General features: G+C 69.9%; 53 protein-coding genes (1 of these 53 only partly in view). 26 read left to right on the plus strand and 27 right to left on the minus strand.

The genetic code is table 11. The features are described 5' to 3' along the window. Window positions 1–173 precede the first annotated feature (173 nt). From NUV38_RS04555 to NUV38_RS04565, 3 genes are read left to right on the plus strand one after another with little or no spacing between them, the layout of a single operon-like run. Window positions 174–734: a DUF3090 domain-containing protein gene (locus NUV38_RS04555; protein ID WP_257727974.1), complete on the plus strand. Its 561-nt coding sequence runs from the start codon at window positions 174–176 to the stop codon at window positions 732–734. After that, window positions 731–1,561, plus strand: coding sequence for an SCO1664 family protein (locus NUV38_RS04560; RefSeq protein WP_308219655.1), 831 nt, complete (start codon window positions 731–733; stop codon window positions 1,559–1,561). Before NUV38_RS04555 ends, NUV38_RS04560 begins: the two co-directional genes overlap by 4 nt. A gap of 11 nt (window positions 1,562–1,572) precedes the next feature. Beyond that, window positions 1,573–2,391, plus strand: coding sequence for a hypothetical protein (locus tag NUV38_RS04565; protein WP_257727975.1), 819 nt, complete (start codon window positions 1,573–1,575; stop codon window positions 2,389–2,391). 6 nt (window positions 2,392–2,397) lie between these two features. Here the strand turns inward: NUV38_RS04565 and NUV38_RS04570 are convergent, their stop codons facing one another. Further along, complete coding sequence (locus NUV38_RS04570; protein WP_257727976.1) at window positions 2,398–2,760, minus strand: VOC family protein; 363 nt, start codon at window positions 2,758–2,760, stop codon at window positions 2,398–2,400. 140 nt (window positions 2,761–2,900) lie between these two features. Between NUV38_RS04570 and NUV38_RS04575 the strand changes: the two genes are divergently transcribed. Next, on the plus strand, window positions 2,901–3,587 hold the full coding sequence (locus tag NUV38_RS04575) for an SDR family oxidoreductase (RefSeq protein WP_257727977.1): 687 nt from the start codon (window positions 2,901–2,903) through the stop codon (window positions 3,585–3,587). 22 nt (window positions 3,588–3,609) lie between these two features. Here NUV38_RS04575 and NUV38_RS04580 read toward each other — a convergent pair whose 3' ends face one another. Further along, complete coding sequence (locus tag NUV38_RS04580; RefSeq protein WP_257727978.1) at window positions 3,610–5,565, minus strand: primary-amine oxidase; 1,956 nt, start codon at window positions 5,563–5,565, stop codon at window positions 3,610–3,612. A 213-nt stretch (window positions 5,566–5,778) separates the two neighbouring features. On the opposite strand from NUV38_RS04580, the gene NUV38_RS04585 reads away from it, so the two are divergent. Beyond that, window positions 5,779–7,746 carry a hypothetical protein gene (locus tag NUV38_RS04585; RefSeq protein ID WP_257727979.1) on the plus strand — a complete coding sequence of 656 codons (1,968 nt, stop codon included), beginning with the start codon at window positions 5,779–5,781 and terminating at the stop codon, window positions 7,744–7,746. Here the strand turns inward: NUV38_RS04585 and NUV38_RS04590 are convergent. Then, window positions 7,704–8,402, minus strand: a complete 699-nt coding sequence (locus NUV38_RS04590) for a TetR family transcriptional regulator (protein ID WP_257727980.1) — start codon at window positions 8,400–8,402, stop codon at window positions 7,704–7,706. The two genes, NUV38_RS04585 and NUV38_RS04590, sit on opposite strands and share 43 nt — an antisense overlap. Before the next feature lie 187 nt (window positions 8,403–8,589). On the opposite strand from NUV38_RS04590, the gene NUV38_RS04595 reads away from it, so the two are divergent. From NUV38_RS04595 to NUV38_RS04605, 3 genes are all read left to right on the plus strand, one after another. Beyond that, window positions 8,590–9,702, plus strand: a complete 1,113-nt coding sequence (locus NUV38_RS04595; RefSeq protein ID WP_257727981.1) for a ferredoxin reductase — start codon at window positions 8,590–8,592, stop codon at window positions 9,700–9,702. 47 nt (window positions 9,703–9,749) lie between these two features. Further along, complete coding sequence (locus NUV38_RS04600; RefSeq protein ID WP_257727982.1) at window positions 9,750–10,907, plus strand: acyl-CoA desaturase; 1,158 nt, start codon at window positions 9,750–9,752, stop codon at window positions 10,905–10,907. A gap of 88 nt (window positions 10,908–10,995) precedes the next feature. Continuing rightward, complete coding sequence (locus NUV38_RS04605; RefSeq protein ID WP_257727983.1) at window positions 10,996–11,343, plus strand: DUF2200 domain-containing protein; 348 nt, start codon at window positions 10,996–10,998, stop codon at window positions 11,341–11,343. Between the two features lie 13 nt (window positions 11,344–11,356). Here NUV38_RS04605 and NUV38_RS04610 read toward each other — a convergent pair whose 3' ends face one another. After that, window positions 11,357–12,535 (minus strand): HNH endonuclease, encoded by a 1,179-nt coding sequence (locus NUV38_RS04610; protein WP_257727984.1) that lies wholly within the window; start codon window positions 12,533–12,535, stop codon window positions 11,357–11,359. A 20-nt stretch (window positions 12,536–12,555) separates the two neighbouring features. Between NUV38_RS04610 and NUV38_RS04615 the strand changes: the two genes are divergently transcribed. Continuing rightward, complete coding sequence (locus NUV38_RS04615; RefSeq protein WP_257727985.1) at window positions 12,556–13,116, plus strand: hypothetical protein; 561 nt, start codon at window positions 12,556–12,558, stop codon at window positions 13,114–13,116. A gap of 12 nt (window positions 13,117–13,128) precedes the next feature. On the opposite strand, the gene NUV38_RS04620 is transcribed toward NUV38_RS04615, so the two are convergent. Both NUV38_RS04620 and NUV38_RS04625 read right to left on the minus strand, forming a co-directional pair. Then, complete coding sequence (locus NUV38_RS04620) at window positions 13,129–14,874, minus strand: CocE/NonD family hydrolase (protein ID WP_257727986.1); 1,746 nt, start codon at window positions 14,872–14,874, stop codon at window positions 13,129–13,131. Window positions 14,875–14,959: 85 nt separating this feature from the next. Continuing rightward, complete coding sequence (locus NUV38_RS04625; protein WP_257727987.1) at window positions 14,960–15,805, minus strand: sigma factor; 846 nt, start codon at window positions 15,803–15,805, stop codon at window positions 14,960–14,962. 110 nt (window positions 15,806–15,915) lie between these two features. Here NUV38_RS04625 and NUV38_RS04630 point away from each other — a divergent pair, with 110 nt between their 5' ends. Continuing rightward, a complete protein-coding gene (locus NUV38_RS04630; protein ID WP_257727988.1) occupies window positions 15,916–16,158 on the plus strand; it encodes a hypothetical protein in 243 nt (80 codons plus the stop codon). A 13-nt stretch (window positions 16,159–16,171) separates the two neighbouring features. On the opposite strand, the gene NUV38_RS04635 is transcribed toward NUV38_RS04630, so the two are convergent. The 8 genes from NUV38_RS04635 to NUV38_RS04675 all read right to left on the minus strand — a co-directional run bounded on the left by NUV38_RS04635 (window position 16,172) and on the right by NUV38_RS04675 (window position 24,951). Beyond that, window positions 16,172–16,843, minus strand: coding sequence for an NADPH-dependent F420 reductase (locus NUV38_RS04635; protein WP_257727989.1), 672 nt, complete (start codon window positions 16,841–16,843; stop codon window positions 16,172–16,174). Beyond that, on the minus strand, window positions 16,840–17,958 hold the full coding sequence (locus NUV38_RS04640; protein ID WP_257727990.1) for an LLM class flavin-dependent oxidoreductase: 1,119 nt from the start codon (window positions 17,956–17,958) through the stop codon (window positions 16,840–16,842). Before NUV38_RS04640 ends, NUV38_RS04635 begins: the two co-directional genes overlap by 4 nt. Before the next feature lie 125 nt (window positions 17,959–18,083). Then, window positions 18,084–18,869, minus strand: a complete 786-nt coding sequence (locus tag NUV38_RS04645; RefSeq protein WP_257727991.1) for a hypothetical protein — start codon at window positions 18,867–18,869, stop codon at window positions 18,084–18,086. A 48-nt stretch (window positions 18,870–18,917) separates the two neighbouring features. Beyond that, window positions 18,918–20,084, minus strand: coding sequence for an XdhC family protein (locus NUV38_RS04650; RefSeq protein WP_257727992.1), 1,167 nt, complete (start codon window positions 20,082–20,084; stop codon window positions 18,918–18,920). A 2-nt stretch (window positions 20,085–20,086) separates the two neighbouring features. Further along, window positions 20,087–20,569, minus strand: a complete 483-nt coding sequence (locus NUV38_RS04655; RefSeq protein ID WP_257727993.1) for a (2Fe-2S)-binding protein — start codon at window positions 20,567–20,569, stop codon at window positions 20,087–20,089. Between the two features lie 10 nt (window positions 20,570–20,579). Further along, window positions 20,580–22,979 carry a molybdopterin cofactor-binding domain-containing protein gene (locus NUV38_RS04660; protein WP_257727994.1) on the minus strand — a complete coding sequence of 800 codons (2,400 nt, stop codon included), beginning with the start codon at window positions 22,977–22,979 and terminating at the stop codon, window positions 20,580–20,582. A gap of 133 nt (window positions 22,980–23,112) precedes the next feature. Continuing rightward, window positions 23,113–23,700: an NTP transferase domain-containing protein gene (locus tag NUV38_RS04665; RefSeq protein ID WP_257727995.1), complete on the minus strand. Its 588-nt coding sequence runs from the start codon at window positions 23,698–23,700 to the stop codon at window positions 23,113–23,115. 309 nt (window positions 23,701–24,009) lie between these two features. Next, on the minus strand, window positions 24,010–24,951 hold the full coding sequence (locus NUV38_RS04675; RefSeq protein ID WP_257728092.1) for a GlxA family transcriptional regulator: 942 nt from the start codon (window positions 24,949–24,951) through the stop codon (window positions 24,010–24,012). A gap of 107 nt (window positions 24,952–25,058) precedes the next feature. Between NUV38_RS04675 and NUV38_RS04680 the strand changes: the two genes are divergently transcribed. Continuing rightward, complete coding sequence (locus NUV38_RS04680) at window positions 25,059–25,370, plus strand: putative quinol monooxygenase (protein ID WP_257727996.1); 312 nt, start codon at window positions 25,059–25,061, stop codon at window positions 25,368–25,370. A gap of 917 nt (window positions 25,371–26,287) precedes the next feature. Here the strand turns inward: NUV38_RS04680 and NUV38_RS04685 are convergent. Next, window positions 26,288–27,229: a GlxA family transcriptional regulator gene (locus NUV38_RS04685; protein WP_257727997.1), complete on the minus strand. Its 942-nt coding sequence runs from the start codon at window positions 27,227–27,229 to the stop codon at window positions 26,288–26,290. A 107-nt stretch (window positions 27,230–27,336) separates the two neighbouring features. Here NUV38_RS04685 and NUV38_RS04690 point away from each other — a divergent pair, with 107 nt between their 5' ends. Together NUV38_RS04690 and NUV38_RS04695 are read left to right on the plus strand one after the other, a co-directional pair. Further along, window positions 27,337–27,648 (plus strand): putative quinol monooxygenase, encoded by a 312-nt coding sequence (locus NUV38_RS04690; RefSeq protein ID WP_257727998.1) that lies wholly within the window; start codon window positions 27,337–27,339, stop codon window positions 27,646–27,648. A 104-nt stretch (window positions 27,649–27,752) separates the two neighbouring features. Then, window positions 27,753–29,021: an ISL3 family transposase gene (locus tag NUV38_RS04695; protein WP_257727999.1), complete on the plus strand. Its 1,269-nt coding sequence runs from the start codon at window positions 27,753–27,755 to the stop codon at window positions 29,019–29,021. A 292-nt stretch (window positions 29,022–29,313) separates the two neighbouring features. On the opposite strand, the gene NUV38_RS04700 is transcribed toward NUV38_RS04695, so the two are convergent. Then, the gene (locus NUV38_RS04700) at window positions 29,314–30,588 is read right to left on the minus strand and encodes an MFS transporter (protein ID WP_257728000.1); all 1,275 of its coding nucleotides are present in this window, start codon (window positions 30,586–30,588) and stop codon (window positions 29,314–29,316) included. An 82-nt stretch (window positions 30,589–30,670) separates the two neighbouring features. Here NUV38_RS04700 and NUV38_RS04705 point away from each other — a divergent pair, with 82 nt between their 5' ends. The 3 genes from NUV38_RS04705 to NUV38_RS04715 all read left to right on the plus strand — a co-directional run bounded on the left by NUV38_RS04705 (window position 30,671) and on the right by NUV38_RS04715 (window position 32,870). After that, window positions 30,671–31,162: a helix-turn-helix domain-containing protein gene (locus tag NUV38_RS04705; RefSeq protein WP_257728001.1), complete on the plus strand. Its 492-nt coding sequence runs from the start codon at window positions 30,671–30,673 to the stop codon at window positions 31,160–31,162. A 211-nt stretch (window positions 31,163–31,373) separates the two neighbouring features. Further along, a complete protein-coding gene (locus NUV38_RS04710; RefSeq protein WP_257728002.1) occupies window positions 31,374–32,210 on the plus strand; it encodes an alpha/beta fold hydrolase in 837 nt (278 codons plus the stop codon). Window positions 32,211–32,282: 72 nt separating this feature from the next. Beyond that, window positions 32,283–32,870 (plus strand): TetR/AcrR family transcriptional regulator, encoded by a 588-nt coding sequence (locus NUV38_RS04715; RefSeq protein ID WP_257728003.1) that lies wholly within the window; start codon window positions 32,283–32,285, stop codon window positions 32,868–32,870. 149 nt (window positions 32,871–33,019) lie between these two features. On the opposite strand, the gene NUV38_RS04720 is transcribed toward NUV38_RS04715, so the two are convergent. Genes NUV38_RS04720 through NUV38_RS04735 form a run of 4 tightly spaced genes read right to left on the minus strand, consistent with a single transcriptional unit; the run spans window position 33,020 to window position 37,661 of the window. Next, the gene (locus NUV38_RS04720; RefSeq protein WP_257728004.1) at window positions 33,020–34,021 is read right to left on the minus strand and encodes an NADP-dependent oxidoreductase; all 1,002 of its coding nucleotides are present in this window, start codon (window positions 34,019–34,021) and stop codon (window positions 33,020–33,022) included. A gap of 48 nt (window positions 34,022–34,069) precedes the next feature. Then, a complete protein-coding gene (locus NUV38_RS04725; RefSeq protein ID WP_257728005.1) occupies window positions 34,070–35,596 on the minus strand; it encodes a bifunctional 3-(3-hydroxy-phenyl)propionate/3-hydroxycinnamic acid hydroxylase in 1,527 nt (508 codons plus the stop codon). Next, the gene (locus NUV38_RS04730) at window positions 35,593–36,531 is read right to left on the minus strand and encodes a fumarylacetoacetate hydrolase family protein (RefSeq protein WP_257728006.1); all 939 of its coding nucleotides are present in this window, start codon (window positions 36,529–36,531) and stop codon (window positions 35,593–35,595) included. Before NUV38_RS04730 ends, NUV38_RS04725 begins: the two co-directional genes overlap by 4 nt. After that, entirely contained in the window at window positions 36,528–37,661 is a 1,134-nt protein-coding gene (locus NUV38_RS04735) for a VOC family protein (protein ID WP_257728007.1), read from the minus strand. The genes NUV38_RS04730 and NUV38_RS04735 overlap by 4 nt, the downstream gene beginning before the upstream one ends. Window positions 37,662–37,748: 87 nt before the next feature. On the opposite strand from NUV38_RS04735, the gene NUV38_RS04740 reads away from it, so the two are divergent. Continuing rightward, window positions 37,749–38,399: a TetR/AcrR family transcriptional regulator gene (locus NUV38_RS04740; protein ID WP_257728008.1), complete on the plus strand. Its 651-nt coding sequence runs from the start codon at window positions 37,749–37,751 to the stop codon at window positions 38,397–38,399. Between the two features lie 56 nt (window positions 38,400–38,455). On the opposite strand, the gene NUV38_RS04745 is transcribed toward NUV38_RS04740, so the two are convergent. Together NUV38_RS04745 and NUV38_RS04750 are read right to left on the minus strand one after the other, a co-directional pair. Continuing rightward, on the minus strand, window positions 38,456–38,800 hold the full coding sequence (locus NUV38_RS04745; protein WP_257728009.1) for a hypothetical protein: 345 nt from the start codon (window positions 38,798–38,800) through the stop codon (window positions 38,456–38,458). A gap of 2 nt (window positions 38,801–38,802) precedes the next feature. Further along, window positions 38,803–40,494 (minus strand): class I adenylate-forming enzyme family protein, encoded by a 1,692-nt coding sequence (locus NUV38_RS04750; protein ID WP_257728010.1) that lies wholly within the window; start codon window positions 40,492–40,494, stop codon window positions 38,803–38,805. A 305-nt stretch (window positions 40,495–40,799) separates the two neighbouring features. Here NUV38_RS04750 and NUV38_RS04755 point away from each other — a divergent pair, with 305 nt between their 5' ends. Beyond that, window positions 40,800–41,246 (plus strand): VOC family protein, encoded by a 447-nt coding sequence (locus tag NUV38_RS04755; protein ID WP_257728011.1) that lies wholly within the window; start codon window positions 40,800–40,802, stop codon window positions 41,244–41,246. A gap of 59 nt (window positions 41,247–41,305) precedes the next feature. Here the strand turns inward: NUV38_RS04755 and NUV38_RS04760 are convergent, their stop codons facing one another. The 3 genes from NUV38_RS04760 to NUV38_RS04770 all read right to left on the minus strand — a co-directional run bounded on the left by NUV38_RS04760 (window position 41,306) and on the right by NUV38_RS04770 (window position 43,829). Further along, window positions 41,306–41,710, minus strand: a complete 405-nt coding sequence (locus NUV38_RS04760; protein WP_257728012.1) for a RidA family protein — start codon at window positions 41,708–41,710, stop codon at window positions 41,306–41,308. Between the two features lie 58 nt (window positions 41,711–41,768). Next, entirely contained in the window at window positions 41,769–42,551 is a 783-nt protein-coding gene (locus NUV38_RS04765) for an SDR family NAD(P)-dependent oxidoreductase (RefSeq protein WP_257728013.1), read from the minus strand. 117 nt (window positions 42,552–42,668) lie between these two features. Continuing rightward, window positions 42,669–43,829, minus strand: coding sequence for a saccharopine dehydrogenase family protein (locus tag NUV38_RS04770; protein ID WP_257728014.1), 1,161 nt, complete (start codon window positions 43,827–43,829; stop codon window positions 42,669–42,671). A 315-nt stretch (window positions 43,830–44,144) separates the two neighbouring features. Here NUV38_RS04770 and NUV38_RS04775 point away from each other — a divergent pair, with 315 nt between their 5' ends. From NUV38_RS04775 to NUV38_RS04785, 3 genes are read left to right on the plus strand one after another with little or no spacing between them, the layout of a single operon-like run. Beyond that, entirely contained in the window at window positions 44,145–45,551 is a 1,407-nt protein-coding gene (locus NUV38_RS04775; protein WP_257728015.1) for an FAD-binding oxidoreductase, read from the plus strand. A gap of 43 nt (window positions 45,552–45,594) precedes the next feature. After that, complete coding sequence (locus NUV38_RS04780) at window positions 45,595–46,248, plus strand: response regulator transcription factor (protein ID WP_257728016.1); 654 nt, start codon at window positions 45,595–45,597, stop codon at window positions 46,246–46,248. A 40-nt stretch (window positions 46,249–46,288) separates the two neighbouring features. Beyond that, window positions 46,289–48,127: an acyl-CoA dehydrogenase gene (locus NUV38_RS04785; protein WP_257728017.1), complete on the plus strand. Its 1,839-nt coding sequence runs from the start codon at window positions 46,289–46,291 to the stop codon at window positions 48,125–48,127. 90 nt (window positions 48,128–48,217) lie between these two features. Here the strand turns inward: NUV38_RS04785 and NUV38_RS04790 are convergent, their stop codons facing one another. Both NUV38_RS04790 and NUV38_RS04795 read right to left on the minus strand, forming a co-directional pair. Continuing rightward, on the minus strand, window positions 48,218–49,375 hold the full coding sequence (locus NUV38_RS04790) for a saccharopine dehydrogenase family protein (RefSeq protein WP_257728018.1): 1,158 nt from the start codon (window positions 49,373–49,375) through the stop codon (window positions 48,218–48,220). A 206-nt stretch (window positions 49,376–49,581) separates the two neighbouring features. Further along, complete coding sequence (locus NUV38_RS04795; protein ID WP_257728019.1) at window positions 49,582–50,202, minus strand: TetR/AcrR family transcriptional regulator; 621 nt, start codon at window positions 50,200–50,202, stop codon at window positions 49,582–49,584. A gap of 248 nt (window positions 50,203–50,450) precedes the next feature. On the opposite strand from NUV38_RS04795, the gene NUV38_RS04800 reads away from it, so the two are divergent. The 5 genes from NUV38_RS04800 to NUV38_RS04820 all read left to right on the plus strand — a co-directional run. Then, window positions 50,451–51,359 (plus strand): ABC transporter permease, encoded by a 909-nt coding sequence (locus NUV38_RS04800; protein ID WP_257728020.1) that lies wholly within the window; start codon window positions 50,451–50,453, stop codon window positions 51,357–51,359. Next, window positions 51,356–52,153: an ABC transporter permease gene (locus NUV38_RS04805; protein WP_257728021.1), complete on the plus strand. Its 798-nt coding sequence runs from the start codon at window positions 51,356–51,358 to the stop codon at window positions 52,151–52,153. The genes NUV38_RS04800 and NUV38_RS04805 overlap by 4 nt, the downstream gene beginning before the upstream one ends. Window positions 52,154–52,159: 6 nt before the next feature. Continuing rightward, window positions 52,160–53,245 carry an ABC transporter ATP-binding protein gene (locus NUV38_RS04810; RefSeq protein ID WP_257728022.1) on the plus strand — a complete coding sequence of 362 codons (1,086 nt, stop codon included), beginning with the start codon at window positions 52,160–52,162 and terminating at the stop codon, window positions 53,243–53,245. Window positions 53,246–53,450: 205 nt separating this feature from the next. Then, complete coding sequence (locus NUV38_RS04815) at window positions 53,451–54,515, plus strand: extracellular solute-binding protein (RefSeq protein WP_257728023.1); 1,065 nt, start codon at window positions 53,451–53,453, stop codon at window positions 54,513–54,515. A gap of 128 nt (window positions 54,516–54,643) precedes the next feature. Next, on the plus strand, window positions 54,644–56,013 hold the 5' portion of the coding sequence (locus NUV38_RS04820; RefSeq protein WP_257728024.1) for an AMP-binding protein. The gene runs 208 nt beyond the window's last position; 1,370 of the gene's 1,578 nt are visible here — the first part of the coding sequence; it begins with the start codon at window positions 54,644–54,646; its stop codon lies beyond the right edge, outside the window.

The raw sequence follows: 56,013 nt of genomic DNA on the forward strand, positions 1-56,013 counted from the left end.
GCACAGCGCGGCCGAAGGCAGCACCGGCGGGGGTGCCGGGCCCGGGGCGGGGCAGAGCGCGACCGCCGCTCCGGAGGACCTGGACGACGGGCCCGCCGAGCTGGCCGGCCCCGGCCGGTCCTGACGTCGTGCCGCACCCAGCGACGTCTGGGGTCGGACCCTAGAGTGGAGACATGGCCACCATCGTCCACGGATTCGACTGGCCCGACCGCTTCGTCGTCGGGACCATCGGCACCCCCGGCTCCCGCACGTTCTTCCTCCAGGCCCGCTCCGGGGCCGACCTCGTCAGCGTGGCGGTCGAGAAGGAGCAGTCCGCCGCGCTGGCCGACCGCATCGACGAGGTGCTCGACGAGCTGATGGCCGAGGAGGGCAACCCGTTCTCCGTCCCGACCGTGGCGCCCGACGGTCTGGCCGACCACGAGCCGCTCGACGAGCCGGTGGCGGAGCAGTTCCGTGCCGGTGCGATGGGGCTGGGCTGGGACCCGTCCACGGCCCAGATCGTGGTCGAGGCCTTCCCGGTGCTCGACGTCGAGGCCGAGGCCGACGAGGACGGCGTGGTCGAGATCGATCCGCCCGAGGCCCTCGTCGTGCGCATCCCCGTCGGCAGTGCGCGGGCGTTCGCCAAGCGCACCCGCGAGGTCGTGTCGGCCGGGCGACCGCTGTGCCCCTTGTGCCAGACGCCGATGGACCCGTCCGCCGACCACGTCTGCGAGCTGCCCGACGAGTTCCGGTGAACGACGCCTCCCCCGTCGCCGACGGTCGTGAGGCGATCGACGCCGACCCCGCGACCGACGAGGCGGACCTGCTGACCGGCGAGCTGGTGCTCACCGGCCGGGTCATGCCCGCCTCGAACGCCACGTTCGTGGGCACGATCGGCGACGTCGAGGTCGTCTACAAGCCGGTCTCGGGCGAGCAGCCGCTGTGGGACTTCCCCGACGGCACGCTCGCGGAGCGCGAGGTCGCCGCCCACCTGGTCTCGGAGGTCACGGGCTGGCACGTCGTCCCCCTCACGTGGCTGCGCGACGGACCGCACGGCCCGGGCATGGTGCAGCTCTGGCAGACCGTCGACCCCGGGCAGGAGGCGGTCACGATCGTCCCGGCCGGCGCGGTCCCGGCCGGCATGCTGCACGTGTTCGACGGCTACGACGGACGCGACCGACGCGTCTCGCTCGTCCACGAGGACACCCCTGCCCTGCGGCGCATGGCGGTGCTCGACGTCGTGCTCAACAACGCCGACCGCAAGGGCGGTCACGTGCTGGAGATGGCCGACGGGCACCGGCACGGGATCGACCACGGCCTCACGCTGCACGCCGAGCACAAGCTCCGCACGGTCCTGTGGGGCTGGCTCGACGAGCCGCTCACCGAGGAGGAGCTCGACGGCGTCCGTCGCGTGCGCGCGTCGGTCGACGACGAGACCGACGGGCTCGGCGCCGTGCTGCACGACCTGCTCAAGGTCGCCGAGGTCGAGGCGCTCGCGGCGCGCTGCGACGCCCTGCTGTCCGCGGGCACCCTGCCCGCCCCGTCGGGCCCCATGCCCGCCGTCCCCTGGCCCCCGTTCTAGGAGCCGTCGTAATGTCTCCCCGTCCCGACACCCTGCTCGTCGGCTGCGGCCGACTCGGCGCCGACGTCGGCCTGCGTCTCGCGGCGCTCGGCCACCACGTGGCCGGCATCCGACGCCGTGCCGACCTCGTGCCGCCCCCGATCGTGGGCGTCTCGGCCGACCTCTCCCGAGAGTCGCCGACGCTCCCCGAGCTGGATCTCCAGCTGCTGGCGGTGGTGCTCACCGCCCGCCCGCGTACCGAGGAGTCGTACCGGGCCACCTACCTCGACGGCATGGTGCGCGCCCTCGACGCCCTCGACGCCCAGGGGGCGCGACCCCGACGCGCGGTGCTCGTCTCGTCGACGGCGGTCAACGGCGACGCCGACGACGTCGTCACGGAGGACACCGCACCGGCCCCCGGCGACGCCCCTGCGCAGGTGCTGCTGGAGGCGGAGCGCACGTTCCTCGAGCGCGTCCCGACCGGCACGGTGCTGCGTCTGTCCGGGCTCTACGACGACGGCACGCCGCGCCTCGTCGAGGAGGTCCGTTCCGGGGAGGTCCGCGACCTGAACCGCTGGACCAACCGCATCCACCGGGACGACGCCGCCGCGGCCGCGGTGCACCTGCTGACCGCCGTCGAGGATCCCGCCCCGCTCTACCTCGGCACCGACGACGAACCGGCCCTGCGCGGCGACGTCGCCGCCCACCTGGCCGAGCGGCTCGGTCTCACCCCGCCGGCGCCCGCCGACCGCTCCCGCGCGCACGGGAAGCGTCTCTCCAACGCCCGGCTGCGCGCCACCGGCTGGGTGCCGACCCGACCGACGTTCCGTGAGGGCTACGCCGAGCTCTGAGGCCGCTCAGACCTGCTGCAGCTCGACCCGGTTGCCGAAGGGGTCGGTGGTGTGGAAGCGGACGACCCCGGGGATCTCCTGGTCCGAGCGCACGCACGCGTGTCCCGCAGCCTCGAGGACCGCCTCGACCGCGTCGAGGTCGTCGACGAGGAACGCGGGGTGCGCCTTGCGGGCCGGCGAGAACGGCTCCTCCACACCCAGGTGCAGCACGGCGGAGCCGGACGCGAACCAGCACCCGCCACGCACGGCCAGCGCAGGCGGCTTCGGTTCCTCGACCATGCCGAGCAGCGTCCCGTAGAACGCCCGCGCCTGGTCCTCGCCTCCGGGCGGGATCGCCACCTGCACGTGGTCGAGCCCAGTGATCGTCATGTGTCCTCCCGTGACCAAGACCTGTCGCCTGCCGTCCATCCTGCCCTACCTGCCCGACCGGACCGACGTCCTTCGACCTGCCGAGCCGGCCGGACGGACCTAGCGTGGAGCAGCACGCTTCCCCTGGACGAGGAGACCTCATGACCACCATCGCCATCGTCGGAGCCGGACGCGGACTGGGAGCGGCGGTCGCCCGCCGCTTCGGCCAGGAGGGCCACGCCGTGGCGCTGCTGGCCCGCAACGCCGAGCGCGTCGACGCTCTCGCTGCCGAGCTGAGGTCCGAAGGCATCGACGCCCAGGGCTGGACCACCGACGTCCGCGACCCCGACTCCCTCGCCCGCACGCTGGAGCAGGCCAACGAGACGCAAGGCCCCATCGAGGTCCTGCAGTACAGCCCGCTGCCGCAGAAGTCGTTCCTGCGCCCGCTGCTCGAGACCACCGTGGACGACGCCCGCGGCGCGATCGAGTTCTCCGTCTACGGGCCGCTCGCCGCCGTGCACGCCGTGCTGCAGAACATGCGTTTCGTCGGCAAGGGCACCGTGCTCTTCGTCAACGGCGGCACGGCCGTGCGCCCGGCACCGAAGTTCGCCGGCACGTCGCTGTCGTTCGCCGCGCAGTCGGCGTACGCGCAGATGCTGCACGACACGCTCGCCCCCGAGGACATCCACGTCGCTCAGCTGGTGATTCCCGGGTCGATCGAGGAGGGCCACCCGCAGAAGGACCCCCAGGTCCTTGCCGAGACCCTGTGGTCGATGCACACCGGTCGCGACGAGTTCCGCGTCTTCGCCACCGAGATGGACGACGAGGTCAAGGAGACCGACGCCTGATCCAGCCTCCACGAGCGGCCGATCAGTGGCAGTGCGAGCCCCCCTTGGACGACGCGTCGCCCTCGGTGTGGCACGACGACGACGCCGCCGGCTCCACGTCGAGCGAGGGGTTGCGGTCGAAGAAGCCGACCGGCTTGAGCCAGAACGAGACGATGTCGGCCGGCATCACGGGCCAGTCCTCGGGGCGCGTGATGTGGTGGATGCCGAACACGTACCAGAGCACCACGTCGGTGTCGGTGGTCGAACGCCCCTGCTGCACCCACTCGGGCAGCCCGTGGTCGTCCTTGCTCTGGTTGACGAACTCGCCCGCGGGCCAGCGCTCCTCGGCGTCGTGCGGGGTCACCCACACCGTGTGACCGATCACCTGGGCCCGTTGGAAGACCGGCGACTCCGGGTGGAAGAACGACGGGATCGCGCCGCCGGGCACCAGCTTGTAGGCGACCGGCGTGCCCAGGCCGTTGAGCGACCGCTCGTTGACGACCTTCCAGGCACGCTGGCTCTCCCACCTGAAGTCGTCGTGCCCCTCGACGGCGATCGGCGTGCTGACCTGCCGGATGCCGAGACCCAGCGGGTTCTCTGGTCCGATGGGGTCGATCACCGTCTCGCTGCGCTGCACCGTGTTGGTGCGGCCGTCGGGCTCGAGGTCGAGCCGCGCGACGAGGAAGTGCTGGTGGTACGGCGCGTAGGTCCGTTCGTCGACCAGGGTGCCGTGCGGATGGGCCTGGCCCTCCTCCACGTGCGTGACGACCATGATGCCGGTGGCGCGCACCTCACACTCGATGTTGCCGTCCTCGTAGAAGCGCCAGTAGACGATGTACTCGTAGTTGGCGACGGTCACGTGGAACGAGACCACGAACCGGCGCTGGCGGCGGACCTCGGCCCCCGCCCCTCCTCCGTCAGCACCGTGGTCGACGTGCTTCCAGCCGATCGCGCTGTCCTCCTCGTGCAGGCAGATCGCGTTCGTGATCGTGTACGGCTCGCCGGTGCTGTCGTGCATGACGGCGTCCAGGTAGCGGATCTCGCCCAGGCAGTCGCAGCCCAGCTCGAGCGACTGGGTCATGAAGCCCAGCCCCCACTCGCCGATGTCGAAGGCCGTGCGCCGGTAGTGGTCGACGCTCGGGTCGCGGTAGGGGACGACCATCTCGGCGAAGCTCAGCTGGTGCGCCACCTGGCGCGTGCGGCCGGCGTCGTCGTAGGTGACGGCGTTGATGGTCATGCCCTCGCGGTGGTTGAAGCCGACCCGCATGGTCCAGTTCTGCCACCGGAGCTCGTGCCCGTCGACCTCGAAGCCGATGCCCTCGGGCTGGGTGATCTCGAGCGGCTTGCGCGGCGGCCGGTGGCCCTTCAGCCGGTCGGGCACGTGGCGTGGCACGTACTCGCCCATCACGTCGGGCCGCGAGACGGTGTGGGTGTCCTCGATCGCCAGGAGCTCCATCGTGTTGATGTCGATCACGCAGTGCAGACCGTTCACGGGACCGGCGTACGGGTTGGCGCCCTCGGCGGCCCGCACCCAGGTGTCGGACCAGCCGATGCGCCGGTCCTTCCACTGCTCGGGCATCACGGCGTCGCCGTAGGTCCAGGTGTCCATGAAGACCAGCGAGAGGTCGGTGATGCCCCGCTTCGCCAGCGCCGCGATCACGTCGGGGTGCGCGCGGAGGGCAGCGTCGGCCTCCTCCCACTCGTCCACGGTGAAGTTGGCCTGCACGCCAGGCACGTGTTCGAACGAGAGCACCGCGTCGGCGGAGAGGTCGACCCGACCGCGGAAGGTCCGGTTGGTGGCCTGCTCGAGGCAGAGCACCTCGACCACGCGGGCGGGGACGGTCCCGTCGGTGGCGTAGGCGTCGAGGTCGGCCTTGGCCGGCTGGAGCCCTTCGATCGAGCAGTAACGCCATCCCTCCCCCACGCCGTGCTCGGCGGAGAGCAGGGCCGTGGTCGCGCGGAACTCGTCGGACGTGAGGGGATCAAGCGGATGGGTCACCTGCTGATCATCTCCCTCTCGGGGGGCACCTGACCAGGATCTCGTGGCCATGTCATCGGATCGTCACGGATCCCGTGCTCGCCAGCGGGCCCCACGACGCCCGCGGACGGGGCCCCTGGGCCCTCGACACGGTGCGGAGCCCGGGTGGATCCGGGTCCGATGCGGGACCGCAGGCCCTCCGTGACGGGCCGGGGCGGGACCTAGGTTCCAGGTGTGACGATCTCGGGGCCTCACCGCCATGTCCTGCCGGCCCTCCTCCAGCGGGCCACAGCGCCTCCCCCGCGCGCACCGCGCGGCCAGGGGACCCTCGAGGTCGTCGGCATCGTGGTGCTCGCCGCGGTGCTGGTGGGCGCGGGCGTCACCGCGGTGCACGCCAAGGCACCCCAGGTGACCACCACCGTCCGGTGCGCCATCGCGAAGGTCCTCGCGGCAGCCGGGGGCGGCGCGGCCTGCACCGACGGCGAGCAGCCGGGTGGGGACGGTGGGCAGCCGGGCGGGGGCGGCGACCAGCCGGGCGATGACGACCCGGTCGATCCCGACACCCCGATCCTCAACCCGGAGGACCCCTCCGACCCGCGCTGCAAGGACGCGCAGCCGTCGAGCGGACCCATCGACGGCGAGCACCCCACGCTCGTGCAGGTCGGCTGCCGCAACCTCTACGTGCCCGCGGACTGCCAGGCCGAGTGGGACGCCTACCGCACCGCCACGGAGGGCACGGCCCGCGCCAAGACCGCGGGAACGCTCGGCACGTGCGTGGGAGACACCTACGACCGCATCGAGCCGCCGTGCGTGACGTCCTCCAACAGCGAGGTCGACCGCTCCGAGGTCCGGATCCTCTTCGTGAAGTTCGGCAGCTCCGACGGCATGCTCGTCGAGGACCTCGGCGACGGACGGGTCCGGGTGCACCTGCTGGAGGGCACCGAGGTCGGCGGCGAGGTCTCCGGCAGCGGCAAGGGCATCGACTTCAGCGTCGGCGGTGTCACCGGCTACGAGAAGGGACAGACCTACGAGTTCCACGACATGGAGAAGGCCCAGGAGTGGCTCGACTGGTACCAGCAGTACCGGACCATCGACGCGAACATCCAGGGCCTGATGCAGACCAGCACGATCTGTCCCCGACCCGGGCAGTGCCCGCCCAACCCCTACCACGTGCAGCAGGCGCAGAAGCTCATGGAGCGCAAGAAGGAGCTGCAGGAGACCGAGCCGGAGCACCACGACCTCGCGACGTCGTCCGTGCGGTCCTCCAAGGTGAAGGTCTCCGGGGGCGTCAGCTTCCCGATCTCGACGTCCAAGGGCAAGGGCTCGGGAGGCATCACCCCGGGCATCTCCGGTGACTACACCGGCGAGGTGCAGGTCGAGCAGCGCGACTGGGCCGACGGCAGCTTCACGGCGTCGTACAAGTCCACCGACCTCGGCGGCTTCCTCATCGGGGTGAAGGCCGGCGGCAAGGCGACGAAGGACAAGAAGGGCGGCAAGGACGGCGAGCAGGAGGACCGCGGTGGCGCGAAGGGCGGCGACGCCCTCGGGGCCGAGTGGGCGGGCAGCTCATCGACGTCGGTCACCTGGGGGCCGGACGGGAAGCTCGGCAAGCTCATCGTCACCCTCGACGACCAGGCCCTCGACAGCATCAACCGCGCCGGCATCGACCTGTCCGTCGCCCTGCCCTACGGGTTCGGGCTCAGCGGCGCCTACGAGACGAAGAGCAAGGAGGGCAAGGCCACCGTCACCGAGATGATCCTCGACTTCGACCAGCACCCGGAGCTGCGTGAGGAGCTGGGCCCCCGGATCGACGAGATGTTCCCCCGCGACGAGGACGGGAACCTGAAGAAGGGCGACGTCGACGTCGAATTCGACGACGAGGTCGAGCAGACCGACGGCGGTGATCCCGTGCAGGACGTACTCGACGAGAAGGCGAACGTGCGGGACCTGGAGTACGACGTGGCCGAGACCGAGGAGACCGGCTCCGTCGGGGTCGACTTCGTGGGCATCGACCTGTTCAAGGCCTCGTGGAGCCACGTCGAGTCCCAGAAGGACCTCACGGGATCGTCGTTCGAGATCACCGACGTCACCGGCACGCGGCAGACGGTCAGCCCGGCCCCGAAGTGCAAGGCGCTGCCGTTCACCCAGCCCGACGACTACTACACCGGAGAGTTCTCCGACCCGCCCGTCGCCCGGATCTGAGCGCTCCCGCCCCGGTCCTCGGGGCGGGAACGCCAGTGGATGGCGCCGATCGACAGCATCCGCAGCTGCGTGGTCGTCGTCCGGGCGACCTCGCGGTCGAAGGCGGCGGTCCGTGGACCCTGCAGGAGCCGTTCGGCCGCCGCGACCATCGCCGTGACGATCAGGTCCGCCGAGGTGCGCAGGTCCTCGTTCGACCAGTGCACGGCGCCGGGCAACCTGGCGAAGTCGGTGGCGATCTCGGCCTCGAACAGGTCGAGCTCGTGCCGGATCGCGGCGCGCACCCCGGGCACGCCACCCACTCGCTCGCGGCTGATGAAGCCGAAGTGCGCCGGGTCGGACCGGACGCGCTCGACGAGGACGTCGACGGACTGGCCGATCACTCCCCCGACCGACGGCGCCGCGCTGCGCACGTCGCGGATCATGCGCCGCAGCGACGAGAACGACTCGTCGACGAGGGCCAGTCCGAGGTCCTCGGCCGAGACGAAGTGCCGGTAGAACGCCGTGGGAGCGATGCCCACCTCGCGGGCCACGTGCCGCAACGACAGGGCCGACAACGAGCTCTGCTCGGTGAGCACGAGGGCCGCGTCGAGGATGGCGCGACGGGTGCGCTCCTTGCGCTCGGTGCGCGTCGGCAGGGCGTCGGGCTGGTCCTCCATGCGGTCGAGCCTACCTGTGTCGGTGGACACGTGACCACCGTTGCCTGCGTCTGACCTGCGCAAACACGCGACGTGCCTGCCGTCACAGGACGAACACGTTGACATTCGCAGTGTCACATACCGACAGTTGGTGGACAGGTGTCCACTAACCCACCTGGCTCCGACCCCGAACCGCGAAGGACTGATCATGACGGCGACCGCCACGACCGGCCTCCCTCCGCTCGCCCAGCGCGTGCTCGGCTCGCGCCTGCTTGCCTCCCTGACGTCCCCGCACGGGGTCGACCACTACCTCCGCCAGGTCAACCCCATGTGGGCCGCGACCGACGTGCGAGCCCAGGTCGTGGACGTGAAGCGCGAGACGGACGGCGAGCACCCGGTCGCCACGCTCACGCTCGAGCCGACGAGCACGTGGCGCGGTCACCGCTCCGGCCAGTACGTGCAGGTCGGCCTCGAGATCGACGGCCGACGCACCACCCGCTGCTTCTCGATCTCCTCGGCCGCCTCGCTTCCCGGCGAGCAGTTCACGATCACCGTGCGCGCCCACGAGGAGGGCGTCGTCTCCAAGCACCTCGTGCGCGAGGCCCAGCCCGGACTGATCCTCCACCTCAGCCAGGCCGAGGGCGACTTCACGATGCACGAGAGCGCCGCGACGCCCACGAACAACCACCTCCTGATGATCTCCGGCGGGTCCGGCATCACCCCGGTCATGTCACACGTCCGCACCCTGCTGCGCGACGGGTACGACGGGCACGCCCAGCGCAAGGTGACGTTCCTGCACTACGCGCGCTCCCCCGAGGACCAGATCTTCGCCGAGGAGCTCGCCGAGATCGCCGCCGCGGACAACGGCGTCACGGTGCACCTGCGCTACGGGCCGCACCTGTTCGACCCCGAGGAGCTGCGGCTCATGGTCGGCGACTACACCGACCTCGACACCTGGGTCTGCGGCCCGGCCGGGCTCGTCGAGCTCGTCCAGGAGGCCTACGGCGACTCGCCGCGCCTGCGGCTGGAGTTCTTCAAGCCGCCGGCGTTCGCCCGCGAGGAGGACGCCGAGGGCACCGTGGGGTTCAACATCGCCGGCTCCACCGCCGCGAATGACGGCTCGAGCCTGCTCGAGCAGGCGGAGGCCGCCGGCCTGACGCCGGAGTTCGGCTGCCGCATGGGCATCTGCTTCTCGTGCGTCTCGCGCAAGACCGAGGGCACCGTCCGCAACATCCTCACCGGCGAGACGTCGTCGCTGCCCGACGAGGACGTGCGCATCTGCGTGTCGGCTCCCGTCGGCAGCTGCGCCGTCGACCTCTGACCCATCAGCTCCAGACCTCCCGACCGCACCGTCGAAAGGACCTCACCATGACCACGATCCCGTTCGTCCCCCGTCTGAAGAAGTCCAGCACCCGCGCCTCCGCGCCCAAGGTCCCCAACCTCACCCCCGAGCAGCTCGAGGACTTCGGCAACGAGATGGACGCGCTGCGCCAGCGCATCCTGGCGGACCTCGGCGAGGAGGACGCGACGTACATCCGCAACGTCGTCAAGCGTCAGCAGCAGCTCGAGGTCGCCGGTCGCGCGCTCTTCTACCTGCCCCCGGCCTGGCCGCTCGCGGTCGCGGCGCTGAGCCTGTCGAAGATCCTCGAGAACATGGAGATCGGCCACAACGTCATGCACGGCCAGTACGACTGGATGGGCGACCCGAACCTCAGCTCGCGCATCTACGACTGGGACAACGTGTGCCCCGGCGAGCAGTGGAAGTACAGCCACAACTACATCCACCACACGTTCACCAACATCCTCGGCAAGGACCGTGACATCGGCTACGGCATCCTGCGCATGGACGAGGACCAGCCGTGGCACCCCTACTACCTCGGCAACCCGGTCTACGCCGTGCTGCTCATGCTGTTCTTCGAGTGGGGCGTGGCGATGCACGACCTCGAGGTCGAGAACATCGTGAAGGGCAAGCGCAAGATCGAGGAGAACGCGCACATGCACTCCGCGATCATGAAGAAGGTGAAGAAGCAGGCCCTCAAGGACTACCTGATCTTCCCCGCGCTCACCGGTCCGCTGTTCCCGCTGACCTTCGCCGGCAACGTCACGGCCAACCTCATCCGCAACGTGTGGGCCTTCAACATCATCTTCTGCGGCCACTTCCCGGCCGGCGTCGCCACCTTCACCGAGGAGGAGTGCGAGGACGAGTCGCGCGGGCACTGGTACTACCGCCAGCTGCTCGGCTCGGCCAACATCAGCGGCGGCGACCTGCTCCACATGCTGTCGGGCAACCTGTCGCACCAGATCGAGCACCACCTCTTCCCCGACATCCCGGCGCGCCGCTACCGCTCCATCTCGGTCGAGGTGCAGGAGATCTGCGAGCGCTACGGCATCGAGTACAACACCGGGCCGCTGCACAAGCAGCTGTTCAGCGTCGCGAAGAAGATCTGCCACTTCGCCCTGCCGGACCGCAAGCCGAAGGCGACCGAGCCCGAGCCCGAGCGCGTGGACGTGCCCGCGGCCGCCTGACCACTCACCGACACGACGCCGTCGCCCCCGCGGGCGGCGGCGTCGTCGGGTCGCCCCGCCCGTCCTCGCTGCGGTCTACGCTGCGGGCATGGCACACAAGATCGCGTCGATGCCGTTCGGGTCGGTGTACCCGCACTACGTGACGAAGGTGGAGAAGAAGGGCCGCACCGTGGCCGAGCTCCACGAGGTGGTCACGTGGCTCACCGGCTTCGACGACGACGCGATCGCCGAGCACGTGGAGGCCGGGACGACCTTCGAGGACTTCTTCGCGGCGGCGTCGCTGCACCCGAACGCCTCGCTGATCACGGGTTCGATCTGTGGGGTGAAGATCGCCGAGATCGAGGACCCGCTCATGCTGCGGGTGCGCTACCTCGACAAGCTCGTCGACGAGCTGGCGAAGGGTCGCCCGATGGAGAAGGTGCTGCGCACACCCTGATCTGAACCGCCCCTCAGCCGGCTCGTGCGATGCGGATGTGCCTGCCGGTGCGGTGGGTGCGCAGGGTGCGGCCGATCTCGTGGGTGGTGGGGTCGATGGTGAAGTGGCCCTGGTGGACCAACGCGTGACATCTCGGGCAGAGCCCGATGAGGTTCTTGAGGTCGGTGGTCCCGCCGTGGGACCAGTACTCGACGTGGTGAATGTGGACGATGGGTCCCCAGCAGCCGAGTCCGCCGCAGCGTCCGCCCTGTCGGGCGACGACCGCCTTGCGTTGGGCGGGTGTGGCCAGACGGGCAGTGCGGCCAACATCGAGCACTGAGTGCTTGCCGGCCGTCAGGATCGGAGTCAGCGCGCTGTCACAGAGCATCTGCTGGAGCTGGGCCGGGCCGATGGTGCCGAACCCGGCGAGGTCGGCGGTCGTGGTGTCCGCGTCCTGGGCCAGGTCGGCGAGGTCGACCGACAGCGACATGTGGGGGCGTACGCCCTTGTCCTGCGGGAGCCCGGACTCGAGCACCGACGTCAGGAGCTGGTCGAGGGCGGTGACGCGTCGTTCGTTGACGGGTCGGTCGTCCTCGGCGCAGGTGGGTGCGGAGAGCGAGTCGAGAACGGTCTTGAACTTCGTGCCGGTGTCGAACGGCAGGAAGCCGGTCACATGAAATCCCTCGCCGACGGCGGAGATCTTGATGTCGTGCTTGGCCATGCCCTTGATCCAGGCCTCGTCGAGGTCGTCGGGATGGGTGGCGTCGCGCAGCTTCTTCACGGCCCTGCGGATCTGGGCGGGCTCGGCGCGTTCAGCCAGGTGCAGCAAGGCATCCATGCAGGTCTCGACCGCGGCAGGGTCGATGTGCCGGGCGGCGTAGGTGAACGCATCGACGTGGTCCAGCGAGACCGCACCAGCCGTCGCGAGGTCGGCCAGCTCGGGCATGTCGGTCAACGTCCGGGCCGACCGGGTCAGCTGGGATACGTCCTTGGCGTCGAGATGCAGCTGGTCGCGCAGCCAGTTCTTCACGCTCGAGCAGCCTTCGGCCTCGTGGTCGCCGCGCTCGGCCATCTCGGCGACCAGCTCGACCTTGGCCGCATCGATCGCGTTCTGCACGACCTGCAGCACCCGCAGCGCCTCGGTGGTCGTGGGGTACTCACGCAACGCACGCGCAGCAGTGGTGAGCTGTTCGGCGACGGTCTGCGTGGTCATACGTCCACATTACCGAACACATGAGCGAAACCACAGGGTCGAAAGTCCCGAAAACCACTGCGATTCCAGGATTCTTCGTTTCTACGCGATCTCCTCGACCTGTGGACCACGACCTCGCCAGGCGCGGCATCGCGCACGACGCTGGAGCGATGACGACACCTCCCGACCGCCCGCTCACCTCGCCCTCCGCCCTGCTCGATGCCTGGCGGTTCGTCGACGGGGGTCACGGCTACTCCGCTCCCCAGCTGTTCGTCCTGGTCGCCGACCGGCACGACCGCGTCCTCCCGCATGTGATCCAGATGTACGACGAGGACATGGCCGATGCACCCGACGACACGACGCTCGGGCACTTGATGGACCGGCTCGCCGAGACGCTCGCGCAATCGGCGCCGGGCGGGTCGGTCGCGATCATGAAGGCTCGGCCCGGCCGCTCCCCTGCCATGACACCTGCCGACCTGCGCTGGTGCCGAGCACTGCACCGCCACCTGCAACGTGCGCCGTTCTCGAGCAAGCCGCTGCACTTCGCGACGGATGACGGACCGCGCGCCGTGGCGCCCGACGAGCTGATCGACGCAGCCTGAGCACGCCGACGTTCACTGCAGGGCGGCTGCCAGGTCCGACTCCGGCACCGTCGGCAGCATGAGCCGCGAGCCCGTTCCCTTGCCGATCGTGACGGTGTTGAGGGCGGGGACCGACGGGAGCGACAGCGCCGACTGCCCCACGAGGGAGACCTGGATGCGGTGCCCCGCCTTGAAACGGTTGGCGATCGGCCACAGCTCCACGTGGTAGTCACGAGCGACCCCGGGAAGCGCGAGCCTCGGGGTGCTGTAGTCACCGTACGGCTGGACCAGGTTCCCGTCGGAGTAGAGCGACTTCTCCCTCACGACGCCCGGGAACGCCGAGTTGAGCCGGCCGACGGTCATGGGGTGGGTCGAGCCGTCGGGCCAGACGTCGGAGACCACGGCCCAGATCGGCGTGGAGACGCCGGTGGTGGAGAGCCGGACGTCGAGCGTGCCCGGACCGATGGCCGTCACCGGCTCCTTCAGCGGAGTCGACGTGAACGTGAGCCCGGTCAGGTTGGCCAGCTTCATGTCGGTGAGGAACGGGATCCACGTGGTGAGCTGGTTGAGCGGTGCACCCAGCGTCGAGATGGTGTGCGGATCGACCTGCGTCGGGAGCGAGGTGAAGGCCGCGTAGGACTGGCGGCTCGTCGTCGCGTCGGGCTCGAGAGTCAGGCTGCCGTCCTTGGGCGAGGCGCTCGTCCCGGCTCGCTTGGCAGAGAGGGAAAGCGGCGTCCACGACGTCCCGGGCAGCGGCCACGACGACCCCTCGTAGCGCAGGAACTGTCCGTCCAGGAACTGCTCACGACCGCCGTCGGCCACCAGCATCTGCACCGCCGGCTCGTCCTCCACGCCGTTCTGCACGCCGAGCACCCAGCGGTCGAGCCACTTGTCGATCTGGGCGACGCCGTGGTCGGTGCCACGCGGAGCGCCGTCGTGCGCACCGACCACGAGCAGCTGCGCCGGCGTGCCCTGGGCCTGCAGCTGCTGGAACGCCTGGTAGTCGCCGCGCGGCTCGACGTCGAAGACGCCGTCGATCAGGAGCGTCGGGATCTCGTTCGCGTCGCCGCGGAACCCGCGCTCCTTCCAGTAGGTGTTGAGCGTGGGGTTGAGCAGTCCCGCGCTGAGTCCGGAGCCGAGCAGCCCGAGCACGACCTCGGTGCCGGACAGCGGGTCGCGGGAGAGGCGCTGGTCGGCCTGGGCGAGCGCGAGGCCGCCGATGGCCGAGAGGACCGCGAGCCCGGGGACCGAGTTGGGGACGCCGCCGGGCACCAGCAGGTCGCGGTACAGCTCGAACGTGCCCGACCGCATGACGGCGGCCTTCACGCACGGCAGCTCCTGGTGCTGGGAGTTGAAGTACGTGATCGCGCTGGCCGAGAACCCGACCACGGCGAGACGTCCGTCGCTCCAGGGTTGCGAGCACGCCCACGCGAGAGTGTCCCGCACGTCGCGCTGCGTCTTCGGCCCGAGGACGTCGAACCCACCACCGCTGTCGCCGGTGCCGCGGATCTGGACGGTGAGGACGTTGTACTCCTCCCCCACGCTGAAGCTGGCACCGCTCTGCCCGTACGGGGTGAACTCGACGACCGTGGGGCGGGCGGCCAGCGGTGCGGCGCCTTTCACCTCGGCAGCCAGCGAGGCGCCGGTCGAGGTCGTGACCCGCAGCTTCGTCGACTCCGGTGACGGTGGCGCCTCCGCAGCGACGGCCGGCACCGGGACCACACCGGCGACGAGGAGGACCGAGGCCGCCACGAGCAGGGACCGGGAACGAGCGAGCATGGGGACCTCCTCGGAACTGGTGCGTCCGCACCGACAGGACTGGTACGTATGTACCAGTTCATCGCCGATTTGCCAAGACCCTGCGCTACCTCGGTCTCGCTCCCTCACGTCGCCGCACGGTCGCGAGGACGTCCTCGGCGGCGCGGAACACGATGCTCCGCACCCGCCCGTCCTCGATCGCGAAGTCGAAGGCGACCTTGGCCTCGCCGCGGTTGATCCACGCGAACCCCGGCCGCTCCCCGATGAAGACGGGGAACGCCGCGTGGGCGGCGCCGTCGAAGAAGGCCGCCGTGTCCTCGAGCCCGACGATGCGCTCAGGGGTGCCCATCGCGACGGCGGCCGGGTCGCCCTCGACGAAGACGTCGGGCGCCAGGAGGGAGAGCAGTCGCTCGAGGTCACCGTTCCGCGCGGCTGCCATGAACGCGTCCACGACCTCCCAGTCCGCGAGGGCGTCCTCGCGCGCGGGCACGCTCACCTTCGCCCGTGCTCGCGAGGCCAGCTTGCGCGCTGCGGCCGGGGTCGTGTCGAGCATGGTGGCGATCGTCACGAAGTCGAACGCGAAGCTGTCGTGCAGCACGAACGAGACCCGCTCGGCCGGGGTGAGCCGGTCGAGCACCACCTGCAGCGCGACCCCGACGGTGTCGGCGAGCACCACCTCGTCGACCGGGTCGGCCACCGCGCCACCCGGGTCGATGTCCTCGACGGGGATCGGGGTGCGCGCCCGGAGCCGGTCGACGCAGAGCCGCGACGTGACCGTGGTCAGCCAGCCCGGCAGGTTGTCGATGGGTTCCTCGCTGCCGTGCAGACGCAGCCACGCGTGCTGGACCACGTCCTGCGCAGCGTCGTGGTCGGAGAGGATGCGCGCAGCGAGCCGCTGCAGCCGCGGGCGTTCGGCCTCGAAGGCGGCGGCGAGGATGTCGTCGGAGGGCACGTCGTCACACTTTCGTCGTCCGGATCGTCACCACCATGACGCACACCGGACCGCGTGTGTGACACGACGAGCCACTTCCCCGCCGGGAGGTGCCGCGAAAGGATGGACCCATGAAGAGGATGACGTGCCAGGACCTCGGCGGACCGTGCGAGCTCGTGCACTCCGGCGAGACCGCCGACGAGGTGATCGTCGCTCAGGATGCGCACCTGAAGGAGCGCGAGAAGGCGGGCGACCTCGCCCACCAGCCCGCCCGTGACGACATGAAGGGTCGCTGGCGCAGGCCCCGCAAGTCCCTCGGGTGGTACAACGACGTGAAGAAGCGGTTCGCCGAGCTGCCCGACGCGCCGGCCTGAACCGACCCACTCGTCAGGTGCGGGCGGCCACGACCTCACGACCCCGGGTGGACTCCGCGAAGCGAGCGACCATCGTCCGCAGCTCTTGAGCTCCGACGTTCGCTCCGAAGGGCTCGGTGCCCGGTTCCAGCCGGACGCCGTCGGCCAGCCCGCCGATGACGACGGGGTCGAAGCCCAGGTCGTCGACCAGCGCGGCCACGCGGGAGACGGCGTCGGCGGCGTCCCCGGCGACCGCGATGGCGCGACGTCCGGGGGCGCCTGGGGGCAGGGCACCGTCCTCAAGGTCGTGGTAGCCCATGTGGTTGAACGCCTTCACGACGTCGGCCTCGGGAAGGAACGCCTGCACGATCTCGCTCGTGGAGGTGCGGGGGTCGGTCAGGTCGTCGCGCACGCCGTCGACCTCCCACCAGTAGTTCATGGCGTCGACCACGACCTTGCCGTCGAGCGCGGCCACCGGGATGGACCGGTACTTGCCGAGCGGCAGGGCGAGGACCACGACGTCGGCCCTGGCCGCGGCGTCTGCGGCGGTCGTGGCCACGGCGCCGGGCGCGAGCACGTCGACCGTCAGCTCGATGTCCTCGACAGGACCCGACCCGGCGACGAGGACGTCGTGACCGGCAGCGACCGCGAGCCGCGCCAGGACCGTGCCGACCTTGCCGGCGCCCAGGATCCCGACGGTGGTCACGCCTGCGCTCCCGTGGGAACCGCGGTGTCGGCGGCGAGCAGCTCACGGACGCGCGGGATGACCTCGGTGCCGTAGAGCTCGACCGAGCGCAGCCGGTCGGCCGCCGGCGTGGATCCGGTCGTGTAGATCATGTCGAAGCGACCGACCCCCAGCGCCTTGATCGCGGCGGCCATCTTGGTCGCGACCGTCTCCGGCGAACCCAGGTAGAGGGAGCCGTGCTCGATCTCGCGCTCGTAGTCGCGCGGGGCGACCGGCGGCCAGCCGCGGTCGCGGCCGATGCGGTCGCGCGAGGCCTTGAAGTGCGGCCAGGCGATCTTCGCGGCGGCTGCGTCGGTGTCGGCCACGAATCCCGGGGAGTGCATCCCGACCGGGTGCGCCGTGGTCCCGAACTTCTCGGCAGCCCGGCGGTACAGGTCCAGGTAGGGGGCGAAGCGGTCGGCTGGTCCGCCGATGATCGCGATCATGAGCGGCAGGCCGTACTTCGCGGTGCGGACCACGGACTGCGGTGACCCACCGACCCCGACCCAGGTGTCGAGGCGTCCGGAGTCGGTCTTGGGGTAGACGTCGGCGTCCGCGAGGGCGGCGCGCGTGCTGCCGCTCCAGGTGACGGGCTCCTCCTTGAGCAGCTCGGCGAAGAGCTCGATCTTCTCCTCGAAGAGCGTGTCGTAGTCGGCGAGGTCGTAGCCGAACAGCGGGAACGACTCGGTGAACGACCCACGACCCAGGATCACCTGGGCGCGGCCGTTCGAGAGCGCGTCGAGGGTGGCGAACCGCTGGAACACCCGAACCGGGTCGTCCGACGACAGCACGGTGACGCCCGAGGCGAGCGTGATGCGCTCCGTCCGGCTGGCGATGCCGGCCAGCACGGTCTCCGGGCTGGAGATCGCGAAGTCGGACCGGTGGTGCTCACCGAGGGCGATCACGTCGACGCCCACCTGGTCGGCCAGCACCGCCTCGTCGACCACCTGACGGATCGCGTCGGCGTGCGAGAGCAGCTCACCGTCCGCGCCCTGGGGGATGTCGCCGAAGGTGTCGAGCCCGAAGACGACGTCATGGGTCGCCCCGGCGCTCGAGGAGGTGCTCGACGTGATCGCGTCGTGGGAGTGGGTCGTCATGGCGGCCGCCTTCCGGTTCGAGGCCAATGTAGTTCAACGTTCATCTACTTCAAGCCACGACCCGGTCCACCTATTCCCGGTCCGCCCGCGTCGAGTGCTCGACCGAGAGACGAACGGACAACTGTTCAGACCGACGTGGCGCGCTTGGCGCGCAGCCGCCACACCGTGGTGGTGGCCATGAGAGCGGCCACGACGACCAGGGCCGCGACGAGGATCGAGGTGGTGCCGTCCTGGCTCGCGGTGACGGCGATGCCGATCATCGCCCACGCACCGGCCACGGCGTAGGCCACGATGCCGCCGGTCCGCACGAGCACGGCGAGCAGCACCGCGGCGGCGACGGCCAGCACGACCAGCTGCCACGGCAGCTCGTCGGCCTCGACGAGCCCTGCGTCGACCATCGCCGTCGAGATGTTGAGGAAGAAGGCAGCGGTGACCCACCCGGCGTAGAGACCGACGGCCGCGCGTGTGAGCACGGAGAACCACCCCGGCTCGAACGTCGTGCGCGCCGTGGTGAGCACGGCGTCGAGCGCGGCCACGAACATCACGAGCAGAGCACCTGCGGTCGCCAGGCTGCTGTCGAGTCCGGCCAGCACGATCCACACCGCACCACCGAGGTAGAGCACCGCGAGATCGACCTGCAGACGTCGCGGCACGGCGTGGGCGCCGCGCACGAGCACGGCAACGGCCTGGGCGATCGCCAGCGTGTAGATCACGCCCCAGATGGAGAACGCCCAGCCGACCGGGGTGATCAGCAGCTCCGGGCCCGACCCGGCCCCGGGCGAGCTGCCCGGTCCGTTGATGGTCACCACCGGCGCGACCACCTCGAGGATCGCCGTCGCCAGCACCGTGAACGCCAGCCAATGCTCGCCGTCATGGGTCGCCGCCGACCTCGTGTCGCTCGTGGTCACCATGTCTCGACAGTACGGACGAATCGAGGGTTCAGCGCGTCGTGCGCACGCTCAGGGCCGACCCACCGATACCGGTCCGGACGGGCTCGGAACGCTGGCATCGGCGTGGATCGGCCCGTCCATCTGGCCGAGCCGGCGACCGCTGCCGCCCCGACGCACGGCCACCAGCTCCGCTGCGATGCTGAGCGCCGTCTCCTCAGGCGTCTGGGCACCGAGGTCGAGTCCGAGGGGCGAGCGCAGTCGCGCCAGCTCCGTCTCCGTGACGCCTTCCTCGCGCAGCCGCTCCATCCGCTCGTGGTGCGTGCGTCGCGAGCCCATCGCGCCCACGTACCCGACGCGGGGCAGGCGCAGCGCCTGCTGCAGGACGGGCACGTCGAACCGCGCGTCGTGGGTGAGCACGCAGACCGCCGTCCGCGCATCGACGCGACCCGCCGCCGCCTCCTGCTCGAGGTAGCGGTGGGGCCAGTCGACGACCACCCGGTGTGCCTGCGGGAAGCGCTCGGCCGTGGTGAACACGGGCCGCGCGTCGCAGACCGTGACGTCGTAGCCGAGGAAGCGGCCGGCACCGGCGAGGGCGCCGGCGAAGTCGACGGCTCCGAAGATCAGCAGACGCGGGGCGGGTGCCCACACCTGCACGAACGCTCGGACACCGGTCTCGAGCAGCGAGCCGTCCGCACCGCAGTGCACCTGGCCAGTGGCACCCGTCGACAGCATCGCCCGCGCCCGGTCCACGAGCGTCCGCTCGAGGTCAGGACCCAGCGTGGTGCCGTCGGGGACCACGTCGGGGAGCACCACGATCCGCGTGCCCACGGCCTCGGGGTCCGGATGCTCCAGCACGGTCACCAGGGCCGAGGCGGTCCCGGCGGCGGCGCGCTTCGCGAGCGTCTCCAGGTCGGCGGCCACGTCGAGCCGCTGCACGAACACCTCGATCCGTCCGCCGCACGTGAGCCCGACGTCGAACACCTCGTCGGCGGCGAAGCCGAAGGTGCGCAGGCTGGGCGCACCCGTGGCCAGGGTGTTCTCGGCGAGGTCGAACACGGCGGCCTCCACGCACCCGCTGGAGACCGACCCGGCGACCTCCCCGTCGACCGAGACCACCATGGCCGCACCGGGGAGTCGAGGAGCCGACCCCGACGTGCCCACCACCGTGGCGAGGGCCACGGGTGACTCGTGCGCCCAGCGAGCCGCGCTCGCGAGGACGTCGTCCGCGACGGCCACGGCTACCGCATCAGCTTCTCGCCGGCGCGCACGGCCTCACGGATGCGCGTGTACGTGCCGCAGCGGCAGACGTTGCGGATCGCGTCGAGGTCGTCGTCGGTGACGGCGCGGCCCTCGCGCTTCACCTTCTCGACCAGCGCGACGGCCGCCATGATCTGACCGGGCTGGCAGTAGCCGCACTGCGCGACGTCGCGCTCGATCCACGCCTGCTGCATCGGGTGCAGGTCGTCACCGGGCGTCGTGTCGGCGAGTCCCTCGATCGTGGTCACCTCGTCGGAGGCCGAGAGCTTGTCGACCGGCACGGCGCAGGGGTTGAACGCCTTGCCGTTGAGGTGCGAGGTGCAGGCCTTGCAGACGTTGATCCCGCAGCCGTACTTCGGCCCCGTGACGCCGAGGACGTCGCGCAGCACCCAGAGCAGGCGCACGCCCTTCTCGACCTCGACGGTGACCTTCTCGCCGTTGAGCTGAAAGCTGTAGCTGGGCATGAAGGGCTCCTCAGGAGACGAAGTCGAGGCCGTTGGTCGGCGACGCGGGGACGGGTGGGACGAAGGACTTGGGCTCGAAGTGGAGCGGGTCGCGGAAGTTGATCGGGAACTCGGTGGGCATCTCCCCGGTGGCTCGCGCGTAGGCGCACGCCACCGCGGCCGCCGAGGCTGCGACGCCGGCCTCCCCGATGCCGCCGGGCTCCGTGCTGTCGGACTCCATGACCTCGCAGACGAACTCGAGCGGGGTGTTCCACTGGCGGGTGTAGGCCGAGTTGTCCCAGCTGGCCTCCAGGAAGTGTCCGTCGACGAGGTGGTTGCCGTAGGTGAGGACCTGCGACATGCCGTCGCTGAAGCCGCCCATCATCTGGGCCTCGATGCCGAGCGGGTTGATGGCCAGGCCGCAGTCGACGACGATCGTCGCCTTGGTGACCCGGGGTCCGGTGACCGCGTCGCGCACCTTCCGGTTCACCGTCCCCGGCCGGCAGTCGAGCTCGACCACCACGGCGGTCGCGCCCTTGTACTCCTTGTGGATCGCGACACCCTGGGCCGTGCCGGCCGGCATCGACTTGCCCCACTCCCCCAGCTCGGCGGCACGGTCGAGCACCCGTTTGACGACGCCGCTCTTGGTGTACTGACGTCGGAACGCGACCGGGTCCTTCTTCAGCCGCTTCGCCAGCTGGTCGACGATCAGCTCGTTCGCCACCCGCACGTCGGGCGAGTAGATGTTGCGCACCGAGCTGGTGTTGAACCGGGTGAAGTCGTAGTTGGTCTCGTTCAGCAGCTGCGTGGTGACGCCGAAGTTGTAAGGGATCTCCTGCGTGAGCAGGAAGATCGTCTCCGAGAACCCCAGGTTCGCCAGGCCGGTCGGCAGCGCCGCGACCTCCGCGGTGAGGCGTTCACCGAGGCCGTGGGTGAAGTCGCACGTGACCGACGTGTGGCGCTGCTCGAACGTGGCGATGCTGTCGCCCAGCACCGTCGCCCTGACGCGCGACGTCGACATCGGGTGCACCCGACCCTGTCGCGGCTCGTCGGCGCGGTGCCACATGAGCTTGACCGGCACGCCGAAGGCCTTGGAGATCTCCGCGGCCTCGATGGCACCGTCGCTGAACAGCTTGCGGCCGAACGAGCCACCGCCGGTGACGACGTTGACCTTCACCTTGCCCTGCGGCAGACCGAGGACCTTGGCGATCTTGGACTGCGCGTCGATGGGCGACTTGAGGCCGCTCCAGATCTCTGCGGAGTCCTTGCGGACGTCAGCGATCGCGCAGTTCGGCTCGAGCGCGGACCCGCTGCGGAAGTGGAACGTGAAGCTGCCCTCGACCGTCGTCGCCCCGAGGGCGGGCACGGCGAGCGGTAGCTCGGCGGCCTTGAGCTCGGCCAGGATGTCGTCGGCCTTCTTGCCCGGCACCGTGCCCTCGCTCCACTCGACGTCGAGGGCGCGGACGGCGTCGATGCACTGGCCGAAGGTCTTGGCGCGCACGGCCACGCCCGTCGGCACCACGCCCACGTGGGTGACGCCGGGCATGGCCTTCACCTCCGCGGCGTTGCGCACGCTCTTGGGCTTGCCGTTCAGGTCGGGTGCCCGGCACACCATGGCGGGCAGGGCGTCGGGGACGTCGAGGTCCATCGCGAACTTCTTGCGCCCGGTCACGGCGTCGACGGCGTCGATGCGGCGTTGCGGCGTGCCGACGACGGACCGCTTGGGGGCGTCGTCGAGGTCGACCTCCACCTCCTTCGTGGTCGGCGAGGCGGCCTTCGCCGCGGCCTGGCCGTACGTGACGGACGAGCCGAGCGAGTCGAAGATCGCGCCGCCCTTGGTGGTGAGGCTGCTGACCTGGGCACCGAGCAGGATCGCGGCGGCGTCGAGCAGGGACTTGCGGGCCACCGCCGCGGCCACCCGGATGGGCGTGTAGGTCGAGATCGTGGTGTTCGAGCCGCCGGTGAGCTGGTTGAACAGCAGCTCGGGTCGGGCGGGGGCGAGGGTCACGTTGACGCGCTCGAGCGGGAGGTCCAGCTCCTCGGCGATGATCATGGCCGTCGAGGTGGTGATGCCCTGGCCGACCTCCATGCGCGGCAGCGCGAAGGTGGCGTCGCCCTTCTCGTCGATCTCGATGGCGATGAGGTTCGACGTCGGGAGCGCACAGTGCGTGAGGAAGTCGTTGAGGTCGTAGATCTCAGGGATCTGCGGCACCGACGGCAACGGCAGGGCGGCCGCCGGCGAGGCGCCGAGACCGAGGTCGGCGGCGACCACGAGTCCGGCGCCTCCGACGACGTAGCCGAGGAAGCGACGGCGGGTGGTGCCGTTCCTCGGCGCCGTGTCGGGCTCGGCGCGGTCGTGCGGGGTGAGGTCGTGCGGAGTGGGTTCTGGGGCGGACAGGTCGGACGGGGACAGCTCGTGCGGGACGGTCACGGGTTCACACTTTCGTCGGGGCTCTGGGGGGGCTTTGAACGAAGGCGGGGGAAGCATCACCGTGACACAGGTCACCGCACCGCGCAGATCAACCTGCGACCGAATCTCACGAATCGGACCGATCGGACCGGTTCTACGCGTCGAGGCCTGCTGCCGTGTCGACGTCGAGGCCACCGGCGAGGTCGCCGCACTCCACCTCCACGACACCGTGGGACCGCAGGTAGTCACGGGCGCCCGCGTCGCCGTCCGTGGACGCGAGGATCCCGGCCCAGTGGTCCCGACCGACGAGCACCGGATGGCCCGGACGGGACGCGTAGCCCGCCCGCGCGAGGACCCGCGCCGACGCCCCCGTCGCCACGAGCCGTCCGACCACGTCAGGGCCGACGTCGGGCAGGTCGACCAGGTGAATCAGGACCGCCGTCGCCGTCGAGTCCTCCATCGACGTGAGCCCTGCCCGCAACGAGGCCGACATGCCCTCGTCCCAGCGGCGGGAGACGACGACGTCGGCGCCGTCGGGCACCAGGGCGCGCGCCTCCTCGGCCGCGGCACCGAGGACCACGGTGACCTCGTCACACCCGCCGTCCCGCAGCACCCCGACAGCACGCTCGACCCACGGCACTCCGTCGTCCCCGCGGACGAGGGCCTTCGGGCGTCCCATGCGCCTGCCGGCGCCGGCGGCGAGCACGAGGCCGTGAAGTCCCCCCGGGTCGTCGTGGTCCACGGACTCCTCCTGCAGCATGCGAGCGTGTCCGGTCGTGACCGCCCGGTGCTGTGCGACGCTACGGGCGGGCTCGCCGAGCGGCAAGCTGCGTGCGCGACCGGCCGGCCGTCATCGATCACCCGTTTGGCGAGCAGACGACGACCATGGATGTTCAAACGGGCATCAGCGTGGGCCACGAGGACCTCCTGGTTCGTGAAGATGTCAGACATCTCCACCAAGCCCGGAGGTCCTCACCCTTCACAAGACCCGACCGTCACCAACGTGTCTGCTGAGTACAGCTAGGACACTGGCTACAGGCATGGCGATAGGTCAGGAACGGCGTCGCTCCCTACGCAGGAGGGAACGCAGAGTCTCGGCGTTCGCGTAGCCGACCCGTAGCGCGATCTCGGCGGAGGTGAGGTCCGTGGTTGCTGAGAGGTGCCGAGCTCGTTCGATGCGAAGCCGTTGGACGAAGCCGAGCGGAGTGAGGTTGAGCGCCGCACGGACTCGTCGTTCGAGGGTGCGCCGGCTGGTGCCGAGCGAGTGCGCGACGGAGGCGACGTTGAACGGTTCGTCCAGGCGGGCGCGCACGAAGCGTTCGAACTCGACGACGATCGGGTCCTCGTGCCGGAGATGTTCGTAGGCGACGAAGGCCGCCTGCGACGGACGCTCGTCGATGATGAGGAGCTTGGCGACATGGTGGGCCAGGTCGGGGCTGATCGATCGCACGAGTGAGAGCGCGAGGTCGATGTGGGCGAATGCGGCGCCGGCGGTGACGAGGTTCCCGTCGACCACGACCATGGTGTCGAGATCGAGGGCGACGGTCGGATAGCGCTTCAGGAACTCCGGCCCCAGGAACCAGCTGGTCGTCGCCCGCCGATGTTGCATCCGTCCGGTCTCGGCGACGGCGAACACGCCGGTGCACGCCGCGGCGATCCGGGTGGTCGCCTCGTCGAGGCGCCCGAGCGAGGCGATGACCGAACGAGCATCTCGGCTCTGGAGGGCGTCGTTGGTGGCAGCGGCCGTGAGGGTTCCAAGCGCAGGGACGACGACCACGTCGAACTCTCCGGACTCCGACAGCGGGTGGTCCACCGACAGGGTCATCGATGTTGTCGTGGTCACTCGCCGTTTCGGTCCGAGGATGGCGAGTTCGATCGGGTCGATCCGCGGGTCGACATCGCCGCGGGCTCCGTCGGCCACCCGCACGATGTCGATGATCGACGCGACAGCCGATCCGAAGCAGCCGTCGATCGCGATCAGTCCGATACGCATGGCGTGAACAATAGCAATACTGTCGTATGCGCCACTTCCCACCTGCCCTTGCTCGTCATACGCTGAACTCGCTTCACCAAGAAGCTCGACACCTAGGAGAACCCCCCATGTCCACACCCGCATCACTTCCGTATGCCTTCGTCGCCAAGATCGTCGCGGCCGATGGACAGCACGACGCGCTCGCCGATCTACTCGCCGGCGCTGTCGAACTCGCCAACGAAGAAGTAGGAACGATTGTCTGGTTCGCGGTCAGGACCCACGCCGACACCTTCTGGATCTTCGATGCATTCCCCGACGAGGCCGCTCGCGACGCCCACGCCAACGGCGCCATCGTCGCAGCCCTGACGACCAACCAGCACCTCCTCGGCGCAGCACCCGAGATCCTGGCGGCCGACGTCCTCGCGTCCAAGCTCCCGTAGTCCGCCAACGCACGAGACGATCGCGCCCCGCCGAGCCGTCGCCAGGTCGCGACGCAACGCCACGCTGCGTTGCCGAGCGGTGCGAGGCCTGTCGGCACACGGACAGAATGCCGGCCGCGAGCGCTCAGCCGGCGAGGGGTCCGTCGCAGAGGAGTGCGACGTCGGTGTCGGGCAGAGCCGTGAGGCCAGCGCATCGCGCGACCACTAGAACCGAACCGCCCCTGCCCTGCGTTTCCGCAGGTCAGGGGCTGTTCGCCGGAGCCGCCTGTCGGAATCGAACCGACGACCTCATCACGTCGCCTTTGCGTCTATCGCTTGATGCGCCCACTGGGCGAACGAGCCGCTGACCTGCGCAAGCGCCGAGCGTGGGGGTCGCCGCCATCCGGTGGTGACCGACGACGACCGACCAGTACCGACCGTTTCACCGGAGCTTGCGGCGGCGTCGAAGTCAAGCAAGCTCCATTCCTTTAGCTCACCGCGCCCTCCTCCTCGCCGGTCCCGTCGTCGTCGAAGACGTTTCAGGGGTCTTCTCAGATGACGGTGTAGGTCGGCCGGGCGCGTCGGTCCGCAGATAGATGTCGAGGTCTCCCGACGATGGAGGTTCCTACGCCATCCATCCGAAAGACCTCGACGTGTCCGACGCTACCCCGCCGGCCGGCTTCGGCCGCCCTGAGCTGACCGCCGCCTTAGGCTTATCCCAATCGACCCTGATTGGGTCTGCTGACCCTCTCGACGGGAACGCAGCGACATCACAGCCACCCAACCCCGACCGTCCGGGAAGCCGGGGCACGTCACATGGCCTGTGCTGCGGGCGTGTCGGGTGGATCGTCCAGGGGCGACGCAGGAGCGTCGACGCGACGTGCTGAGAGGTGGTTCCAACCGAGCGCTAGGACACCGGCTACAGGCATGGCGTTAGGTCAGGAACGGCGTCGCTCCCTGCGAAGGAGGGAGCGCAGAGTTTCGGCGTTCGCGTAGCCGACCCGTAGCGCGATCTCGGCGGAGGTGAGGTCCGTGGTTGCTGAGAGGTGCCGAGCTCGATCGATGCGAAGCCGTTGGACGAAGCCGAGCGGAGTGAGGTTGAGCGCCGCACGGACTCGTCGTTCGAGGGTGCGCCGGCTGGTGCCGAGCGACTGCGCGACGAAGGCGACGTTGAACGGTTCGTCCAGGCGGGCGCGCACGAAGCGTTCGAACTCGACGACGATCGGGTCCTCGTGCCGGAGATGCTCGTAGGCGACGAAGGCCGCCTGCGACGGGCGCTCGTCGATGATGAGGAGCTTGGCGACATGTTGGGCCAGGTCGGGGCTGATCGATCGCACGAGTGAGAGCGCGAGGTCGATGTGGGCGAAGGCGGCGCCGGCGGTGACGAGGTTCCCGTCGACCACGACCATGGTGTCGAGATCGAGGGCGACGGTCGGGTAGCGCTTCAGGAACTCCGGCCCCAGGAACCAACTGGTCGTCGCCCGCCGATGATGCATCCGTCCGGTCTCGGCGACGGCGAACACGCCGGTGCACGCCGCGGCGATCCGGGTGGTCGCGTCGTCGAGGCGCCCGAGTGAGGCGATGACCGAACGAGCATCTCGGCTCTGGAGGGCGTCGTGGGTCGCGGCGGCCGTGAGGGTTCCAAGCGCAGGGACGACGACCACGTCGAATTCTCCGGACTCCGACAGCGGATGGTCCACCGACAGGGTCATCGATGCCGTCGTGGCCACTCGCCGTTTCGGTCCGAGGATGGCGAGTTCGATCGGTCCGATCCGCGGGTCGACATCGCCGCGGGCTCCGTCGGCCACCCGCACGATGTCGATGACCGACGCGACCGCCGAACCGAAGCAGCCGTCGATCGCGATCAGTCCGATACGCATGGCGCGAACAATAGCAATACTGCCGTATACGCCACTCCCCATCGGTCCTCGCTCGTCATACGCTGAACTCGCCCCACGAAGGACCCCGACTTCAAGGAGATCCCCTCATGTCCACACCCGCCTCACTTCCGTATGCCTTCGTCGCCAAGATCGTCGCGGCCGATGGACAGCACGACGCGCTCGCCAATCTGCTCGCCGGCGCTGTCGCACTCGCCAACGAAGAAGTAGGAACGATTGTCTGGTTCGCGGCTAGGACCCACGCCGACACCTTCTGGATCTTCGATGCATTCCCCGACGAGGCCGCTCGCGACGCCCACGCCAACGGGGCCATCGTCGCAGCCCTGATGGCCAACCAGCACCTCCTCGGCGCAGCACCCGAGATCCTGGCGGCCGACGTCCTCGCGTCCAAGCTCCCGTAGTCCGCCAACGCACGAGACGATCGCGCCCCGCCGAGTCGGTCCGCAGATAGACGTCGAGGTCTCCCGACGATGGAGGTTCCTACATCCATCCGAAAGACCTCGACGTGTCCGACGCTACCCCGCCGGCCGGCTTCGGCCGCCCTGACCTGACCGCCTTCGCTCGACTCGACGGCCTCGGTCTGAGCGTGATCGGGCAACGACTTGAACCGGATCGTGCGGTCCTCGCGTGCCGCGTGGTGGAACCAGATCAGTGGTGCCGACGGTGCGGCAGCGAAGGCGCTGCTCGTGACACCGTGATCCGGCGGTTGGCCCACGAGCCGCTGGGCTGGCGACCGACCGTGCTGGAAGTTGTAGTGCGCCGCTACCGCTGTGCCGACTGCGGACACGTGTGGCGCCAAGACACCAGCGCCGCGGCAGAGCCACGCGCGAAGCTCTCGCGCACCGGGCTGCGGTGGGCGCTGGAAGGGATCGTGGTCGCACACCTCACCGTCGCTCGTGTCGCCGAGGGACTCGGGGTCGCGTGGGACACTGCCAACAACGCGGTCCTGGCCGAAGGCAAGCGGCTGCTGATCAACGACCCCACGCGGTTCGAGGGCGTGAAGGTCATTGGCGTCGATGAGCAGGTCTGGCGCCACACCCGGCGTGGCGGCAAGTACGTCACCGTGATCATCGACCTCACCCCGGTCCGCGATGGCGCCGGCCCAGCAAGGCTGCTGGACGTGGTCGAGGGCCGGTCGAAGGCGGCATTCAAGACCTGGCTCGCCGACCGCGACGCCGCCTTCCGTGACGGGGTCGAGGTGGTCGCGATGGACGGCTTCACCGGGTTCAAGACCGCTGCTGCGGAGGAGATCCCGGACGCGGTCACGGTGATGGATCCCTTTCACGTCGTGCGCCTGGCCGGTGACGCCCTCGACAGGTGCCGGCGCCGGGTCCAACTCACGATCCACGGGCACCGTGGGTTCAGGGACGATCCGCTCTACAAGTCGCGGCGCACGCTGCACACCGGCGCGGACCTGCTCACCGACAAGCAGAGCGACAGGCTACGCGCGCTGTTCGTTGATGACGCTCACGTCGAGGTCGAGGCGACCTGGGGTGTCTACCAGCGCATGATCGCCGCCTATCGCCACGAGGACCGGCAACGTGGCCGCGAGCTCATGGAGAAGCTGATCACCGACCTCAGCGCCGGCGTCCCGAAGGTGCTCACCGAGCTCACCACCCTGGGCCGGACCCTGAAGAAGCGAGCCGCCGACGTGCTCGCCTACTTCGAACGACCCGGCACGAGCAACGGGCCGACCGAGGCACTCAACGGACGGCTCGAACACCTCCGCGGCTCCGCACTCGGGTTCCGCAACCTGACCTACTACATCGCCTGAAGCCTGCTCGAGACCGGCGGCTTCAGACCCCAACTCCTACACCCCCGATTGGGATGAGCCCATTTCCCGAGCAGACGGGCGATGCGTCGCTCGTACGTGCTCACGTCCCTCGCAGCTGACGGGCCCTGCTCATTGCGACGGCATGTGGCGCCTTCCTGTTCTCGGCAGCGGGGCGCGGGGCGCACTGGTGGAGCCCGGGCCGGTGTTCGCCCCGATGGTCCGACTGGGACTGATGCTCTACGTCCGCACCGTCGACGTGGGACGGGTGCCGTGCGACCCGAGCCGACGGGGTTCAGCCGACGGGTTCGCGATGGTCGACTTCCCTCGCGGCCCGCGGACCGCGCCCGATGCTCCACGACAGGATCGCTGCCACGCCGCACAGAGCAGCGCCGGCGAGCCATGCGTAGGTGTAGCTCCCCGTGTGGTCGCGCACGAGCCCGGCGCCGAACGCGGCGAACGCGGCCCCCACCTGGTGGGCGGCGAAGACCCACCCGAAGACGATGGTGCCGCGCTCGCCGAAGATCTCCCGGCACAGCGCCACGGTGGGTGGGACCGTGGCGACCCAGTCGAGTCCGTAGACGACGACGAACAGCACGATGCTCGGGTGGAGGCTGTCGGCGAGCAGTGCCGGCAGGGCCATCAGGCCGATGCCGCGGAAGGTGTAGTAGCCGATCAGGAGGTAGCGCGGGTCGAACCGGTCCGTCAGCCATCCCGAGCCGATGGTTCCCGCGATGTCGAAGATGCCGACCACGGCCAGCAGGCCCGCCGCCGTGGTCTCGGCCATGCCGTGGTCGTGGGCCGAGGGGATGAAGTGGATCCCCACCAGGCCGTTGGTGGTGGCCCCGCAGATCGCGAACGCCGCGGCGAGCGCCCAGAAGGACCGGACCCGCGATGCATCTCTCAAGGCGCGGACCGCACGCGTCGCCGCGCCGCCCGCCTCGACCGTCGGGGCCACGTGGCCCTCGGGCGCTCCGTACGGTGCGACTCCGAGGTCGCTCGGGTGGTCGCGCACGAAGGCCACGAGGAGCGGCACGACGGCCAGCGCGGCCGCGGCGATCACGAGCGACGCGACACGCCAGCCGGTCGTCGTGGCCAGGCCTGCGACGACGGGCAGGAACACGAGCTGCCCGGTGGCACCGCCGGCGGTCAGGATGCCCATGACGAGTCCGCGGCGCTCGACGAACCAGCGGTTCGCGATCGTGGCGGCGAACGCCAGGGCCATCGAGCCGGTGCCGACGCCGATGAGCAGGCCCCAGGTCAGCAGCAGCTGCCACGACGCCGTGGCGAACACGGTCAGGCCGCTGCCGAGGGCGACGAGGACGAGAGCCGTCGTCGCGACACGGCGGATGCCGAACGTGTCCATGAGGGCAGCGGCGAAGGGTGCGGTCAGGCCGTAGAGCAGCAGGTTGAGACCGACGGCCAGTGACATGGTCGACGTCGTCCAGCCGTACTCCTCGTTCAGCGGCAGCATGAGGGCCCCGGGAGCGGCCCGGAACCCCGCGGCGCCGACGAGGGCGAGGAATGCCACGCTCGCGACGACCCAGGCCGGGTGCAGTCTTCGGGTCATCGGCGACCTCGCTTTCTCCGAAGAAGTCACTATCCTGGAGTGACCGTACCGATATCGCTTTCCTCGAGCAAGGGAGAGGGTCATGCCCCTTCGATCCGACTGGTCGAGCTCGCCGTGTCCTGTCGGTCGCGCGCTCGACGTGCTGGGTGATCCCTGGGTCGTCCTGATCATGCGCGACGCCTTGCACGGCCGCCGACGCTTCGACGAGCTCCGCGACGGACTCGGCGTCGCCGACAGCGTGCTGAGCCGTCGGCTGCAGGCCATGGTGGAGGCGGGCCTGCTCGCGAGGGTGCCCTTCGACGGCGACGGACGGGTGCAGCACGTCTACGAGCCCACCGCCTCCGGTGCCGACCTCCTGCCGGTCCTGCACGCCCTGGCCGGGTGGGCCGAGAAGCACCGGCCGGCCGGCGAGGGCGGACGCATGGCCGTGATCCACGAGCCCTGCGGGCAGGAGACCGCATCGGCGGATCGGTGCACGAGCTGTGGTGCGACGCTCGTCGCCCACGAGGTCAGCTGGGACAAGCCGTGGAAGCAGGTGCGGGACCGCTTGGTCGCCCCGATCCCGACTCCCTGACGGCAGACGAGCCGTCATCGACTCACGCCCCTCGAGCGTCTCACCGAGGGGCGTGCCGGGATCCCCCTCGGCCGCCCGCCGCTCGCCGCACCGTCCGTCGAGCGCGGTGCCGTAGAGGGCTTGACATCGCCATCCCCTTATTGAAGGATGATCATAATTCAAAAGAAGCGTCTCGTTCGCGGTCGCCCCGCGGCAGAACACGGAGCACAGCATGTCCAGCACCTACCGCACCGCACCGGCGAGGACCGTCGAGTCGAACGGCGTCACCTACGCCTACCGCGAGCTCGGGCCGAAGGGTGGTGTGCCCGTGGTCTTCTTCGTGCACCTCGCGGCGACCCTCGACAACTGGGACCCGCGGATCGTCGACCCGATCGCCGCGAACCGGCACGTCATCACCTTCGACCAGCCTGGGGTCGGCGCCTCGACCGGCTCGGTCCCGGGGACGATCGAGGAGATGGCCGGCGACGCCTACGCCTTCATCCGCGCGCTCGGGTTCGACACCGTCGACGTGTTCTCCTTCTCCCTCGGCGGCATGGTCGCCCAGGCCCTCGTCGTGAAGCACCCCGAGCTCGTGCGCAGGCTCGTGCTCACGGGCACTGGCCCGAAGGGCGGCAAGGACATCGACAAGGTCGCCGGCACGACGTACTACGACATCCTCCGGGCGACGCTCACCCGCTCCGACCCGAAGGAGTTCCTCTTCTTCGAGCGCGACGCCGCGGGCAAGCGGGCGGGCAAGGCGTTCGTCGAGCGGCTGAAGGAGCGGACGGTCGACCGCGACGCGGAGATCGGGCTCGGCGCCTTCCAGGCGCAGCTGAAGGCGATCAAGCGGTGGGGGCACGGCGCCCCCGACGACCTCGGCGCGATCACGCAGCCGACGCTCATCGCGAACGGCGACCACGACCGCATGGTGCCGACGGACCTGTCGCACGACCTGCACCGCCGCATCGCCGGCTCCCAGCTGGTGATCTACCCGGGCTCCGGGCACGGCGGCATCTTCCAGCACCACGAGGAGTTCGCCCCGGTCGCGGTCGACTTCCTCGGTCGCTGAATTTGTCTGACGATCGTCATGGCATAGGCTTCGAGCATCGGGGGACCAGGACGGAGAGGGCGTCGAGCGACGATGGCGAGGTACGACAAGCAGCACAAGGAGGCCACCAGGGCGCGCATCCTGGAGACGGCCGGACGGCGGCTCAAGCGGGACGGCGTGGACGGGTCCGGGGTTGCGACCCTCATGAAGGACGCGGGCCTCACCAACGGGGCCTTCTACGCCCACTTCGACTCCAAGGACCAGCTCGTGGCCGAGGTGGTGGCGTCCCAGCTGCGCGCGCAGCACGACCGTCTCGACACGCTACCGCCCGGGAAGGCGGGAGTGCTCCAGCTGGTCACCGACTACCTGTCCGTCGAGCATCGGGACAACCCTGCTCTCGGCTGCCCGTCGGCGGCGCTCCTCGATGAGATCGCGCGCGGCTCCAACGAGGCGCGCGAGGCGCTCTCCGCGGGCGTCGTGGCGATGATCGACGATCTCGCGGCGCGCGTGGCCGGCGGAAGTCCGGTCACGTCGGAGGGTCGCGTGCGTGCTCTGAGTGCCTACGCGGCCATGGTGGGCACGATCCAGCTGGCCCGTGCCCTGACCGACGACGACCTGTCCCGCGAGCTGGTCGCGCAGGGCCTCGCGAACGTGGTCGCGATGCTCGGCATCGATTCCTGACACCTGGCTCATATCCGCTCGGGCGCTTCCGTGACCACCGTCGGCGCCGGTCAGGCGCGTCGGTGGTGTCGTGCAGGCGGGCGAGCATCCGCTCGTGGTCGTCGAGCTGGGGGGGGGACTCTGGTCTCCGAAGGTGGGAGTGCGCTGGTTCAGGACATCGAGACGACGACCTTGCCCTTGGCGCGGCCGGTGTCGACGTACGCGAGTGCCTCGAGGGTCTGGTCGAAACCGAAGGTGCGGTCGACGACAGGTCGGATGGCGCCGTCGTCGACGAGCCGGGCGATCTCGGCGAGCTGTGCGCCGTTGGCCCGCATGAGGAGGAAGGAGTAACGGACGCCGAGCCGCCGCGCGGTGGCCCGGACCTTGCGGCTGAGCGCCCGGGTGGCGACGCGGACGACCGGGTTGGCCCCGATGTTCGCGGTGAACTCCGGGTCGGGCGGACCGCCCAGCCCGACCACCAGGCCGCCGGGCCGCAGCACGGTGAGGGATCTCAGCACGCTGTCCGCGCCGAGGGGGTCGATCACGAGGTCGTAGTCGCTCAGCACCTCGGTGAAGTCCTCGGTGCGGTAGTCGACCACGACGTCGGCGCCGAGGCTCCGCACCAGCTCGACGTTGGCCGTGCTGGTCGTGGCGGCGACCGTGGCGCCCAGGTGCTTGGCGAGCTGGATGGCGATGGTGCCGAAGCCGCCGGAGCCGGCGTGGACCAGGACCTTGTGGCCCGCCGTGACCTTCCCGCGCTCCACGAGGGCCTGCCACGCCGTGAGTGCGACGAGCGGCAGGGAGGCAGCCTCCTCGACCGAGATCGAGCTGGGGGCGAGCGCGAGGTCCTCGGCCTTCACCGCGACCCGTTCGGCGAACGTCCCGATGGCGAAGTCGCGGGGCCGGGCGTACACGGCGTCGCCGGGGGAGAAGCTCGTGACGGCCGAGCCGACCCTGGTCACGGTCCCGGCGACGTCGTGCCCGAGGACGAAGGGCGGCTTGTACGGCAGGATCAGCTTGAACTCGCCCGCGGCGATCTTGGAGTCGAGCGGGTTCACGCCGGCGGCCTGCACCTGGACCAGCACGGCGTCGGGGGCCACGTCGGGCTCGGGCCGGTCGACCTGGCGAACGGCCCCCTGCTTCGCGTACTTCTCGACGACGAACGACTTCATGATGCGAACCCCTCGGGACACGAGATTAAAAGTATGATCGTAAGATTATCACGTGCGCCATGCATGTCCAGGCGATGCAACCAGGGCGACGAGCGCCGACACGTCGTGGCCGGACGCCATGGTGGTGCGGTCGGGGCGCACCAGCGCCGCCGTCGCACGTCCACCGCGCAGCCACGAGGAGAGCTCGGGACGATCGGCCGTCCCTACGACCACGCAGCCTCGGGCCTCGAGCTCGCGCCGGTCGGTCGGGGAGGGCGCCGCGGAGGTCACGAACGCCCAGCCGGGACCGATCAGGTCGTCGACGACGCGACGGCCGTGCACGACGTTGGGGCAGAGCCGTCCGGCCAGGCGGTCCCCGCGGCGCGCCGAGACGCACGATGACCCGGCCAGGGGTGGTGTGGCGCTGTCGATGAAGCGTCGACGCACGATCGGGGTGCGGTTCAGCACCGGCACCGCGCCGGCGCGGACTGCGTCGCCCGCGCGACCGCCGCGCGTCATGATCGTGCCCAGGAGGCGTGCCGTGTCGATCATCGACCGGGCGTGACGGGACCGCTCGGGCTCGTAGGTGTCGAGCACGTCGGCCGGCAGGGAGCCGTCGAGGAACCCGGCGACCTTCCAGCCGAGGTTGGCGGCGTCGCGGATGCCCGCCCCCATGCCCTGGCCGATGAACGGCGGGGTCAGGTGGGCGGCGTCGCCGAGCAGGAAGACGCGCCCCGACCGCCACCGGTCCGCGACGGCGGCGCGGAACGTGTACTCGGCGCAGCGGACGACCTCGAGGGCCGCCAAGTCGGTTCCGGCGGTCCAGGGTGCGACGAGCGGGGCGATCGACGCGATCGTGGCGAAGTCCGCCGCGGTCTCGTCCTCGAGCAGCTGGAACTCCCAGCGGTAGCGCTCCTTGCCGATCCGCATGTACGTGGCCGCCCGGGTGCTGTCGCACACCTGGTGCACGCCCTCCCACTGCCCCAGGTCCTCGCTGGTCCGGATGTCGACGACGAGCCATCGCTGCTCGAACCCGAGGTCGGTCATGGTCGACCCGATCGACCGGCGCACGAGGCTGTTGGCGCCGTCGCAGCCCAGCAGGACCTCGGCGTCGAGGACCCGCTCGTCCCCACCGGCGGTCGCACGCGCACGCACGTGGACCCGGCCGGGGGAGGGCTGCTCGACGGCGGTCACCTCGTGACCTCCCAGGAGCGTGACCTCGGGCGTCTCGGCCAACCGGTCGCGCAGCAGAGCTTCGAGGTCGGGCTGGTCGAACATGCTCGCGCGGGTGAAGCCGGTGGTCGGCGAGACCCCCTCGCGGGGGAACTCGCCCAGGACCCGCAGTGCGGCGTCGACGAGGCGCAGCCCCCCGCTCGGGCGCGAGATAGCGGCGAAGCGCTCGGCGACGCCGAGCCGGTCGAGGACCCGCAGCACCTCGTCGTCGAGGTGGACCGCTCGCGGCTGCGGGTACACCCCTTCCCAGCGGTCGATCACGACGCTCGGGGTGCCGTGCCGAGCGAGCTCGAGCGCGGCGCACGCGCCCGTGGGCCCCGCCCCGACGATGACGACGGGGTGCGACATGGCCGTGGCGGTCACGGCGTCCAGCGCACCCGGGTGCGCTGCGACCCGAGGTCGAGCGCGCCGTCGTCGGTCGCGATCGCGACCTCGACGAGGTCGCCGTCCTGGAGGTAGCGCGGGTTCTTGGCCTGCTTGGTGAAGAAGATGCGCCACTTGGTCGCCGGCGGCAGGAGCGAGCCGATGATCTCGATCGGCTTGGGCGGCGCGCTCAGCGCCGTGCCCACCGGGGTGCCGGTGAGGAGGAGGTCGCCGGGGGCGAGCTGCTGGAACCGGGCGAGCGCCCGGAACGCCGCGAGCGGTCCGTAGATCATGTCGGAGGCCGGCTGGTCCTGGCGCAGCTCTCCGTTGACCCAGAGGCGCAGGCGCAGCTCGGTGAACCGGGCCAGCTCGCCGTCCTCGAGGACCAGGAGGACGGGCCCCACCGGGGTGAACGTGGGGTAGGACTTGGACTCGTAGAACTGGGTCTTCGGCAGCTGCTGGTCACGCGCCGAGACGTCGTTGGTGACGACGAGCGCCGCGACCATGCCCGGGAGGTCGGACTCCGTCACCTCGGTGCCGACCGGGACCTCGCGCCCGAGGACCAGACCGATCTCGACCTCGTAGTCGAGCAGGGTGACGTGGGCGGGGCGCACGATGTCGTCGGTGGGCCCGCTGATCGACCCGGAGGCCTTGCGGAAGAACGCCAGCGGGACCGCGTCCGGGTCCATGCCGGCGTCCTTGGCGTGGCTCGCGTAGTTCGCCATCTGCGCCACGACGCGGCACGGGGCCGTGACGGGCGAGACGAGGGCGAGGTCGGTGACCGGCACGGGATCGCCGACCTGCCGGGCGGCGAGCACGGCGTCGCGGTCGGCGAGCAGCTCGGCGGTCGTGGTGGCGTCGGTCGCGATGCGGACGGCGCCGTCGGGACGCTGCAGCCACCAGGCGTCGGCGGTGCGCAGGACGGGAAGGGTCATGAGCGGGCAACTTTCATCAGGCCGAGCAGGCGGGTCAGGTCGAACTCGTTGTCCTCGCGCAGGGCGGTCGTCATCGAGAGCGCCTCGAGCAACGACTCCCGGCCGGGCGCGATGCCGAGGAAGTCGGCGGTGGCGGGCGGTCCCCACTGGGCGAGTCCGCTCGCGGTCATCTCGGCCCACCCGGGCTCGAGGGAGGCGTCGAACATGTCGCCGTCGCTGAAGTGCTCGACGAGGAAGCCGTCCGGGTCGCGCCAGTAGTCGAAGATCTGGCTGCCTTGGATGTGCCGGCCGATGCCCCAGGAGTGGTGGTAGCCGAGGTCCTTGAGGTGCTCCCCGCCGGCGGCGAGGGCGTCGAGGTCGGCGACCTGGTACGCCGAGTGCACGTAGCGGTTGCGAGGCCCGAGCGTCATCGCCAGCGTGTGATGGTCGGCCGGGGTGTCGCCGCGGTCGCACCGGATGAAGCTCATCGTCGGACCGCGGTGGCGCTGGCCCGGGAAGTACAGGAAGTCCGAGACGATCAGGCCCAGGTGGTCGAGGTACCAGTCAAGCGACGCCAGGTACTTGGTGGTCTGGAGCACGACGTGCCCGAGTCGCTCCACGACGGCCGGGGCCCGCGGTGGACGTTGGGTCCGGTTCGCGCGGTCCGTCGTGCCGCCGAAGTTGAACGTGTGGACGGGCTGGGTCTCCAGAGCGGGGTGCTCGATGGTGTCGGCCACGACGCGCACCAGAGCACCCGCCGGCTCACGGACGTCGACGCTGAGACCGCCCAGGTGCTCGGGCAGGCGGCGGGGCTTCGTTCCGGTGGCGTCGGCGAGGCGCAGCAGGTCCGTCGTGGCCGCGGCGCGGAAGGCGGGGCCGACGAATCGCGAGCCCTCGCCCTTGCGGATGATGACGCAGGGGCTGCCGGGCAGTGCTCCACGGAGGTTCAGCTCGTGGGCCGAGCGGTGCGTCACCGAGAATCCGAAGGCCCGGGCGAAGACCTCGGCCGCCGCGAGGTCGGGCTTCTCGAACTCCAGCCACGCGATGTCGTGCACCTTGATGACGGGGTCGAACGACCGATGACGATGCTCGCCCCGGCGCGCACCCTGCTCGCTGTGCAGGTCGCGGTGGCTGTGGTCGTGCTCGGCCATTGACGATTCCTCCGAAACTGAAGATTTCTTCAGAGTAGGGATGCGATGGTCCGCGGTCAAGCGTTCGTGCGAGCTAGGATCGTCGCCATGTCCGGTGTCCCTGCGAGCGCGTCACGCTTCGACAAGCGTCGTGCGCGCACGCGCGCCGCGCTGATCGAGGCGGCGCAGGGCCTGCTGGTGGAGGGCCGGCTCGGGGTCCCGATCCAGGAGGTGACGGAGCGCGCCGACGTCGGCATCGGGACGTTCTACAACCACTTCGCCTCGAAGGACGAGCTGTTCGCCGCCGCGATCGAGTCCGCCCTGTCGCAGTGGGCGGAGTCGATGGACGCCGTCGACGACGGCACGACCGATCCGGCCGCCCTCTTCGCGCGCAGGTTCCGGCTCACCGGGCGGCTGCACCGGCTCGAGCCGCAGATCAGTCGCGTGCTGCTCAGCCAGGGTCACGCCTTGTCGAAGTCACCCGACGGCATGGGCCCGCGCGCCCGCCGCGACATCCGCGCCGCCCAGGAGGCGGGCCGCTTCCTCGACATGGACCTGGACCGCGCGATGGTGGTGGTCACCGGCGCGATGGTCGAGCTGGGTCACCTCCTGCACGATCGTCCCGAGCTCGACGAGGCCGAGACGGTCGACGGAGTCACGACCGACGTCCTCGTGGCCCTCGGCCTCGAGCGCGCCGAGGCCGAGCGCCTCTGCGCGGGACCCCTGCCTGCGATCGACGCGACAGCCGGGCTCGGCTGACCTCCGAACCCGGTTGGTCTCGTCACCGGTCCGTCGTCGTGCGGCGTCTCGCTCTCTCACCCCTCGCAAGCCCTTCCGTCCTGTGCTGCCCAGTGCTCCACCCGCTCCGCCCACGAGCGGCTCAGCCCGGCGCTGACCCGTGCCACCGCGGGGCACAGCCGGCGTTCGTCCGGGCGGAACTGGAAGGCCGGGTAGAGGTGGCCCGCCCGGACAGGGACAGCGACGAGCTTCCCGCCGTCTCGAAGCCGTTGCAAGACCTTGTCGGGAGATCGGATGCCGAGGAGCTCACCCACCTCGGCGCCCGTCAGGAGGTCCTGGCCCGCCAGCCACGTCCGGGCATCGGCACTCAGGACCGCCTCGATCCGGTTCTCGTACGCTCGCAGCGTCTTCTCCGACGGCATGGTCAAGCTGTCGGGGAAGGGGTCGCGGGATCGGACTGCAACCAGCGGTCACGAAGGTGGGACTTCACGAACTTGCCCGACGGGGTGCGGGGAAGTGGTGCGCTCTCGAAGGAGATCGCCGACGGGATCTTGTAGGTCGCGAGGCGTGCGGACAGGAACGCGGCGAGGTCTGCCCGCTCGAGCGTGGCGCCTGGGCGGATGAGCACCGATGCGGCCACCTCTTCTCCGAGTCGTTCGTCGGGGACGCCGAAGACCGCCGCCTCGAGGACGTCAGGGTGCTCGTAGAGTGCGGCCTCGACCTCGGAGCAGTAGACGTTCTCCCCGCCTCGCACAACCATGTCCTTCAGCCGGTCGTCGATGTAGACGCGGCCATCGGCATCGAGGTGACCGACGTCGCCGGTGCGCATCCAGCCGTACTCGAAGATCGCCGACGTGGCGTCAGGGCGGTTCCAGTACCCGCGGATGAGCGAAGGCCCTCGCAGCCAGATCTCGCCGCTGTCGCCGGCGGGAACCGCGGCCCCTGTCCCGACGTCCCGGATCTCGAGCTCCATCGACGGTGCCAGCCAGCCGACGCTGTCCGGGAAGGCGTGCGCCTCGTCGCAACAGATCGCCGGACCGAGGGCGTTCGTCTCCGTCATCCCGTAGCCGAACGTCGGGGAGGCGCTCGGGATCTGCTCGCCGAGCTGGGTCAGCAGGGACGGCGGCGTGGCGGCACCGCCACCCCCCACCCACTGCAGGCTCGAGAGGTCGTAGTCCCTGAAGCTCGGGTGGTTCACGATGTCGAAGCACTGGGTGGGAACGCCGATGAACGCGGTGAGCCTCTCGGCCTCGATGAGGCGCAGCGCCTCCTCGGCATCCCAGCGATGCATCATCACCAGCTTCTGCCCTCCGCGGAGCGCATTGAGCATCACCGCGATGCATCCGGTGACGTGGAAGAGCGGGACGGCGAGGAGGGCTCCCGGGTCTCCAGAGGGTGCGGGGAAGTCCTGGCCGAGCCTGGTCGCCTCCACTGCCTCCTGTGCCGACGCTCCCCAGAGGGCGTGCACGACGGCCCCGTGCGTCGAGACGGCGCCCTTGGGATGGCCTGTCGTGCCAGACGTGTAGAGGATCGTCGCGTCGTCCGAGGATCGGAGGGAGACGTCGGGACGCTGCGCCGGAGGAGTGACCTCGCTCCAGCAGTCGTGCACGACGTCCGTGTCCGGACCGCGCACGAGCACCAGCGCGATGTTCGTCGACCGCAGGACGCTCTCCAGGAGTGCAGCCCTCTCGGTGTCCGCGACGATGACGGCAGGGGCAGCGTCGTCGACGGCGTAGGCGAGCTCGTCCGTCGTCCACCAGCTGTTCAGGGGCACGCACACCGCACCGACCGACGTGGCGCCGATGAAGGCCATCACCCACTCCGGGTAGTTGCGCATCGCGATGGCGACGCGGTCCCCGGGCCGGACGCCGTAACGGTCCACCAGCGCTGCAGCGAACGAGTCGGCGCCGGCGAAGGTCTCGTAGAAGCTGAGACGCTCCCGGCCGTAGGTCAGGAAGATGGCGTCGCCGTGCGATCGCGCCTGGTCGAAGATCTCCCGCAGCGACGTCGGTGCCCGGCCGAACGAGTACGTGTCGTCCTCGGGTCGGCGCCTGAGCTCGTACGTGGCGCCGGTCGCCGTCACCGCGGCAAGTGCGGAGTGATGGGACATCGTCATGCGTTCCTCGCCATCTGGTCGTGCGGACGTCAGGTCAGAGCCTCTCTCCCGGTTCCGCCAGGGCGCAACGGGCTGCCTCCAGATCCGCCCGAGCGGGGGATGGTGAGGCGGGCTCGGCGTCGCAGTGAGTGCCGAACTCCCTCTCCCGGTCCCCCGTATGGGCGAAGTGATCGCCGTGCGTCACTCGTACCGCGAGGTCGGTGGTCTCATCGGAGGATGCGAGCTCCTGCAGCAGGACCAGGACCAGTCGTCACCACTTCGGCGTGGACGAGTCGACCACCGAACCCAGACCCGCGATGCCCCCGATGACGGCGACACCCGGTGCCTCCGAGTCGGCGCACGAGCGGCTGCACCATCTGGGCATCGTGGTGCCGAAGGAGGGTTACGCCGCGCTGCTCCGTGGTGCGTGTCGATGGTTCGACAGCGACATCGTCGACGAGGGTGAGGACGACGAGCTCGACATCCACTGGGCCTGGGTGAACGGTCCGGGTGGGGTCCTCATCGAGGCTGTCGCACCACGATCGGGGCACAGGACGGCGATCACGCGCTTCCTCGCCCGAACGGGAGGCGGACTGCACCACGTGTCGTTCGAGACGACGGCGCTGACCTCGTGCGCGGGGCTCCTCCACGAGCGTGACGCGGTCACGGTCGGTCACCGCGAGGACCACGGGGGTTGGGCGGAGTTCTTCATGGCCCCCGATCAGCTGGGGGGCGCGCGCCTGCACTGGATGCAGGCCGTGACCGAGCCCTGACGACAGCACCCGGCACCCCGTCCGGGGTGCCGGGTGCTGGACCGACGGGGTGCTGGGGGTCAGTCGACCACCGCAGTGGCGGTGAGCTCGACCAGTGCGTCGGGGTGGCCGAGGGCCTGGACCCCGATGACCGCGAACCCCGTGGACCGGACACCGAGCTCGGCCGCGGCCGCGCCGTAGCCCTCGAACGTTCGTTCTTGGGTCTGGGGGTCCAGGGCCACGACGTAGACCGTGATGTTGGCGATGTCCGACGTCGTCGCCCCTGCCGCCTCGAGCGCGATCACGAGGTTGCGCAAGCAGGTCTCGCCCTGGGCTGTGTAGTCGTCCGGATCGGTGATGGCGCCGCTCGTGTCGATCGCGATCTGACCACCGACGTGGACGATCTTCGATCCCCTCGCGACGGTGGCGTGCGCGTACCCGTGGGCAGGTGCCAGCCCCTCGGGCTTGATCCGCTGGATGGTCATCGGCAGTTCTCCTTCGCGTCGTCGAGCATGGGTCCAGGCGTCCGGCGCACGCGCTGGGTCACTGTGCGGTGTATCCGCCGTCGACCACGAGGGTCTGGCCGGTCATGAAGTCGGAGCCGGCGGAGGCCAGGAAGACAGCGGCCGACGCGATCTCCTCGGGCTGGGCGATGCGTCCCGCTGGCGTCAGGCGCCGCATGTAGGCGGCCACGTCGGGGTCGGCCAGGGACGGCGCGAGCATCTCCGTCTCGACGAAGCCCGGAGCGAGTGCATTGACCTGGACGTTCTTGCGAGCCCACTCCAGCGCCGTGGCGCGGGTGAGTCCGATCAGCCCGTGCTTCGCGCTCACGTAGGCGACGTCCTCGCGAACGGCCACGGTGCCGAGCATCGAGGACACGTTGATGACCTTGCCGCCGTCGTCGGCCTTCAGGTAGGGCGAGGCAGCCTGGGTGAGCAGGAAGCACGACTGCAGGTTGAGCTCCAGGACGCGTTGCCAGGTCGAGAGCTCGGTGTCCTCGATCCGCGACTCGTGGTCGTCCGCAGCATTGTTCACGAGGATGTCCAGCCCGCCCAGACGGGTGTTCGCCGTCTCCACCGCCTCGCAGATCGAGTCGGGGGAGCGCAGGTCGGCGACCAGGACCTCGATGCGGCCGGGCAGGTCCTCGGCGGCGGCCATCGTCTCCGCGAGGCTCTCGGCGCTCCGGGCGACGCCCAGCACGGAGGCGCCGCGCCGGGCGAAGGCGATGGCGATCGCCCGGCCGATGCCGCGGCTCGCGCCGGTCACGAGCGCGCGGCGGCCCGTCAGGTCGAATTCGTCCACGAAGCCCTGAGTGGCGGTAGTCATGACTGGGCTGGTCCTTCCGGTTGGCTGAGGTGCCGCGTCGATGCGGGCTCGGTCGATGGTCGTCGTGGCCGGGTCCTCACGGCCGAACTCGGCCGGAGAACCACCCGACTGGGCAGGTCATCTCTGCACGATCGCGAGCAGGTCGCTCGCTGTCCTCAGGCTCGGGTCGGTCAGCGGTGCCAGCAGGTCGAAGAACTCTCGGGCGGGGACGGCGGACTCGGGAGCGTGCACGCCGACGTCGCGAAGCGCTCCGCGACGCAGCAGCTCGACGCCGATCCCCACGGGGACCCCGGTGTTGCCACCCATCCGAGCCGGGTGGAACGCCGTGGGATAGACCGCAGTCGCGTGCGGAGCGCCGTCCTTCGTGCCGATCGCGAGACTCCACTCGATGGGCAGGGCGTCTCGTGGCCCCTTCGTCGCCGGCCGGGGGAGGTCGCCCATCTCCGCGATGCCCTCCCGGAGGGTGATCGAACCGGCCCCCACGCGTCGACCGACGTCCCGCAGGCCGTCGAGGAGCCAGGCCGGACCGGACTGCAGGTTGAGCGACCGACTGAGACGGGGGTAGGTGCGGGGGAGCGTGATCGGTTCGGGGTGGCCCATGGTGTACGCCGTGACCGGACCGACTCCGGGGAAGTCGAGAGTCACGGGCTCCACGGCGGCCACGTCCGCGGGCTCGCCGCCCTCCCAGACACGGATCGGTTCGCTGCACTGGTGGATCCAGTGGTCCATCGCTGCGGAGGCCTTCGGTGCTGGGAAGTCCGGCTCGTCGACGATGGTCGCCGCGCTGATCTTCCAACCGGTGTAGAGCTCGTGCACCTCGTCGAGAGTCTCCGCGGCGATGGCGGCGCAGAGGTTGGTGACCCCGGGGCTGCCGCCGAGCCCGATCACGACGTGGAGACCTCTCTCCCTGGCCCGCTGGTCGAGGTCGAACGCGGCGATGGTCGGCTGCCAGTCGTCGTTGATGTCGAGGTAGTGACAGTCGCTGTCGATGGCCGCCTCGAGGATCGGCAGCATGAAGGTCGCGAAGGGTCCCATCGTGTTGACCACCACGTCGTGCCGCGCGAACGCGTCCGTCATCGCCACCTCGTCGGTCGCGTCGAGGGCGAGTGCCTGGCAGGGCCCGCCCACGGCCTTCGCGGTCTTCTCGGCGCGCTCGGCATCGATGTCGGCGACGGTGAGGATCTCGGCCGTGCCGAGCGCGGCGATGGTCCTGACGGCCCAGCGTCCCATGGAGCCGGCGCCGCCGACGACGATCACACGCAGCTTCTCGGGAGTCATGTGTCCTCCGGTGTTCGGATGGTGGTGGGGCTCGGGTCGGCCCGATTCGACGTGCGCAACCTAGGGGGCCGCTCCTGGTCGATCTCGGTTCGACGATCGATTCACACCCGACTGGGCTGTACCCAGGCACGATCCGCAGCGACTGTCAGGCGGACGCTCCGCTGACCCGCAGTGCACCGTGCACCGCCTCGGCCAGGACGCGGTGCGGTTCGTCGTTGCCGCCGACCCCGGTGCCTGTCGAGGGTGAGAGCTGCGTCCGAGCATCACCGGACCGCCCACGCTGATGCGCCGAGCGAGACGAGAGTGACAGACCACATGAGGACCGACACCGTCGAGTACACGCCCTTCACCGGTTGGATCGACCCGCCGACCGAACGAGCACCGAGGCTCGAGGGGGAGGTGTCCTGCGAGGTCGCCGTCATCGGCGGTGGCATGGGCGGCATGGCGACAGCGTTGAGGCTGGCCGAGCTCGGGAAGGACGTCGTGCTCGTGGAGGCCGAGTTCTGCGGCTACGGCGCCAGCTCACGCAATGCGGGCCAGATCGCCAGCGTGCCGGGAGGAGATCTGCGGCTTCTCCAGCTCTTCTCGCCGAGCAAGGTGCGAGGCATGGTCCAGCTGGCGGAGAACGCTGCTCGGTTCGCGGAGCACCTCATGGAGAAGCACGCCATCGAGTGCGAGTACGAAGCGAACGGGCTTGCCTTCGCGGCGGTCTCGCGCGGTCAGATGGCGCGGGTCCGAACGATCGCCGCGATCCTGCATCGTGCTGGAGGTCGCGGTCAGGTGGGTACTGCCGAGGAGCTCGGGATCCCACGATCCTTCCGCGGCGGCATGCGGGAGGCGGTCGGGGGGATGTTGAACCCGGGCAAGCTTTCCCGTGGTGTGCGGACGGCGTTGCTCGAGTCCTCGGCGCGGGTGTTCGAGGGAAGTCGGGTCCTCGACGTCCGGCGTGAGGGCGGCCAGGTGCGCGTGGTGGGGACTCACGGAGAGGTTCGCGCGGACAAGGTGGTCCTCGCGACCAATGCGTACTCCGGCGAGTGGAGCATCACGCCGCCGCGGCTCTCCCTGCCGATGTGGATCATCGAGGTGGAGTCGGAGCCGATCCCTGAGGAACGGCTCGCGGCGCTCGGGTGGAGCAGCAGGTCGGGGATGATCACGCAGCACCAGATCATGGAGAACTACCGCCTGACCTCCCGGAACACCATCGTCTTCGGGGTTCGCAAGATCGAGCGCGGTTCATCCTTCCCGCTACCGGCCAAGACCCCTGACCCACGGTGGGTGCAGGAGCTGGCCGACGCGTTCTCGACGAGGTTCCCCGAGCTGGCCGACATCCCGGCGGCCAGGGCCTGGGGCGGGTGGATCGCCATCACGTCCTCCTGGCTCTCGGTGGCCGGACAGCTGGGGGACGACGTCTACTACTCGATCGGTTGCAACGGGCACGGTCTGGCGCAGGCGCCCTACATCGGATCGATGATCGCCGACTACATCGTCGAGGGCAGACGGCACCAGGATCTCGAGGTGGTCTGGTCGAAGAGGTCGACCTTCCCGCCCTTCCTCCTGCTCGGTCCCCGCTCCCTGAAGCTCGTCTGGGCCTTCGACCGACTGTGCGACGTCCTCAACGGGAGTCGCCAGAGGGCGCGGCGCGCAGCGCGGGGTCGACGCAGCGAGCGGGTTGCCGACCCCGCCAGGTCGAGAAAGTTCGTTGGCACCGTTGACCCTGAATGATCATTCATTTAATGTGACCTGAACGTTCATTTAAGGAGACGCCATGTCGCTCGCTCTGCAGGAGGCTGGTCCCGTCGGGGACATCGACTCCACCCGTTGTCGCCCTCAGCGCGTCCTGATCGTCGACGAGAGCGAGCTGGTGCAGGCAGGACTGCGAGCCCTGCTCGGGAGCCAGAGCTGGGTGTCGTCCTGCTTGGGTGCGTCCTCGACCTCGACGGCGATGGACATCGCGCGCCGGCGGCAGCCGCAGCTGATCCTGGTCAGCTCCGCCATCGAGGGGGAAGCCGGGCTCGGCTTCTGTCGGGAGGTGGCTGCGGCACTCCCGATGGCCAGGGTGGTGGTGATGTCGGGTCACGGACGGGTCGCCAGGTCCCTGGCCCGTGCGCACGGCGCCGTGGGCTTCCTGTCACTCGGTCTTCCGGCCGAGGCCATCGTGGACGTCGTGCGACGCGTCGCAGAAGGTGCAGCGGTCTTTCCTCGCGAGACCCTCGAGCGGTCCAACGGGCTTCTCTCGCGGCGCGAGATGGATGTGCTGCGGCACCTGGTCGCAGGATTGAGCAATCCGGAGGTCGCTGCCGCTCTCAACCTCTCCAGGCACACCGTCAAGCAGCACACCAGCGTCGTGTACCGGAAGCTGGGAGTGCGGAACCGCGCCCAGGCAGCGTCTCGAGCTCAACAGCTCGGGCTGGTCGCGTGACTGTGCGGAGCCAGACCCACCGCTCAGGTTCACTGGTCGCATGACGACCACCGTTCTGCAGAAGCACGCACTCCCGGTCCTCGACTTCCTGCTCGGGGAGTGGCTCGAGCTGGATCAGCTGTTGACGCGCAACGCGTTCGAGGAGCACTCGCTCGACAGCTGCCAGGACTACCTCGCGGCGGCATCTGACATCGCAGCGAAGTTCTTCGAGCCCGCGCAACGCATCAGCGACCTGCAGGAGCCCCGCGTCGCAGCGGACGGCTCGGTCGTGCTGCCTCCCGAGTCGCACGCGGCCTGGGAAGCCTACCGATCCTTCGGTTTCCTCTCGGCGCGGCACGCACAGGCGTTCGGAGGCCTCGAGCTTCCCCGGGTCGTCGACCTGGCCTCCCACGTCATCTTCGGCTCGTCCGGCGCCAACCTCGTGCCGTCGATGCTGACCGAGGCGAACGCTGCGTTGATCCTCGCTCACGGGACCGAGCGGCAGAAGCGCGTCTTCGCCCACGCCGAGCTCGAGGGACGATGGACCGGCACGATGGCCATGTCGGAGTCGGAGGCGGGTTCGTCGCTGTCAGACATCACGACACGCGCGTCGGTCGACGGGTCGGACCACGACGAGGACCCGCTCGGCCCTCGGTACAGGATCCGCGGGACGAAGATGTGGATCAGTGGGGCCGAGCACGACCTGACCGACAACATCGTCCATCTCGTGCTGGCCAAGATTCCGCGCCCCGACGGCACGGTCGATCCGAGCACGCGAGGGATCTCACTCTTCATCGTCCCCAAGCTGCTCGTCGATCCCGACGGGAACGTGCTCGAGCGCAATGACGTCTCTCTCATCGGCCTCAACCACAAGCTGGGCAACCGCGGCATCCCCAACACGTCTCTGGCCTTCGGGGCAGGGGCCTGGCACCCACGGGGTCGCGAAGGAGCCATCGGCTACCTCGTGGGAGCCCCAGGAGACGGGCTCCGGCAGATGTTCCACATGATGAACGCCGCGCGCACGGAGATCGGCCTGGCGGCGGCGTCCGTCGGGCTCGCCGGCTACGCCCTCTCGCTGGACTATGCGAAGCAGCGGCGTCAGGGACGCCCGACGACGACGTCGGGCAAGGACACCTCCGCCTCCCAGGTCCCGATCGTCGAACACGCCGACGTGCGACGGATGCTGCTGGCCCAGAAGGCGTACACCGAGGGCGCCGTCGCTCTCGCTCTCTACGCCGCGAGGCTCATGGACGACGAGACGACGGGCTCGGTGGCGCAGGCCGAAGAGGCGTCGGAGCTGCTCGACCTGCTGACGCCCGTGGTGAAGAGCTGGCCGAGCGAGTGGTGCCTCGAGGCCAACAGTCTTGCCATCCAGGTGATGGGTGGCGCGGGGTACACGCGCGACTACCTGGCCGAGCAGTACTGGCGCGATCAACGTCTCAACATGATCCACGAGGGCACTCATGGGATCCAGGCGCTCGACCTGCTCGGCCGGAAGGTGCGGATCCGCGACGGAGCGCTGCTCCGCGCGCTCGAGAGGCGTGTCCTCCACACCTGCGAGCGAGCCGTCGAGAGCGGCTTGGCGGAGGAGTCGCGATCACTGGCGCAGGCGTGGGCCGCGGTGCTCGCCGCGACCGACGCCGCGTGGGCGACGAACGATCCTCAGGACGCGCTGGCGAACGCCACGCCCTACATGCAGGGGTTCGGCCACGTGGTGATGGCATGGATCCATCTGGACCTCGCCGTGACGGCCAGCTCTTCGTCGCACGCGCAGGCTGGTGGACGTCTCGCTGCGATGCGCTACTTCTTCGCCTACGAGCTGCCGAAGGTGGGTGCCTGGCTCGAGGTGGCCTCGCGGCGTGAGTCGGTCTGTCGCGACGTCGCGGCCGACGACCTCTGATCGCGGCGCCGCGAACGAGCGAACCATCGAACGAGCGAACGAGGCCAGGGCGTCCCTGGCCTCGTTCGCATCGAGGACGATCGTGCTGCGCTACTGCCCGAGGGGCGCGATGCGCACGTCTAGGAGAGCGCCCTCGGGAGGGGCGTCGGCATACGGGACGAGTCGGGAGAACATGATGTCCGGGTCGATGCAACCCTCTGGACCCATCGCTCCTCGTGCTGTCACCTCCCCGCGGGCGATCATGCCGGCCGCGACCGCGAGAGGGATGCACGTCGCCTCGCCCATGGTCCGTCCCGGCAGCACGGTGGTGCTGACGGTGACCCGAACGGTCTCATCGTCCTTCGTCCCTTCGGCATAGGCAAACACGCCTGGGAAGTCCGGGACGGGCCCCGCGTCGGGGCCGCGGCGTCCGGGAGCGAGGATGAACTCCTTGCTCCCCTCGGGGACGCTCAGCTCACCTGCGCGGACGCGGTCCCTCACGGCGCGTGCGGCCTCGATCAGCCCGGGGCGGGAGAACATGAGGTTCAGCGACTCCTCGATCTCCGGGAACGCCAGTGGCAGCGTCACCGGCTCGGGGTGGCCGCAGGTCCACACCTGGCCGGGGCCCACCCCCGGGACGTCGATCTCGAGCTCCTCGAGCGCGTCGGCCTTCTGCGCAGCTCCGTCGCGCCAGATGCGAATCGGCTCCGCGAGGTTGTGGATCCAGTGGTCGACCGCAGCCGCCGGCTTCACGTCGTCCGGGTTGGCCGGAGCCTTCGGTACGCCGGATCCGCCCCGCCACACGGTGTGGAGCTTCGTGGTCACGTCGAGCTCGCGGTGCGCTGCAGCAGCCAGCAGGTTCGAGAGCCCGGGTGAGGCTCCCATGCCGATCAACGCGATGATGCCGGCCTTCTTGGCCGCACCGTCGAGGGCCAACATGTCCAGGGTCGGCTCCCAGTCGTCGGCGATGTCGGCGTAGTGGCAGCCGGCAGTGATGGCGGCCTCGAGGACGGGTGGGCCGAAGAGGTAGAACGGACCGACGGTGTTGAGGACGAGGTCGGCTGCTCGCAGGGTGGCCACGAGCTGGTCCGTCTCGGTGATGTCCAGGGCCATCGAGGTGGCCTTCGGCCCCAGCGTCGCGGCGAGGGCAGCGGCGCGCTCGCCGTCACGGTCTGCCACGAGGACCGAGGAGATCTCGGGATCCTCGACGGCGGTCCGGCAGGCGACCTGCCCCATGTCTCCGGCGCCTCCAACGACGACGATTCGCATGATGCTCCTTCTTCGAGGTGGCACGTCGGGAGACTCGAGAACAGCGAGTCCGTCCCGTCGTGTGGACGCTCACCGTGGCATGCGCGGCGCCGTCCGCCCGAGGAACGCCAGACCCTTGGCCCACTTGGGGGAGTGGTGGCGTTGCGGGTGCGGATTCCTCGGCCGGCCCGTCCGCCGTCGTGCCCGGACAGGTCCGGCTGTCGGGATCAGCCTCGCGCCATGCGCAGGGCGAGACCCGCGTACTCCCGGCCGACCTCGTCGACCGTCAGCGCACCCTCGGCTCGGAACCAGGTGAAGACGTACTCGCACATCGTCGAGATGGCGAAGGCCGTCACCGTGGGCTCGGCGGTCGCGAAGACACCCTCTCGACGTCCCTGCTCGAGGATCTCGCGCACCAGGACGAGGTAGGGCCGACCGGACTGGAGCAGCTCGCGCTGCTTCTCCGTGCTCAGCGACGACGCGAGGCTGGCGTAGCCGAAGTTACAGTTCTCGTCGAGCTCCGTCAGCTGCATCCGGACGTAGGCGCGGGCGTAGTTCTCGAGTCGAACCTCCGCCGAACCACTGGAGGCGGCTGCGGCAAGTGCGGGATAGGACGACTCGTAGAGGGCTCTCAAGGACTCGGCCAGGAGGTCGAGCTTCGAGGGGAAGTGCCAGTAGATGTTGGCCGGGGTCATTCCGGCTGCGGCCGCGATCCTCGAGACGGACGTCCCCTCGTACCCGGACTGCTGGAAGAGTCGGATGGACGACGTCAGGATGCGTTCGCGTGCGCCGACGGGGTCCTCGGCGGCCGCTGCGGCTCGTCGGGCGGCTGCCTTCTGCGGGGACATGCCGCAGATCCTAGTGACTGGATTGGTACGTCCGCCTCCCCCAGTCGGGCGTACTTGCGACCCGATCCCCGCCCCTGGTCGCGCGTCTCCGCAACACGAGACTGTGCACGACCGGCGCGTGGATCCGGAGGATCCCCCACCTGGGCTGACTGCTGGTGCATGGAGGAGTGGGCCACGTCACTCGGATCTACGGTGCTGCTACCACGACCGCTCCCCACGGGAGACGACGAGACGAAGCGAGGAGCTCGATGGCGGACCGACCCCCTCGGCAGACCGTCCCGGTCGACGACGGCGGCAGGCGCAGCGCACGCCGGGTACCCAGCACCGGAGCCCTGCTCATCGTCGTCCCCCTGGTCTTCGTCGCAGCGGTCTTCGTCTACCCCTTGGCGCAGATGGTGTGGCTGAGCTTCACCGACTTCCGAGGCGGAGGCCCGACCGGGTTCTGGGACAACTACGCCTGGTTCCTCGGGAACGGCACGCAGGTGGGGATCCTGCGACGCACGTTCGGGGTCGCGGCACTGGTCACCGTCGCCTGCCTGGCGCTCGGCTTCCCCTACGCCTACCTGATGACGCTCGTGAGTCCGCGCACCCGGCTCGTGATGATCGCCTTCGTGCTCCTGCCGTTCTGGTCCAACCTGGTGGTGCGGACCTTCGCCTGGGTCGTGCTGCTGCGTGACTCCGGGCCCGTGCCGTCGCTCCTGCGCTCCGTGGGCATCGACGTCAGCCTGCTGGGGACCACGGCCGGCGTCACCATCGGAGCCGCCCAGGTCCTCCTGCCCTTCCTCATCCTGCCGCTGTACGCCGGGCTCTCTGGCATCGATCGCCGCCTCCTCGATGCAGCGCAGAGTCTGGGAGCCCGGCCGTCCACGGCCTTCGCCCGGATCTACCTGCCCCTGGCGGTTCCGGGCATTCTCGCCGGCACGTCCGTCGTGTTCATCCTGACGCTCGGCTTCTACTTCACGCCAGCGCTGCTCGGCAGTCCTGGAAACAGTCTCGTGTCCCAGCAGATCGCGAACCAGGTGAGTGAGCTGCTGGCGTTCGGCCGCGGAGGTGCGATGGCCATGGTGGTCCTCGTCGCGACCCTGGTCGCCATGGGACTCGTGGCACTGGCCACTCGTCGCTACACACGCGCTCTCGGGGCGGGGACACCGCGATGAACCGTTTCACCTGGACACCCGGCCGGGTGCTGCTGGTCCTCACCGCGGTCCTGACCGGCCTCATCCTCCTGGGACCCACCCTGATCGTCATCCCGCTCAGCTTCACGGGCGAGAGGAGCTTCGGCTTCCCGCCGGAGTCGTGGTCGATGCAGTGGTACTCGAACTTCTTCACCAACCCGGCCTGGACCTCGGCGACGATCTACTCGGTCCGGATCGCGGTGCTCGTGACCGTCCTTGCGACCGGCCTCGGCACGGCGGCAGCCGTCTCCCTGTCGAACGCACTCGGACGCTGGGCGACACCGGCCAGAGCCTTCCTGCTGCTCCCGATGATCGTGCCCGGCGTGATCACCGCCATCGGCATCTACTACGTGTTCCTCCAGGTCGGGCTGACGCAGGCGTACTGGGGCTTCGTGCTGGCCCATACGGTGCTGGCCATCCCCTTCGTCGTCGTCGCGGTCTCGGCCTCGCTCCAAGGCCTCGACCGACGTCTCGTCAATGCGGCCCTCAGCCTGGGGGCGAACCCGTGGGCGGCGTTCCGGCAGGTGACGATCCCGATCATCGCCCCGGGCGTCCTGACCGGCGCTCTGTTCGCGTTCCTCACGTCCTTCGACGAGGCCATCGTGTCGCTCTTCCTCGCCGGGCCCTTCTCGAAGACGTTGCCGATCCAGATCTTCCAGAGCGTGACGGCGGAGGTGGACCCCACGATCGCGGCGGCGTCGACCATGCTGCTCGTGGTCACCACGGTCTTCATCGTCACGCTCGGCGTCCTCACTCGCTCACAGAACAGGCGGTAGCAGCACATGTCGAACCACGGCATCGGTGTGACGATCACAGGCCTCACGAAGCGGTACGGAGCTGTCACGGCGCTCGACGGTGTGGACCTCACGATCGCACCCGGGGAGTTCATCACGCTTCTTGGGCCGAGCGGGTCCGGAAAGACCACGACGCTCAACGCCATCGCCGGCTTCGTCGAGCCCGATGCCGGCTCCATCCTGCTGGGTGACCGACCGCTCGACGGCGTCCCGACCTGGAAGAGGGACATCGGTGTCGTCTTCCAGCACTACGCGCTGTTCCCGCACATGAAGGTCGACGCGAACGTGGCGTTCCCCCTGAAGCAACGGGGCCTCTCGAAGCGCGAGACCGCCCGCGCCGTCTCCGAGGTCCTCGAGGTCGTCGGACTGAGCCACCTCGCCGACCGCTACCCCCGTGAGCTCTCGGGCGGTCAGCAGCAGCGGGTCGCGCTGGCACGCGCGCTGGTGTTCGGGCCGAAGCTGCTGCTGCTGGACGAGCCCCTCGGAGCCCTGGACAAGCGACTACGCGAGGGACTGCAGCTCGAGATCAAGAGGATCCACCGGGAGTCCGGGGTGACGTTCGTCTTCGTCACTCACGACCAGGAGGAGGCCCTCGTGATGTCGGACCGGATCGCCGTCTTCAACGAGGGACGCATCGAGCAGGTCGCTCCCGTCGAGGAGCTCTACCGGAGCCCGGCGACGCTGTTCGCGGCGCAGTTCCTCGGGGACTCCAACGTGCTTCGCGGCACCGTCGCCCACCACGACGGGCAGGACGTTCTCGTGAACGACGGGGGGATGGTGCGACTCCCGGCGAGCCACGCCCTCAGCCAGGATGCGACGGCGGCGGTCGTCGTGCGGCCGGAGGACCTGAGGGTGCGTGTCCGGAAGGACGACGCGCTCGGTGGGATGGACGAGCGTCCCGGCACGGTCACCGAGGTGATCTACCTCGGGGGACGACGCAGGATCGTGCTGGACGTGGCCGGCGACCAGTTCGTCGCTGAGCAGATGAACGGGGTGGGGTCCCTCTCGCCGGGCGACGCCGTGGTGGCCTCCTGGGACGTGGGTGCGGCCTCGGCGGTGCCGACGGACGACTGACACGTCCTCCCACGAGGTCGCTCGAGCACGGCTCGGGCGACCTCTTCGTTGTGTTCGGGCGAGCTCCGGGACCGAGGCTTCGATGATCGATCCCCCACCCGGGTGCGTTGCGATCTCCGCGCCGTGCTGGTGACGGACATCTCACTAGCGTCAGCGGCGTCGGCGTGGGGGCGTCGAGGACTCGTCCCGTGAATGGAGCTGAAAGATGAAGTGGAAGCGTGTGACCGGCCTGGTGGCACTCGTCTCGTGCGTCGGCCTCGTGGCTGCTGCCTGCGGCAGTGACTCCGGTGGAGGATCGGACCTGAAGGACCAGCGCCTGGTGTTCGTCAACTTCGGTGGGCAGAGCCTCGAGGCGGCCAAGCTCGGGTGGCTCGAGCCGTTCAGCAAGGAGACGGGTGTCCAGTTCGCCCAGGACAGCCCCACCGACAGCGCGAAGATCAAGGCGATGGTCGAGAGCGGCAAGACGACGTGGGACGTCGTGCACAACGACATCGCCTCGGGCGGCAGTCAGTGCGGCACGCTGTACGAGAAGCGCCCGGCCGACTTCGACATGAGCGAGGTCATGGAGGAGTACGTCACCGACGACTGCGGCGTGCCCATCACGCGCCAGGCCGTGGCGCTGCTCTACAACAAGGAGATCTTCGGCGACGACCCGCCGACGTCGACCACGGACTTCATGGACACGGCGAAGTTCCCGGGCAAGCGACTGGTCTTCAACTACCCGGTGGGATCGGCCGAGCCGCTCCTGATGGCCGACGGCGCGGCGCCCGACGAGATCTTCCCGATCGACTGGGACCGCGTCACGGGCATCTTCGATCGTCTCGGCAGCGATCTCGAGCCGAAGGACTCGCTCGCACAGATGAGCGAGACGGTGGAGTCCGGCGACTACGCCATGTGCCTCTGCTACGTCGGCCGCTTCGCGAGCGCCTCGGACTCCGCGCAGGAGAAGATCGGTCTCGTCTGGGACAAGACGTACCTCGCCTGGGACGCCGCCTACGCGGTGAAGGGGTCGCAGGCTCCGGAGGCGCAGATGGAGTTCCTCCAGTTCCTCGCCACGAACGACGGGCAGAAGGGCTTCTCGAAGTACCTCGCCTACAGCCCCACGACGACTGAGGGGTTGAAGGAGGACGACGTCTCCGAGCTGTTCAGGGGGTACCTGCCTGACTTCAACGAGGACAAGATCACGGACACCTACGTCCTCGATCCCGGCTACTGGACGAAGAACATCGACCAGGCCATGGAGGCGTGGACGGAAGCGACCGCCGGCTAGCCAGAGGGCCGCAGGCCGGTGTCCACCCGCGGGTGGACACCGGCCTCTCTCATGCCCCGGATCCCCTCGTCGGGGGTCATTCGGCCTCGGTCGACGAGCATCCGGGCCCGCTGCGCGATCCTCGGAGGGTGAACATCGACCTCGACCCGACCGAGACTCCCCTGCGCGACCTTCGGGCAGCAGCCACCTCCGATCCGGACCGGACCTTCATCGACATCGCCGGAGCGACCCTCAGCTACGGCGAGCTGTGGGACGAGACCAGGCGCGCCGCAGCCGGGCTTCGGGACGCGGGACTGCGGCCCGGCGACCGAGCAGTGATCATGGCGCCGAACAGCATCGAGGTACTGGTCGCGTGGTTCGCGGTGCAGCTGGTCGGTGCGGTCGACGCGCCCGTGTCCGTCGAGGCGCCAGGGCCTTACCTCGCGCACGTCCTGGGGGACCTCGAGGCTCGCGTCGCCTTCGGGACCCCCGAGACGCTCGAGGTGCTCCGCGCCGCCGCGCCCACGGAGCTCGAGCTGCTCGTCGCGGTCGACGAGCCTGCTGGTTCGACCCGTGCTGGCGACCTGGGCTCCACGACGCTGCGGGACCTCGTCGCGGCGGCCGGCCACGAACCGGACGAGCTGGAACCGCCGCAGGCGGCAGAGCTCGGCACGATCATGTACTCCTCGGGCACCACGGGTCCCTCGAAGGGTGTGATGCTGTCGCACGGCTACTACTCGACGCTGGCACGCGTCCACGCGACGTTCGCTCGCCTGTCGAGAGGAGCGCGGATCTACTGCACCCAGCCGTTGTGCCACATCGACGCCCGCTCCGCGGTGATCGATGCCCTGCACCTTCGGGGACAGATCGTCCTCGGGACCCGCTTCAGCGCCAGTGGCTTCTGGGACGAGGTGGAGAAGAACGACATCGACGTGTTCTTCTACGTCGGCACGATGATCCATCTGATCTTCAAGCAGCCGATCCGTGCTGGCGCCCCCACTCGTCGACGCGTCGGGCTGGGCTCGGCCACCCCTGCGTCCATCCACCGAGAGTTCGAGCGCCGCTTCGACGTCGATCTGGTCGAGGGCTACGGCATGACCGAGTTCGGCATCATGGCGGGCCAGACTCCTGGACGCGCGCTGCCGGGCACCGTCGGCGAGGTGGTCGACTGGGTGGAGGCTCGCATCGTCGACAGCAGCGACCAGGACGTCGAGGACGGTCAGTCCGGCGAGCTACTCGTGCGACCGCGCGCCCAGCACCTCCACATGCTTGGCTACTGGCGCAGGCCGGAGGCGACGGTGGAGGCCTGGCGCGGTCTGTGGTTCCACACCGGAGACGTCCTTCGTCGTCAGCCCAATGGCGCCCTGGAGTACGTCGGCCGGACGAAGGACTCCATCAGGCGCCGTGGTGAGAACGTCTCCGCCTGGGAGGTCGAGGAAGCGGCAGCACGCCACCCCGGGGTGTTGGAGGCCGCCGCCATCGGTGTTCCCTCGGAGCTCGGTGAGGAGGACGTCGCCCT

Origin of the sequence: Aeromicrobium sp. 50.2.37, from assembly GCF_024655735.1 — a bacterium.
Taxonomy (GTDB): domain Bacteria; phylum Actinomycetota; class Actinomycetes; order Propionibacteriales; family Nocardioidaceae; genus Aeromicrobium.

Bases quoted from the DNA above. Each gene is read 5' to 3' on its own strand.
- NUV38_RS04750 (WP_257728010.1), bottom strand. From the start codon at position 40,494: ATGACGATGTCCCATCACTCCGCACTTGCCGCGGTGACGGCGACCGGC.
- NUV38_RS04735 (WP_257728007.1), bottom strand. From the start codon at position 37,661: ATGGCCGAGCACGACCACAGCCACCGCGACCTGCACAGCGAGCAGGGT.
- NUV38_RS04600 (WP_257727982.1), top strand. From the start codon at position 9,750: ATGACCACGATCCCGTTCGTCCCCCGTCTGAAGAAGTCCAGCACCCGC.
- NUV38_RS04640 (WP_257727990.1), bottom strand. From the start codon at position 17,958: ATGACGACCCACTCCCACGACGCGATCACGTCGAGCACCTCCTCGAGC.
- NUV38_RS04590 (WP_257727980.1), bottom strand. From the start codon at position 8,402: ATGGAGGACCAGCCCGACGCCCTGCCGACGCGCACCGAGCGCAAGGAG.
- NUV38_RS04710 (WP_257728002.1), top strand. From the start codon at position 31,374: ATGTCCAGCACCTACCGCACCGCACCGGCGAGGACCGTCGAGTCGAAC.
- NUV38_RS04700 (WP_257728000.1), bottom strand. From the start codon at position 30,588: ATGACCCGAAGACTGCACCCGGCCTGGGTCGTCGCGAGCGTGGCATTC.
- NUV38_RS04740 (WP_257728008.1), top strand. From the start codon at position 37,749: ATGTCCGGTGTCCCTGCGAGCGCGTCACGCTTCGACAAGCGTCGTGCG.
- NUV38_RS04685 (WP_257727997.1), bottom strand. From the start codon at position 27,229: ATGCGTATCGGACTGATCGCGATCGACGGCTGCTTCGGTTCGGCGGTC.
- NUV38_RS04800 (WP_257728020.1), top strand. From the start codon at position 50,451: ATGGCGGACCGACCCCCTCGGCAGACCGTCCCGGTCGACGACGGCGGC.
- NUV38_RS04785 (WP_257728017.1), top strand. From the start codon at position 46,289: ATGACGACCACCGTTCTGCAGAAGCACGCACTCCCGGTCCTCGACTTC.
- NUV38_RS04815 (WP_257728023.1), top strand. From the start codon at position 53,451: ATGAAGTGGAAGCGTGTGACCGGCCTGGTGGCACTCGTCTCGTGCGTC.
- NUV38_RS04675 (WP_257728092.1), bottom strand. From the start codon at position 24,951: ATGCGTATCGGACTGATCGCGATCGACGGCTGCTTCGGATCGGCTGTC.
- NUV38_RS04730 (WP_257728006.1), bottom strand. From the start codon at position 36,531: ATGACCCTTCCCGTCCTGCGCACCGCCGACGCCTGGTGGCTGCAGCGT.
- NUV38_RS04805 (WP_257728021.1), top strand. From the start codon at position 51,356: ATGAACCGTTTCACCTGGACACCCGGCCGGGTGCTGCTGGTCCTCACC.
- NUV38_RS04690 (WP_257727998.1), top strand. From the start codon at position 27,337: ATGTCCACACCCGCCTCACTTCCGTATGCCTTCGTCGCCAAGATCGTC.
- NUV38_RS04620 (WP_257727986.1), bottom strand. From the start codon at position 14,874: ATGCTCGCTCGTTCCCGGTCCCTGCTCGTGGCGGCCTCGGTCCTCCTC.
- NUV38_RS04715 (WP_257728003.1), top strand. From the start codon at position 32,283: ATGGCGAGGTACGACAAGCAGCACAAGGAGGCCACCAGGGCGCGCATC.
- NUV38_RS04790 (WP_257728018.1), bottom strand. From the start codon at position 49,375: ATGCGAATCGTCGTCGTTGGAGGCGCCGGAGACATGGGGCAGGTCGCC.
- NUV38_RS04655 (WP_257727993.1), bottom strand. From the start codon at position 20,569: ATGCCCAGCTACAGCTTTCAGCTCAACGGCGAGAAGGTCACCGTCGAG.
- NUV38_RS04575 (WP_257727977.1), top strand. From the start codon at position 2,901: ATGACCACCATCGCCATCGTCGGAGCCGGACGCGGACTGGGAGCGGCG.
- NUV38_RS04770 (WP_257728014.1), bottom strand. From the start codon at position 43,829: ATGACTCCCGAGAAGCTGCGTGTGATCGTCGTCGGCGGCGCCGGCTCC.
- NUV38_RS04645 (WP_257727991.1), bottom strand. From the start codon at position 18,869: ATGGTGACCACGAGCGACACGAGGTCGGCGGCGACCCATGACGGCGAG.
- NUV38_RS04795 (WP_257728019.1), bottom strand. From the start codon at position 50,202: ATGTCCCCGCAGAAGGCAGCCGCCCGACGAGCCGCAGCGGCCGCCGAG.
- NUV38_RS04565 (WP_257727975.1), top strand. From the start codon at position 1,573: ATGTCTCCCCGTCCCGACACCCTGCTCGTCGGCTGCGGCCGACTCGGC.
- NUV38_RS04720 (WP_257728004.1), bottom strand. From the start codon at position 34,021: ATGAAGTCGTTCGTCGTCGAGAAGTACGCGAAGCAGGGGGCCGTTCGC.
- NUV38_RS04680 (WP_257727996.1), top strand. From the start codon at position 25,059: ATGTCCACACCCGCATCACTTCCGTATGCCTTCGTCGCCAAGATCGTC.
- NUV38_RS04610 (WP_257727984.1), bottom strand. From the start codon at position 12,535: ATGACCACGCAGACCGTCGCCGAACAGCTCACCACTGCTGCGCGTGCG.
- NUV38_RS04755 (WP_257728011.1), top strand. From the start codon at position 40,800: ATGACGGCGACACCCGGTGCCTCCGAGTCGGCGCACGAGCGGCTGCAC.
- NUV38_RS04780 (WP_257728016.1), top strand. From the start codon at position 45,595: ATGTCGCTCGCTCTGCAGGAGGCTGGTCCCGTCGGGGACATCGACTCC.
- NUV38_RS04615 (WP_257727985.1), top strand. From the start codon at position 12,556: ATGAGCGAAACCACAGGGTCGAAAGTCCCGAAAACCACTGCGATTCCA.
- NUV38_RS04810 (WP_257728022.1), top strand. From the start codon at position 52,160: ATGTCGAACCACGGCATCGGTGTGACGATCACAGGCCTCACGAAGCGG.
- NUV38_RS04595 (WP_257727981.1), top strand. From the start codon at position 8,590: ATGACGGCGACCGCCACGACCGGCCTCCCTCCGCTCGCCCAGCGCGTG.
- NUV38_RS04775 (WP_257728015.1), top strand. From the start codon at position 44,145: ATGAGGACCGACACCGTCGAGTACACGCCCTTCACCGGTTGGATCGAC.
- NUV38_RS04760 (WP_257728012.1), bottom strand. From the start codon at position 41,710: ATGACCATCCAGCGGATCAAGCCCGAGGGGCTGGCACCTGCCCACGGG.
- NUV38_RS04765 (WP_257728013.1), bottom strand. From the start codon at position 42,551: ATGACTACCGCCACTCAGGGCTTCGTGGACGAATTCGACCTGACGGGC.
- NUV38_RS04570 (WP_257727976.1), bottom strand. From the start codon at position 2,760: ATGACGATCACTGGGCTCGACCACGTGCAGGTGGCGATCCCGCCCGGA.
- NUV38_RS04705 (WP_257728001.1), top strand. From the start codon at position 30,671: ATGCCCCTTCGATCCGACTGGTCGAGCTCGCCGTGTCCTGTCGGTCGC.
- NUV38_RS04605 (WP_257727983.1), top strand. From the start codon at position 10,996: ATGGCACACAAGATCGCGTCGATGCCGTTCGGGTCGGTGTACCCGCAC.
- NUV38_RS04745 (WP_257728009.1), bottom strand. From the start codon at position 38,800: ATGCCGTCGGAGAAGACGCTGCGAGCGTACGAGAACCGGATCGAGGCG.
- NUV38_RS04630 (WP_257727988.1), top strand. From the start codon at position 15,916: ATGAAGAGGATGACGTGCCAGGACCTCGGCGGACCGTGCGAGCTCGTG.
- NUV38_RS04555 (WP_257727974.1), top strand. From the start codon at position 174: ATGGCCACCATCGTCCACGGATTCGACTGGCCCGACCGCTTCGTCGTC.